Origin of the sequence: Mycoplasmopsis felis ATCC 23391, assembly GCF_000701865.1 — a bacterium.
In the GTDB taxonomy this organism is placed as follows: Bacteria; Bacillota_I; Bacilli_A; order Mycoplasmatales; family Metamycoplasmataceae; genus Mycoplasmopsis; species Mycoplasmopsis felis.
Genome location: NZ_JNKA01000006.1, coordinates 1 through 41,021, shown reverse-complemented (window position 1 = coordinate 41,021; position 41,021 = coordinate 1). Strand labels below are relative to the sequence as shown.

The 41,021-nt window shown below is 23.9% G+C and carries 50 protein-coding genes, 3 tRNA genes and 1 pseudogene; 31 read left to right on the top strand and 23 right to left on the bottom strand.

Going from position 1 to position 41,021, the window contains the following annotated elements:
• The 14 genes and pseudogenes from T405_RS03935 to T405_RS01135 form a co-directional block, all read left to right on the top strand.
• Positions 1-394: pseudogene (locus T405_RS03935) on the top strand (IS3 family transposase); the annotation flags it as partial.
• Positions 379-696 carry an IS3 family transposase gene (locus T405_RS01190; RefSeq protein WP_036430271.1) on the top strand — a complete coding sequence of 106 codons (318 nt, stop codon included), beginning with the start codon at positions 379-381 and terminating at the stop codon, positions 694-696. The pseudogene T405_RS03935 and the gene T405_RS01190, both read left to right, overlap by 16 nt.
• A 59-nt stretch (positions 697-755) precedes the next feature.
• Complete coding sequence (locus T405_RS01185) at positions 756-1,046, top strand: hypothetical protein (protein WP_036430269.1); 291 nt, start codon at positions 756-758, stop codon at positions 1,044-1,046.
• A gap of 388 nt (positions 1,047-1,434) precedes the next feature.
• Positions 1,435-1,698: a hypothetical protein gene (locus T405_RS01180; protein ID WP_036430267.1), complete on the top strand. Its 264-nt coding sequence runs from the start codon at positions 1,435-1,437 to the stop codon at positions 1,696-1,698.
• Complete coding sequence (locus T405_RS03990; protein WP_220094698.1) at positions 1,695-2,219, top strand: S8 family serine peptidase; 525 nt, start codon at positions 1,695-1,697, stop codon at positions 2,217-2,219. Before T405_RS01180 ends, T405_RS03990 begins: the two co-directional genes overlap by 4 nt.
• Before the next feature lie 101 nt (positions 2,220-2,320).
• Entirely contained in the window at positions 2,321-2,494 is a 174-nt protein-coding gene (locus T405_RS03825) for an RNA-binding protein (protein WP_156951217.1), read from the top strand.
• Positions 2,481-3,038, top strand: coding sequence for a hypothetical protein (locus T405_RS01170; protein WP_036430263.1), 558 nt, complete (start codon positions 2,481-2,483; stop codon positions 3,036-3,038). Before T405_RS03825 ends, T405_RS01170 begins: the two co-directional genes overlap by 14 nt.
• Before the next feature lie 122 nt (positions 3,039-3,160).
• A complete protein-coding gene (locus tag T405_RS01165) occupies positions 3,161-4,780 on the top strand; it encodes an ABC-F family ATP-binding cassette domain-containing protein (RefSeq protein ID WP_036430261.1) in 1,620 nt (539 codons plus the stop codon).
• A gap of 1 nt (position 4,781) precedes the next feature.
• On the top strand, positions 4,782-5,450 hold the full coding sequence (locus T405_RS01160) for a hypothetical protein (protein WP_036430259.1): 669 nt from the start codon (positions 4,782-4,784) through the stop codon (positions 5,448-5,450).
• The gene (locus T405_RS01155) at positions 5,431-6,753 is read left to right on the top strand and encodes an HNH endonuclease signature motif containing protein (protein WP_036430257.1); all 1,323 of its coding nucleotides are present in this window, start codon (positions 5,431-5,433) and stop codon (positions 6,751-6,753) included. The genes T405_RS01160 and T405_RS01155 overlap by 20 nt, the downstream gene beginning before the upstream one ends.
• A gap of 2 nt (positions 6,754-6,755) precedes the next feature.
• Positions 6,756-7,433 carry a 16S rRNA (uracil(1498)-N(3))-methyltransferase gene (locus T405_RS01150; RefSeq protein ID WP_036430255.1) on the top strand — a complete coding sequence of 226 codons (678 nt, stop codon included), beginning with the start codon at positions 6,756-6,758 and terminating at the stop codon, positions 7,431-7,433.
• A gap of 105 nt (positions 7,434-7,538) precedes the next feature.
• On the top strand, positions 7,539-7,973 hold the full coding sequence (gene rplM / locus T405_RS01145) for a 50S ribosomal protein L13 (protein ID WP_036430253.1): 435 nt from the start codon (positions 7,539-7,541) through the stop codon (positions 7,971-7,973).
• Complete coding sequence (rpsI, locus tag T405_RS01140) at positions 7,973-8,368, top strand: 30S ribosomal protein S9 (protein WP_036430251.1); 396 nt, start codon at positions 7,973-7,975, stop codon at positions 8,366-8,368. Before rplM ends, rpsI begins: the two co-directional genes overlap by 1 nt.
• Before the next feature lie 60 nt (positions 8,369-8,428).
• Positions 8,429-8,505: transfer RNA gene (locus T405_RS01135), tRNA-Ile, on the top strand.
• 119 nt (positions 8,506-8,624) lie between these two features.
• Here T405_RS01135 and T405_RS01130 read toward each other — a convergent pair.
• Both T405_RS01130 and T405_RS01125 read right to left on the bottom strand, forming a co-directional pair.
• Positions 8,625-8,700, bottom strand: a tRNA-Lys gene (locus tag T405_RS01130).
• Positions 8,701-8,707: 7 nt separating this feature from the next.
• Positions 8,708-8,793 (bottom strand) — tRNA-Leu (locus tag T405_RS01125).
• A gap of 90 nt (positions 8,794-8,883) precedes the next feature.
• On the opposite strand from T405_RS01125, the gene T405_RS03710 reads away from it, so the two are divergent.
• The 5 genes from T405_RS03710 to T405_RS01100 all read left to right on the top strand — a co-directional run bounded on the left by T405_RS03710 (position 8,884) and on the right by T405_RS01100 (position 13,481).
• Positions 8,884-9,960, top strand: coding sequence for a hypothetical protein (locus tag T405_RS03710; RefSeq protein WP_051619523.1), 1,077 nt, complete (start codon positions 8,884-8,886; stop codon positions 9,958-9,960).
• A gap of 187 nt (positions 9,961-10,147) precedes the next feature.
• On the top strand, positions 10,148-11,026 hold the full coding sequence (locus T405_RS01115) for an apolipoprotein L family protein (RefSeq protein WP_036430249.1): 879 nt from the start codon (positions 10,148-10,150) through the stop codon (positions 11,024-11,026).
• On the top strand, positions 11,016-11,708 hold the full coding sequence (locus T405_RS01110; protein ID WP_036430247.1) for a hypothetical protein: 693 nt from the start codon (positions 11,016-11,018) through the stop codon (positions 11,706-11,708). The genes T405_RS01115 and T405_RS01110 overlap by 11 nt, the downstream gene beginning before the upstream one ends.
• Before the next feature lie 215 nt (positions 11,709-11,923).
• Positions 11,924-12,961, top strand: a complete 1,038-nt coding sequence (locus tag T405_RS01105) for a hypothetical protein (RefSeq protein ID WP_036430244.1) — start codon at positions 11,924-11,926, stop codon at positions 12,959-12,961.
• 25 nt (positions 12,962-12,986) lie between these two features.
• On the top strand, positions 12,987-13,481 hold the full coding sequence (locus tag T405_RS01100) for a hypothetical protein (RefSeq protein WP_036430242.1): 495 nt from the start codon (positions 12,987-12,989) through the stop codon (positions 13,479-13,481).
• Between the two features lie 43 nt (positions 13,482-13,524).
• Here the strand turns inward: T405_RS01100 and plsY are convergent, their stop codons facing one another.
• Entirely contained in the window at positions 13,525-14,265 is a 741-nt protein-coding gene (plsY, locus tag T405_RS01095) for a glycerol-3-phosphate 1-O-acyltransferase PlsY (RefSeq protein WP_036430240.1), read from the bottom strand.
• Between the two features lie 63 nt (positions 14,266-14,328).
• Here plsY and def point away from each other — a divergent pair, with 63 nt between their 5' ends.
• The 7 genes from def to T405_RS01060 all read left to right on the top strand — a co-directional run bounded on the left by def (position 14,329) and on the right by T405_RS01060 (position 23,242).
• Positions 14,329-14,892 carry a peptide deformylase gene (gene def / locus T405_RS01090; RefSeq protein ID WP_036430238.1) on the top strand — a complete coding sequence of 188 codons (564 nt, stop codon included), beginning with the start codon at positions 14,329-14,331 and terminating at the stop codon, positions 14,890-14,892.
• A 9-nt stretch (positions 14,893-14,901) separates the two neighbouring features.
• Entirely contained in the window at positions 14,902-16,086 is a 1,185-nt protein-coding gene (locus T405_RS01085; RefSeq protein WP_036430235.1) for an ARMT1-like domain-containing protein, read from the top strand.
• An 11-nt stretch (positions 16,087-16,097) separates the two neighbouring features.
• A complete protein-coding gene (locus T405_RS01080; protein ID WP_036430233.1) occupies positions 16,098-16,976 on the top strand; it encodes an MSC_0882 family membrane protein in 879 nt (292 codons plus the stop codon).
• Complete coding sequence (locus T405_RS01075) at positions 16,976-17,560, top strand: DJ-1/PfpI family protein (protein ID WP_036430231.1); 585 nt, start codon at positions 16,976-16,978, stop codon at positions 17,558-17,560. The genes T405_RS01080 and T405_RS01075 overlap by 1 nt, the downstream gene beginning before the upstream one ends.
• 56 nt (positions 17,561-17,616) lie before the next feature.
• The gene (locus T405_RS01070; protein WP_036430229.1) at positions 17,617-18,303 is read left to right on the top strand and encodes a PQ-loop domain-containing transporter; all 687 of its coding nucleotides are present in this window, start codon (positions 17,617-17,619) and stop codon (positions 18,301-18,303) included.
• 102 nt (positions 18,304-18,405) lie between these two features.
• A complete protein-coding gene (locus tag T405_RS03705; protein ID WP_051619522.1) occupies positions 18,406-20,904 on the top strand; it encodes a CCDC158 family protein in 2,499 nt (832 codons plus the stop codon).
• Positions 20,888-23,242, top strand: coding sequence for an alpha-amylase family glycosyl hydrolase (locus T405_RS01060; RefSeq protein ID WP_036430227.1), 2,355 nt, complete (start codon positions 20,888-20,890; stop codon positions 23,240-23,242). Before T405_RS03705 ends, T405_RS01060 begins: the two co-directional genes overlap by 17 nt.
• Before the next feature lie 161 nt (positions 23,243-23,403).
• On the opposite strand, the gene T405_RS01055 is transcribed toward T405_RS01060, so the two are convergent.
• The 7 genes from T405_RS01055 to T405_RS01025 all read right to left on the bottom strand — a co-directional run bounded on the left by T405_RS01055 (position 23,404) and on the right by T405_RS01025 (position 27,457).
• On the bottom strand, positions 23,404-23,610 hold the full coding sequence (locus tag T405_RS01055; protein WP_036430225.1) for a hypothetical protein: 207 nt from the start codon (positions 23,608-23,610) through the stop codon (positions 23,404-23,406).
• Positions 23,611-24,236: 626 nt separating this feature from the next.
• Positions 24,237-24,587 (bottom strand): hypothetical protein, encoded by a 351-nt coding sequence (locus T405_RS01050; RefSeq protein ID WP_036430223.1) that lies wholly within the window; start codon positions 24,585-24,587, stop codon positions 24,237-24,239.
• Between the two features lie 56 nt (positions 24,588-24,643).
• Positions 24,644-24,874 carry a hypothetical protein gene (locus T405_RS01045; protein ID WP_036430221.1) on the bottom strand — a complete coding sequence of 77 codons (231 nt, stop codon included), beginning with the start codon at positions 24,872-24,874 and terminating at the stop codon, positions 24,644-24,646.
• 496 nt (positions 24,875-25,370) lie between these two features.
• Positions 25,371-25,598, bottom strand: a complete 228-nt coding sequence (locus T405_RS01040) for a phosphopantetheine-binding protein (RefSeq protein ID WP_036430219.1) — start codon at positions 25,596-25,598, stop codon at positions 25,371-25,373.
• An 18-nt stretch (positions 25,599-25,616) separates the two neighbouring features.
• On the bottom strand, positions 25,617-26,012 hold the full coding sequence (locus T405_RS03700) for an MHO_1590 family protein (RefSeq protein WP_051619521.1): 396 nt from the start codon (positions 26,010-26,012) through the stop codon (positions 25,617-25,619).
• On the bottom strand, positions 25,996-27,045 hold the full coding sequence (locus tag T405_RS01030; RefSeq protein WP_036430217.1) for a hypothetical protein: 1,050 nt from the start codon (positions 27,043-27,045) through the stop codon (positions 25,996-25,998). Before T405_RS01030 ends, T405_RS03700 begins: the two co-directional genes overlap by 17 nt.
• On the bottom strand, positions 27,008-27,457 hold the full coding sequence (locus T405_RS01025) for an MG284/MPN403 family protein (protein ID WP_036430215.1): 450 nt from the start codon (positions 27,455-27,457) through the stop codon (positions 27,008-27,010). The genes T405_RS01030 and T405_RS01025 overlap by 38 nt, the downstream gene beginning before the upstream one ends.
• Before the next feature lie 194 nt (positions 27,458-27,651).
• On the opposite strand from T405_RS01025, the gene mnmE reads away from it, so the two are divergent.
• From mnmE to rsmA, 3 genes are read left to right on the top strand one after another with little or no spacing between them, the layout of a single operon-like run.
• Positions 27,652-29,007 (top strand): tRNA uridine-5-carboxymethylaminomethyl(34) synthesis GTPase MnmE, encoded by a 1,356-nt coding sequence (gene mnmE, locus T405_RS01020; protein ID WP_036430213.1) that lies wholly within the window; start codon positions 27,652-27,654, stop codon positions 29,005-29,007.
• Between the two features lies 1 nt (position 29,008).
• Positions 29,009-29,815, top strand: coding sequence for a TatD family hydrolase (locus T405_RS01015; RefSeq protein WP_036430211.1), 807 nt, complete (start codon positions 29,009-29,011; stop codon positions 29,813-29,815).
• Positions 29,812-30,600, top strand: coding sequence for a 16S rRNA (adenine(1518)-N(6)/adenine(1519)-N(6))-dimethyltransferase RsmA (gene rsmA / locus T405_RS01010; protein ID WP_414811838.1), 789 nt, complete (start codon positions 29,812-29,814; stop codon positions 30,598-30,600). Before T405_RS01015 ends, rsmA begins: the two co-directional genes overlap by 4 nt.
• Positions 30,601-30,614: 14 nt before the next feature.
• Here the strand turns inward: rsmA and T405_RS01005 are convergent, their stop codons facing one another.
• From T405_RS01005 to T405_RS00970, 8 genes are all read right to left on the bottom strand, one after another.
• Entirely contained in the window at positions 30,615-31,130 is a 516-nt protein-coding gene (locus T405_RS01005) for a PTS glucose transporter subunit IIA (protein ID WP_036430207.1), read from the bottom strand.
• A gap of 11 nt (positions 31,131-31,141) precedes the next feature.
• Entirely contained in the window at positions 31,142-31,489 is a 348-nt protein-coding gene (locus T405_RS01000) for a Smr/MutS family protein (RefSeq protein WP_051619520.1), read from the bottom strand.
• Entirely contained in the window at positions 31,489-32,025 is a 537-nt protein-coding gene (locus tag T405_RS00995; protein ID WP_036430205.1) for a cysteine hydrolase family protein, read from the bottom strand. The genes T405_RS01000 and T405_RS00995 overlap by 1 nt, the downstream gene beginning before the upstream one ends.
• The gene (gene mutM / locus T405_RS00990) at positions 32,018-32,875 is read right to left on the bottom strand and encodes a bifunctional DNA-formamidopyrimidine glycosylase/DNA-(apurinic or apyrimidinic site) lyase (RefSeq protein WP_036430203.1); all 858 of its coding nucleotides are present in this window, start codon (positions 32,873-32,875) and stop codon (positions 32,018-32,020) included. The genes T405_RS00995 and mutM overlap by 8 nt, the downstream gene beginning before the upstream one ends.
• A gap of 610 nt (positions 32,876-33,485) precedes the next feature.
• Positions 33,486-33,875 (bottom strand): DNA methyltransferase family protein, encoded by a 390-nt coding sequence (locus T405_RS03695; protein ID WP_051619519.1) that lies wholly within the window; start codon positions 33,873-33,875, stop codon positions 33,486-33,488.
• On the bottom strand, positions 33,865-34,065 hold the full coding sequence (locus T405_RS00980) for a hypothetical protein (RefSeq protein ID WP_036430201.1): 201 nt from the start codon (positions 34,063-34,065) through the stop codon (positions 33,865-33,867). Before T405_RS00980 ends, T405_RS03695 begins: the two co-directional genes overlap by 11 nt.
• A 67-nt stretch (positions 34,066-34,132) precedes the next feature.
• Positions 34,133-34,351: a hypothetical protein gene (locus tag T405_RS00975; protein WP_051619518.1), complete on the bottom strand. Its 219-nt coding sequence runs from the start codon at positions 34,349-34,351 to the stop codon at positions 34,133-34,135.
• Positions 34,352-34,402: 51 nt separating this feature from the next.
• Complete coding sequence (locus T405_RS00970) at positions 34,403-34,645, bottom strand: hypothetical protein (protein ID WP_036430199.1); 243 nt, start codon at positions 34,643-34,645, stop codon at positions 34,403-34,405.
• Positions 34,646-34,781: 136 nt separating this feature from the next.
• Here T405_RS00970 and T405_RS00965 point away from each other — a divergent pair, with 136 nt between their 5' ends.
• Complete coding sequence (locus tag T405_RS00965) at positions 34,782-35,246, top strand: L-threonylcarbamoyladenylate synthase (protein WP_036430273.1); 465 nt, start codon at positions 34,782-34,784, stop codon at positions 35,244-35,246.
• Here the strand turns inward: T405_RS00965 and T405_RS03690 are convergent, their stop codons facing one another.
• The 5 genes from T405_RS03690 to tuf form a co-directional block, all read right to left on the bottom strand.
• Positions 35,247-35,531 carry a UpaP162 family type II restriction enzyme gene (locus T405_RS03690; RefSeq protein ID WP_414811839.1) on the bottom strand — a complete coding sequence of 95 codons (285 nt, stop codon included), beginning with the start codon at positions 35,529-35,531 and terminating at the stop codon, positions 35,247-35,249.
• A 381-nt stretch (positions 35,532-35,912) separates the two neighbouring features.
• Positions 35,913-36,539, bottom strand: a complete 627-nt coding sequence (locus T405_RS04030; RefSeq protein WP_258408955.1) for a DNA cytosine methyltransferase — start codon at positions 36,537-36,539, stop codon at positions 35,913-35,915.
• Positions 36,473-36,631, bottom strand: coding sequence for a hypothetical protein (locus T405_RS04125; RefSeq protein WP_258408954.1), 159 nt, complete (start codon positions 36,629-36,631; stop codon positions 36,473-36,475). The genes T405_RS04030 and T405_RS04125 overlap by 67 nt, the downstream gene beginning before the upstream one ends.
• Positions 36,600-36,881, bottom strand: a complete 282-nt coding sequence (locus tag T405_RS04020; RefSeq protein WP_258408953.1) for a DNA cytosine methyltransferase — start codon at positions 36,879-36,881, stop codon at positions 36,600-36,602. The genes T405_RS04125 and T405_RS04020 overlap by 32 nt, the downstream gene beginning before the upstream one ends.
• A 96-nt stretch (positions 36,882-36,977) precedes the next feature.
• Positions 36,978-38,165 carry an elongation factor Tu gene (tuf, locus tag T405_RS00950; protein ID WP_036430197.1) on the bottom strand — a complete coding sequence of 396 codons (1,188 nt, stop codon included), beginning with the start codon at positions 38,163-38,165 and terminating at the stop codon, positions 36,978-36,980.
• Between the two features lie 373 nt (positions 38,166-38,538).
• Here tuf and T405_RS00945 point away from each other — a divergent pair, with 373 nt between their 5' ends.
• Positions 38,539-40,929 carry a phosphoketolase family protein gene (locus tag T405_RS00945; protein ID WP_036430195.1) on the top strand — a complete coding sequence of 797 codons (2,391 nt, stop codon included), beginning with the start codon at positions 38,539-38,541 and terminating at the stop codon, positions 40,927-40,929.
• Positions 40,930-41,021 lie beyond the last annotated feature (92 nt).

Genomic DNA, 41,021 nt, shown 5'->3' with positions numbered 1-41,021 from the left:
TAAAGACACAAATACACAAATTGAAAATCTTGTTAAGAGAGACTACGATGATAAAGAGAACAGAAATATTTTTGCTACTGATGTTTCATATATAAAATCACCAAAAGATGTTCTAGAATCTTTTGTATATTTATCTGCTATTTTATTTCATAAAATAAAAGAAATTATCGGCTTTAAGTTGTCAAAAAGTAACAACTTAGATTTAGTCATTCAAAATTTAGAATATTTAACTAAAAAGAAATATTCAAATTTTATAATACATTCTGATCATGGTTTTCAAAATACAAATGAAGTGTATATTGATAAAGTCAAAAAATCTAATGGCACAGTTTCACTTTCAAGAATTGGGAACTCATTAGATAATCGTGAAATTGAATATTGATTTGGAACATAAAAACTGAATTATTAAATGATTTAGATTATTCAGAAATTACTTTTGATGAATTAAATCTTAAAATAAAGGAATATGTTGATTTATATAATAAAGAAAGAATTCAGTCAAATTTAGAATGAAAAACACCACAGCAAACATCTATGATGCTAGAATTTACAAAAATTTTAATTTTTTTGTCCATATTTAGATTACCGGTTATTTTTTTATATACAGACATTAAATTCACAATTTTCCATAATTTAAACTTAAATTTATTGATATTAATACCTAAATTGAAAAACATATTAAATAAAATAATATAATAATTTATATATAAAATAGGAGAATTATGAGAAAAAGTATATTATATTAATTAATATTTATGACCACGATTTCTGGTTCTATTTATCCGTTATTTTTTGATAACAAAATTAAAACTAAAGAAATAAATGAATACAAAATAAATGAAATTAATTTAAATTTATATTCAAATGAAAATTCCGAAGAAACTAACAGTTATTTTAATATGGGGGTTTCAAGAATAGAAATTATGATTTCTTCAAATTTTGAAAATAAAATAGAAAAATTAAAAATTATTTATTTAATTTATATAAGGAACAAATACCAATATTTTATGGAGAAAAAACAAAAATTCTATCAATTGCTAAATTAGAAAAAATTAATAATGATGACTTATTAAACAAAATTATTGCTTTTTTAAAAAAAGAGAAAATAGCAATAAATCAAATATATGATTTTAAATCAAAAAAAACTTACGATAATCTAGTTTTAGATATAAATAAAGAAATATTTAAAAATCAAATCCATTAAAATACATCAAACTGAACAAACTATTTTGATCAAAATTTTTCATTTATAAATAACAATTTTCAATTCGAATCAATAGGATTATCTAAAGATATTCTATTGAATCATTGAAGAAAATACAATAATGAAGAGGTATTTGTTGGGATTTTAGAATCAGGTGGAGTAATAAATACGTCTTATGAAGCATTTAAGTGGGGAATAAATAATAAAAAAGAAATATATTATAGAAATCATTGATTGTTTCAAGAAAGTTTTCCGACCATGCCGATAAAGTAGCAGAAATAATTATAGGAGATAAATTTGGAATAAATAAAACAGCAAATTTAATTTCTGTTCAATTATTATTATGAAATGGTTTGAGTGGGGAGAAGGAATATTTGTTAAATAAAACATCAATAATAAATCATAGTTTAGGTTTAAAAAAAGAACATATTTATAAAAATTACAACTGAATTTCAGAATATTTTGATTTTTTTATTAAAAATAATCCGAATTAATAAATATAGTTGCATCAGGAAATTATTATGATGATTTAGAAAATCCAATTAAAGAAATAGACAGTAATGCATTATCAAAAAATAGTATTGTTATAGGTTCATTTAACTCTATAACAAAACAGAAATATGATTATAGTCAAATAGGAAATAATAAAAACTATATTACAACAGTTGCACCCGGAAAATTTGTGTTTGAAAAAACCAAAAACAAAGAGTGAAAAGAAAAAAATAAAACTGGAACTAGTTACTCAGCTCCTGTAATAACAGGAATGGCCAGTATGTTAAAACAGTCACATAAAGAGAAATTTGCAGAAGGTCCAGATTCAATAATTTTTAAAACAGCGCTTTTAGTTGGTTCAGAACCTATAAAGAATCAAACAGAATTAATTTCTAATGAAGTAGGAGCAGGTATTCCAAACTATAATAAAGTTTCCAGGGCAATTGAGAATACAGTTATTTATAAAATAAACAGTAATAAAGAAAGTTATTTTACAATAAAACTTAAAAAAGGACAAAAATAAGAGCAGGGATTTCTTATTTACTTGATTCTTTAGAAAATGTTGATACAAACATTGATTTAGAATTTTGATACTACAACGAGAATTTAAGAGAGAATGAAGATATGTTAGAAAACGAATCTAATTATACTAATTTTAATATAGAGTTAATAGAATCTGATATTCATGAAGATGGAGAATATTATTTTAAAATAATACCTTTAAAAAGAAAAAATAATAAAGAAGTACAAGTTGCATTTAGTTATTTAATAGAGGAGAATTCAAATGAAGAAAATTAAAAAAATTTTTACATTTTATTTATTTTTAATATCTTCATCTCTATTAATTACATCAATATCTTGTAGTATACCTGAAGCTCCTAAATATGGTACTTACTGGAATAAAGAAAAAACAGTTTTTACAATTTCACAAGGAAACATTTCTAAAGGCGGAAAGTATAATAAAGAGCAGAATTTATTTATTAATATGAATTACTTTTTAGTTTCAAATATAGATGAATTAAGAATGAAAGATAAACATAAAGATAATGAATTTGAAGAGTTAAAATTAATAGATTTCAATAAATATAATGTTTTAATTATAGACGGGTTAATATATGATTATTCTGATCATAATTACATTTATAGTGAAACGGGTTGAAATGTAAGTTCGATTTCCTTTGATAATGATTCTTTGATAGTAAAACTAAGTTTTAAACCTATAGAAAAATTTTCATATGCAAAAACACAAACTCAAGAAATTTGAACACAATCAAAAAAATTCTATATTCTACTTAATAAATCAATTAATGACATTTCTAATATAAAATTTATTAAAGTATAATTTAATGGTAAAATATAATTAATGAGCCGACATCGAGTAAAACTTGTTGTCAAACTACCTTCATTTATGAAGGTTTTTTATTTATTTTGTTATAAAATAAATAAATTAAAAGAGAGGTAAATGTGTTAGAAGTTCAAAATTTAAGCAAAATTTTTAGTGACAAAAAGTTATTTGAAAATGTGAATTTAAAATTCACAGAAGGTAATACATATGGAGTAATAGGTGCAAATGGTGCAGGAAAATCCACCTTTTTAAAAATTATAGCAGGGGAAATAGAAAGTTCTTCAGGTCAAGTTATAAAAGAAAAAAATAAGCGTATTTCTGTTTTGAGTCAAGATCATAATACTTATAATGATATGATAGTCACAGACGTAGTGATTATGGGAAATACTGACTTATACTCAGTAAAAACAGAAAAAGATGCAATTTATGCAAACCCAGGCGCTACCATGGAAGATTATACTAGAGCAGGAGAATTGGAAGATAAATTTGGAGAACTAGGTGGTTGAACCGCAGAAAATGATGCTCAAGAATTATTAAGTAATTTATCAATACCAAAAGATAAATGAAATGTATTAATGTCTGAGTTAACTGCGAATCAAAAAATTAAAGTTTTATTAGCCAAAGCACTATTTGGAAATCCAGATATTTTAATTATGGACGAACCAACTAACCACTTAGATTTAAGATCTATAAGATGATTAGAAAATTTTCTTATTGATTATGAAAATGTAGTTATAGTAGTAAGTCATGATAGTGATTTCTTGGATGCAATATGCACTCACATAGTAGACATAGATTATAATGAAGCAAAAATATATACTGGTAATTATTCATTTTGAAAACAGTCTTCAGAGCTAGCAAGAGAAATGATGAAACAAAGTAATGTCAAAAAAGAAGCACAAATCGAGAAATTAAAAGAATTTATTGCTCGTTTTAGTGCTAATGCTTCTAAATCAAAGCAAGCAACAAGTAGAAAAAAAGCTTTAGAGAAGATAACATTAGATGAAATAAAACCATCAAACAGGAAATATCCATTTGTTCGTTGAGAAATGAACAGAGACCACGGTAAGCAAATATTATCCGTTGAGAATTTAACTTATATTAATGAAAATAATGAGATTTTATTTGAAAATGTTTCTTTTACATTGAGACCTGGTGAAAAAATGGTAATTGTCGGAGAAGATGATATAGCAAAAACAAGATTATTAGAATGTATTATGGGTATTAAAAAACCAGCATCAGGAACCATAGAATGAGGTCAAACTATTACTCCGAGTTATTTTCCAAATGACAATACAAAATATTTTCAAACAAGTGAAAATATTTTAGAATGAATTTCTAAATGACCACTAGAAAATAAAGAAAAAGAAAATCAAGAAAATGATGATGCAAGGATGAGGGGTTTTCTTGGAAGAATGTTATTCAGCAATGATTCTGTCTTTAAAAAAGTTAATGTAACAAGTGGTGGAGAAAAAGCAAGATTAATGTTTTCTCGTATGATGCTTTTAGAATCTAATTTTATTATATTAGACCAACCATTAGATCACTTAGATACAGAAAGTATAGATTCTGTTATAGAAGGTGTAAAACAATACAAAGGTGGTGCAATTTTTACTACTTATAATAGGGCATTTGTTAATCAATGTGCTGATGTTATTTTAGAATTACAAAGTCCACAAAGAAGTTTCTTATTTAGAGGAACTTTAGAAGAATATGAAGAATTAATACAAGAAAATTAATATGGATTTACTTAAAAAAGCAATTGAAAATATTTCAAATAATACAGACGTGAATAATTCTGTTGAATATTTAAATGAATTTATAAAAAGTTCTAAGGATCGTAGTAAAAATGACATAACAAAGGCTTTTAGATATGCAAATGACGATGAATGATATACTACAAAAGAAGATATTCAATTTTTTATAGATAATGCAAATATTCCAATGGATAAAATTATTTGATGTCCATTCGATTTACCAACTTCTAATTTTGTTACTGTTTTTAAAAATAATGGTTATAAAGTAATTTCATCACATATTTTTCAAGGTAAAGATTTTTATCATTATCAACCTAAAAAATGAGATATTATAATTAGCAATCCCCCTTTTAGGAATAAACATAATTTGTTAAAAAGATTATTAGAATTTGATAAACCATGAGCATTAATATTTGGCATACAAGCTTTAAATAGTGAGAAGTTCTGTGATTTTTTACAAAAATTTAAGAGGGTACAATATATTCATTTAAAACGTAGAATGTGTTTTACTAAAGATCACCTAAATTATGATGTCTTAAATCTTCAAAGACCATCATTTGCAAGTATGTGAATTGCAAATGATATGTTTGATAAAGATATTCAAGTATGAAAAGGTGTAGATTATAAAAAAGATGGAAAAGAATACACTTAATACTGAAATTCACATTCATCAAAGATACTATGATTATTTAAAAGAACAATTTAAAGAATTTAATATCAAGAAATCAATTGAAGAAATTTTGGTTGATATATTATTAGAAGATAAGATTTTATCCTTAAAAAATTTTGATAATATTAAACTAATTAAAGAATTAAATAATAGAAGTTATATAGGTATTTCAATACCTAAACATTCAGTGTTTGTTTATTTTACACAACTGCTAACTAGTGATTTTAAAACAAAGTCAAGAAATACTTTTGTAAAACAAAATGCATTACCAGTATTGAAAAAACTTAAAGAAAATAAATTAAGCAGTGTATTTTTGTGTTTAAATCCAGTTGATTATTATAGATTTAAACAAGATAATAAAATAAAAAGAATTAATTTACCTAAATCAATAATTAATGATTTACAACTTCTAAAATTACTTAGTTTTGAACTTTCTAAAACTTTTTTGGAAATTTTAAAAGACGATTCAATTAAAGAAATAAATAATTTTAACCCTAAAATAACAGTAGATGATTTTGTATATCAAAAACAATCATTGAAATTACAAAACAAGCATAATAATCCTATTTTTATTGAATTAAATAAAGAAGATAAAGAAATAAAAGTTATTGGGAAACTAGATGGTGCAAATATATCTGATACAGTATTAACTTGTATGTTAATATCTCGATTAAATAATTCTTATAATTTATCTTTTTGATTAATAAATTCAAAAGCAAGCACAAAAGTAGTTTCTTGAATAAAATCATTAGGCCTTAAGTATTATGGATTTTATGAAAAGGAAGAATATTTAAAAAACCTTTTAAACCAGAATATAGAAGTTTTCGATAAAGATTTAATAAGAAAACAAAATTTATTAAAACTGAATATATGAAATAAGTATTTTGATTTTATTGATATTTTAGAATGCTTTGCTTGTAATTATAATATTTCAAATAATTTAATAACTTCACATATTCATAGGCATTCAGATATAAAAAAAGAATTACTAAATAACGAAATAACCTATAACGATGGAATAAGAAACACAACAAGCGGAGATAACGGATTTTTACTTTGTCCAAACCACGATAAAGAATTCGAGAAAGGTTACATATATTTTGATTTAAATGAATTTAAGTTTAAAGTAAATAAAAATTATCAAAATTCTTTTACTCATAAACAATGGATGAAATTAGAAAATAATCTTATTAATAAGTTTAATAAAAAGGACTTTCCGATTTTAGTTAATAACAATTTTAGAAGAAATATTGATAAACATCTCAAAAGGATTAATAAAATATAAATATGAATAGATTTTTTGTATTTCAAAAACAGGATAATTATTTTATTTTAAATAATAACACTTTAAAACATTTAAAAGTAATCAGAGCAACTAATCAAACTTTTATTTGTGTTTATAATCAAAAATTTTATGAATGTATTTTAGAAGACAATAAAGCAAAAATAATTAAAGAAATACATATAAATAATGAAAGAAATTATGAAGTTATTTTATGTGCTGCTCTAATCAAGTTTGAAAGATTTGAATGACTAATTCAAAAAGCAACGGAACTAGGAGTTACTAAAATTATTCCTATGATTACTGAATATACCAACGGAGAGTTTTATAAGCACCAAAAATTTGAAAAAAAAATAGAACGATTAAAAACCATTTTACAAAATGCTGCTGAACAATCTTTTAGAAATAAAATACCTGAACTTGAAGCAATATCAAAATACGAAGATTTAGTTAAAGCAAATATCTCCCAAAAATACATAGCACATGAAAAAATTTCTGATAATAATGCTTTTAATTTCAATCAAAAAGATATAATGTTTTTCATAGGGCCTGAAGGTGGTTTTTCAGAAAAAGAAATTCAAAAAGCAATCGAAAATAATTGTCAAATTATAAGTTTAGGTAGGCGAATATTAAGAAGTGAAACAGCAGGAATTTTTCTACTTAGTAATCTTAAAATAGATTAAGTTTATATTTAAAAAATTAGATTTATTTATTATATTATCTTATGGTATAATATGAAAGCAATTTTAAAATTTACTAAAATTTCAAATTAACGTATAGGAGGATGTATGAGACAAACAACAATTGTAAATACACAACAAGCAAGCAAAAAATGATATGTTATAGATGCTCAAGGACAAGTGCTAGGTCGTCTAGCAGCATTTGTTGCTTCAGTTTTAAGAGGAAAAAATAAACCAACATTTACACCAAATGCTGATATGGGTGATAATGTAGTTATTATTAATGCTGAAAAAGTGGTTTTAACAGCTAAAAAAGAAGAGCAAAAAATTTATTACTCACACTCAGGATATCCTGGTGGATTAAAAAGTATTTCTGCTGCTAAGTTAAGAGTTAAAAGACCAACAGCATTAATAGAAAAAGCAGTAAGCGGAATGATTCCTCATACAAAACTAGGAAACAAACAACGTCGTAATTTATATGTTTATGCAGGACCAGAACACAAACAAGCAGCACAAAATCCAGAAAGATTAGAGGTTAAATAATGTCTAAAAAAATTGAATACCGTGGTTTAGGAAGAAGAAAATCATCAGTTGCTCGTGTTAAGTTAACACCAGGAAATGGTAATTTTGTTATTAATAAACGTCAAGCACGTGAATATTTAACTTCAGATATATATTTAAAAGATGCTAACCAACCATTTGTATTAACTTCTACAGAAGGAACATTTGATGTTTCAGTTGTTGTATCAGGTGGTGGTTTAAGTGGTCAAGCAGGAGCTATTAGACTTGGTATTGCAAGAGCTTTATTAGAAGCTAGTGCAGATTACCGTTCTGCTTTAAAAGAAGCAGGTATGCTTACAAGAGATGCTCGTGCTAAAGAACGTAAAAAACCAGGATTACGTGCAGCTCGTCGTGCAAGACAATTCTCAAAACGTTAATTTATTTAAAAATAATAAGCATGGTTTATATTTTATATGGTATAATACTCATGCTTTTATGCGAGCGTAGCTCAGTTGGTTAGAGCACACGACTGATAATCGTGAGGTCGATGGTTCAAGTCCATTCGTTCGCACCATTTCAATTAAAATTGTCCAAATATAACAAAATTATTTGTTATATTTTTTTTACATTTTATTGTTATATATTAATAAAAAATCACACTAGTTTAACTAGTGTGATTGGTCATTTCTGAAATGGTACGTCCTAGAGGATTCGAACCTCTGACCCAATGGTTAAAAGCCATTTGCTCTACCTGCTGAGCTAAGGACGCACAATTATGGTGCCCAAGACTGGACTTGAACCAGCACGGTCTTGCGACCGAGGGATTTTAAGTCCCTTGCGTCTACCATTCCGCCACCTGGGCATTTCTTTTTTGCTTTAATATTATAGCACAATAATTTAAATACAAACATAATTTTATTTATTTTTCTTGTATAAAATTTATAATTTATTTATGAAAAACACTCATCATCCTTTTTTAATAAATACAAATTCATTATATAAAAAGATTATCCAAGGTAGCTATGTTATAAAGTATAATAAATTAATATCGAGAGAAACTAATGATATAGACATTTTAATAATACCAACAAATAATTATGATTTAGATTTTATTCACACTGAAATAATTAAAGAAATTAATTTGATAAAAAGTATTAAATATGATTTTGATAGTAATTTGTTTATAAAATTTACAGATATTTCTTTAGATAAGAAAATAGAAATCATTTTAGCTAAATTTTTACCTAAAAATACCTATAAAAAAATAAACAATAAGATAAATATGGTACGACCAGAATATACTCTTTTAGCTAAGATTTTTCAGATATCATCATTACTATCTGATGATTATTTAACAAACGATAAATTTAATCTTAATAAATTAAATAATTCAATTACTGATCTACAGGTTTTATTAAAAAATAAATTGTTGGTTAACAAAACGAAGAAATTTATATTTAAATATCTTACCAAAATACTTATAAATAATTTTATTTTTGATTTTTTTTATAAAAATAAAGTTGATTTCCTTCTTTATAGTCAAAATATACACAAATTAAAAATATTAAATATACTTTCAAAAAGTAAAAATTTATCTTATGAAATAATTCACTTATTCAATTTATCTCGTATAAAAAAAGAAAAGTTACAGAATCTAATAATTTTAAATGATTATATATTAAGAAATAAATTAGTAATATTTGAACAAATAAATAAACTAAACGATACTAACCAAGTATTAAAAAATAACGCAGTTTGATTAAAAAACATAAAAAATTTCTTTGACCATTTTAAGAAACTTAATATTAAAAAAATAGAATTTAAATCAAAATACAATTTTTTTTGAAATAGAGAGTACATTGAAATAAGCCCTGCCTTTTCAAACAAAAAATATCTAAATGAAATTGGATTAAAATACAAATTTAATAATAATTTAAAAGATAATGAAATAGTTGTATACAAAAATAAGCAAAGTCAATATCTTTTAAATACTTTATATAAGTTGTTAGTTTTTTTAGTTTTTATATAGTTTTATATTTTTAAAGTAATTTATTTAAAGAAGATTTTTATATAAATTTAATATTTATTATATTCTAAATTAACAACCAACAAAAAATAAAAAAACTCCTTTATTTAAAATGTCCGAAAAACTTTCCCTCTATAATTTTTAAAAGAGTATAATTTTAATATAGATAAAAATAAAAGTTGGAGTAATTATGAAAAATATTGAATTAATTAATCTATTATCACTTGGTAATGTTATATTAACACCAAATTATAATCAAAATGAAACTAAAATAAAATTGTTTGATTCTGAAATTAAAGAACAAATTATTAATAATATTTTAATTAAAGAAGATATATTATTAGATTCTTTAAAAAAAATAAGTTTAAGTAAAAGAAAAACAGTATTAATTAATTATATAAATATTATGAAGTCATTTAATAGATTTACGTTCAAGCAAATTAATTATTTACTAAAATTGAAATTATTTAATAATGAACATGAAAAGAATAATTTCTCTTATATATATGAAACAAAAAGCAAAGTTCTCAATGAATATAAGTCTATGATTCCGAAAAGAAAAAGAAGAGCTATTTTATCAGAATACCAACAAGGTACCATAAAATCATGGTTAGATAAAATTAAAAAATTTACAGAAGATATAGATAAAACTATTTCACACAATAAAAGTTCTTCGAATACATTTAAAGGGGTCAGTTTAGGAGGTACTATTTCATTATTTGGTGCTTTAGCTGCTGCCCCATTTACAGGTGGAATTTCGCTAATATTAAGTTCTGGTGCATTTGTATCTTTAGGTGTTTTACTTTATGGAATTACTTATGATATAGAAAATAAACAATTAGAAGAAAAAAAGAATAAACTTTATAAACTTTATGATGAATTAGAACAGATATTAAGACGCTCTAAATATACAGATAATAAAACTCTAGAACAAGAATTTAAAGAAAAAATAAAAGAAATTATTTTCGAAATAAATTCTATCGAAGGAATAAAATTAAATATGGATGAGTTAAATTTTGAATCAAAAACAGAGAAAGCATTTCATTATATAATTTCAAATGGATACTAGACTTAAATTTTTATTAGAATCTCAATATTGTTTCAAGAAAATTAAATCTATATACAATTTTTCTATTGAGTTTTTTGCAGGTTTTTTATTATTAGGTTCTTTATTTTTATTTTTTAATATTCCTACATCTGATACTTCACTTATTATTTATACAGAATTAAAACATCATATATTATTTCAGCTAGCATTTAACTTTTTACCAATAGTTTGGTCTGTTTCATCAATTATTATTATTATTCTATTCAGAAAGAATTTTAAGAATAATACACATAAATTAAAAGAAGAGTATATTAATTTAGAAACACACTTAGAGGTTTTTTCAGAACATCCTTTGCTTAAATTTATTAATATAAAAACTGATGACAAGAATTCATTATTTGATTTCTTGTATAGAGGTTCCAAGGTTCTTTTAATACATTTTTGATTTTACTTATTTATGTATTTATTAAGTCCTATAATAATTCATTTCCTAACAACATCTTCAAATAGAACTCTTTTTCATATATTTTTCATTGAAATGCTTATTTCACTACCAAGTTTTATTATATTTTGAGTTAACATAAAAGTTTTTAAAAATTTAATATATGATTATGCTATAAATAATCATATGAATAGAAAATATGGACTTTGATATAAATATATAATTTATGGTTCAATAAGTCCAAAAGAACTACTTAAATAATGAAATAATTTATAATTCACAACAGTCAATATGTAAAATATATATTTATTGTTGTTTTTTTTATGCATATATATCTTAATATCTTTATATTTAAAATAAGTTGTTTATAATTAATTTAATAAAGGAAATCAATTAACAATGAAATTCAAAAAATTATATCGTTAACAATTTTATCAACGTCTTTGATAACCTCTTTGTCATGTACAAAACAAGAAATGATAAAAAAATCTGAAAATAAAGAATCAAATGTAAATACAGAAACTAATAAACCAAAAGAACCGACTAAAGAAATAGAAGATTTAAATCAAAGAGATACAAAAAAATTAACAGAAGAACAAGAAAAAGATAATAAAAAAGATTCAGAAAAACATAATAACAATCAAAAAACCGAATCTCTCTTAAATAAAACAAATGAAAATATAAACAAAGAAACAACGGAAGATAAAATACAAACAGATGAAAATGATTTATCTAACAATATAAATGATAATGGAAATAGACAATCCTTAAAAGAAAATACATCTGAACCAACAGATGAAGAACCAGATAATTCCTTAAATACAGATGATTTAAAAAAAGACACAAATTCTAATCAAAATGCTCTAATGAATAATCAAAGAATAATTTATGTAGGTAAAAGTCAAGATTTATCATCCATAAATCAAAATAGTGAAGAAGTATTCGAAGATATCAAGCAAGCAATAAATTTTGCTAAATCAGGAGATATAATTAAAGTTTTATCTTCTTCAGTGATTCAAACAGAAGGAATTTATAATTCGTTTACAATTAATAAATCTTTAACATTTGAAGGAGAAGATAACACTGATTTAAAAGAAATTAATATAAGGGGAAATAATTTAGTTTTAGGTGCAGATATAACATTTAAGAACATAAAACTAAATTTTACTGCAGAAAATGCAAATTCTAATATTTATCTATCTGGGTATAAATTAGTTTTAGATAATGTAGATACAGCTTTAAATTTTCAACAACGTAACGAAAGACCAAATATACATACAAATAATTTTAATAATAGTATTACAGGAAATAAATCAGAATTAATAGTTAAATCTGTGAATAATGAAACAAAATTTAAATCAATTTATACACTAACAAACCCAGCAATAAAAGAAGTCAAATTTATTTTTGAGAATCCATCCTTAGAAATTTTGAATGATTTTAATTTAGGACAAAGCGATGTTCCTATAAAATTAGAAACTCAAGCAAAAAAAACTCGGAAACTTAATTGGTAACCAAAACAAAGATATTCAGATAAAATTGTATTCAGATGGTAATTCTTCATATCATATTGACAATTTCAAAGTTCCACAGGGGACAAAACTTCTAACATTAAAAAATGTTGTTTTAAGATTATCTTCTCAAAATATTTTTACTGGATTAGGAAATGAAGGAGTTTTAGATTTAGGAATTAATTCTAGATTAGTAGTAAACAATTTTATAAATAATTTTGATGATGATTCTGATAATACTCAAGGATATCAATTATTTTTTAAAGAAATAAAAGGGGACGGAATCATTCAAATTCCTCCTAAGAATACAATTAATTTAGAATCTATGAAAAATAACATAAATATTGAAATATTTATAACAACTGAAGATCCAAATAATAATGAAATACTTTTAAATTCTGTAAATAATATTCCAGATAATGTTCAAGTTAATTTATCATTTACTTCATCAGAACCACTAAAACAAACAAGACTTATTAAAGAGAATAAACAATTTAAATTTAAAGTAGAAAATGATGATTAACAATTTAACAAAAAAATAAACTAAATGAATGCATTCATTTAGTTTATTTTCAAAACTTAATTTCTTTTTTGCGTTCAGTTTTATTTATTATTCTAACAAAATTTTCTCTATGAGCAAAACATACTAAAAATAGAATAGGTAAATAAACTATAAAAATAATTCAAAATCCTTGCATACTTACATTGTTAAAATAACCTAATATACCAGATGGTATTCAAGGTATCAAAATAAAAAGTCCAGTTATGATTACACTACTACAACTTGCTAGAGATACATATTTTTTTAGTCATAAAACAAAGTAGTATATAAATAAAAATATAGGAACTAAAATTATATTAATTGTAGCTAAAACTCCTATAGTTGATGCAACACCCTTTCCACCTTTAAAATTATAAAATAAAGGGAATATGTGACCAACAACATTACCTAAACCACCAATAGTTGGGTATAAATATAATTGAGAATTAACCAAACTAACTGCTTCAAAATCAACATTTGGGTCAGTATTAGGATTTACCAAAAAATCATTAATAGATTTTTGAATAAAAAATGCTATAACAACACTTAATATACTTTTGAATATATCTATTGTTAAAATTATAGATGATATTTTTGAACCAAAAACTCTTTGAGCATTAGTAGAACCAGCATTACCTGAATGAAATGTTCTAATATCTACCTTATAAAACAATTTACCAATTATTATTGATGTATTTAATGAACCAATTAAATATCCAAAACAAAAGAAAACAAAATTTGTTAAAATACTTAAAAAAACAACCATTTTATCTCCTATTATTATGTTATTATTTATATTTTATTATTATTATTATTATATAATTAAAAAATGAAAATTAATAAAGAATTTGATATTAAAATAGTAGAGTTACCAGAAAAAGTTTTAAGAAAAATGTCAAGTGATATTGATTTACCACTATCACAAGAAGATATAGAATTAGCAGAGAAAATGATTTATCACATAGATGACTCACAAAAAGAAAATTCAAAATTTAGGGCAGGAGTAGGTGTAGCTGCTGTTCAATACGGGATTTTAAAAAAAGTTTTTTATGTATTTTTGCAAGATGATAAAAATAATGTTATATTCAAAGATGTTTTATTTAACCCAAATGTAGTTATTAAGAGTGATAAATTAGTTGCATTAAGTGAAGGCGAAGGTTGTTTAAGTGTACCAGAAGACATACCAAATCAAGAAGGTTATGTTCATAGAAGTCAAAGAATAATAGTTGATGCATATAGTTATTTCAATAAAAAAATGATGAGATATGAAGTTTCAGACTATTTGGCAATAGTCTTCCAACATGAGTTAGATCACTTAAATGGTATGTTATTCATAGACAGATTACATAAAAAAAACCCATGAAAAAAACGCAAAAATGCAATTTATTTATAAAGGAGTCAAATGACAACAGATATATTAAGAGTTTTTTCAGAAACCAATGAATCAAGTCAATCTAACTTCTTAGAAAAAATAAAAACTCTTTTAAATTATTTAGGTGGTTCTAGTCCAGAAATATGATTACCTATAGTAATTTTTTTACTATTAATAATTTCATTTATGGTTGGTTATTTTATGGGATTCAAATATATTCCCTTTAAAATAGCTGCTTTAGGTTTTACAATTTTTATTTGTTACTTTGCATATGATTATTTGGTTGCTGAATTAGAGAAAAAAGATATTTATAGAGAATATAAAGATTTAATTCCACTGGTAATTACTTTATTTGCATTACTTACATATTGGTTTTGAAAATTTATATTTTTTATATTTATAGGAATTATTCATTTAGTTAGAAGAAAAAAAAGAAAACTTAAAAGTCAAAAAATATCACGTAGATTTAAAATATTCAAAGGAACTATATTCGGTTTAACAAATACAGTTTTAAGCATACCTGGCACATTTTTATTTGCTAATGTTTTATCTATTAAAGGTCAAAAAGATTCATATTTACAAAAAGGGACAAATTGATCAGTTGAATTAATGACATCAAAAAAAGGTTCATCTTTAACAGGATTGGTTACAATTTCCATAAATGGAATCGAATCAGTTCAAAGAATAGGAGAAATAACTGAATACTTTAAAAAACCTACCTCACAAAGAACACCAGAAGACAGACAACAAGTACTTAATGATTTAAAGAATTTTGGTATTCTAATCAATGATTCAAGAATTAGACCAACTATACTTAATTTAATTAATAAAAATGGTATGTTAGATTCTATTAAACAAGAAATAAATGAATCATTAAAAGATAAAATTTTAACCAAAATCAGAAGTGAAAAATTATTAGAATACGATGCTCAAAGAACACCAGAAGCAAAAAAAGAATATGTGAATAACTATATTTCAGAAAACATTCATAGATTATTTAAAGAATATGTAGTTAATGATGACACTAAACCACAACTTGAATTAGCTCAAAATATTTTTAAAGAACTAAAAGAAGACTCAAATAAAGATTTATTAAAAACAATATATGAAACAATCAAAGAACAAACACAAGGTTTAGAAGAAGTTTTATCTGTAGAAAAATTAATTAATGTTTTAACTGGTCAAATAAAAATTTATCAGTTTAACGATAATTAAGAGGTAGTTATATGTTTTGAAGTAAAACAAACAAACCAAATAATATTCAAACAAATGAACAAAAACAGGATATTCAAGTTGAAGTAAAAATAAATGATGACTTTCTAAAAATCATCAAAAAAGAGAAAATTATAAATAGAGTCAATGCATGATTTTGAACTATTATATTATTAACTACCTTGCTTTGTGTTTTTTTGAACTATTGATTTAATACAAGAATTAATGTTAATAACGGAATTTTTATTTATATTCTATTAGGTATTCCGTTTTTAATATCGATAGGATTGTCAATTAAATATGCAATAATAATTTCAGGTTGAAAAAAATCTGAAAAAAGATATTTAAAAGATCCAAGTCAAAAAAATATTGCAAACTCAATCTTTATGGATACTTATAAAAATTTAAATTTAAAAATAGTTAGGCTTAAATGATTGTTTGCAATATTTTCTACTTATTTATTATTATTCATATTAATTATTTCACTACTTTATTGACAAATAAAAAGTATTGAATTAGGCAAATTACCAGTTAAAGAAGGTGAACAAAATCCAACAGTCTTTTATCTTTCTATTGATTTTATACAGAAATTAGATGAAGCATTTGGGAACACAAAGAATTTTGTAATTATTAATTCTGTTGTTTTATTAGTTTCATTTGCATCAGTTATTGCTTTTGTGTTGTTTGATAAAAAAAGATTACAAGATTTATACCATCATTTAGGCGAAAACGAGAACACTATTAAATTTATCGAAACTGTTCAATTATTAAAGAAAAACGAAAATAGAATGTGATTAAAGATATATATAGTTATCTTTATTCTTGTTGTTTTATTACCAACAGTATTAATTATTTATTTAGTTTATAAAGGTTTAATAAGGAGAAGAAAATAATGAATTTATTAGTTGTACTTGAAGATAATTATAATGATATTGAATTAGTCACCCCATTATCTATATGAAAAAAATCTAATTGTTTTAATAAAATTACTTTTTATCATCCTAATTTAAAACAAATTCAAGGACAATTTGGGTATTCACTAATTAATACAATTGAAAATAATATTGATATAAATGAATATGATTTAATGTTTATTCCTGGTGGTAAAGCAGCAAATACATTAAGAAATAATCAAATTTCAAAAGATTTAATTAGTAAATTTTTCAGCTTAAATAAAGATATTTTAGCAATTTGTGATGCTCCAAATACTTTAAGAGAATTTAATGTAATAAATGATGAAAAATTTACAAGTTATCCAAGTGTATGAAGTTCTCAATATAGAATAGGAGAAAATTATACATCTAACTCTGTTGAATTATCAAATAAATTAATTACAGCAAAATCAGCTAATGTAGCAAAAGAATTTGCTTACAAAGTTTTAAATCATTATTTTGGTTTTGACAAAACTAAAGATACATATCAAGCTATTTCAGGGAATCAAGATATAACAGAATTAAAATCATTATTAAAAAACTAGTTAATCTAGCTTTTTAATAATGATTATTTTATTTAATTTTTGGTATAATTTCCATTATGGAACACTTTATTGTTATAGTAAGTTGAATAGTAGCATGTTTGGTAGCTTCTTTAGGTATACCACAACTAATATCACTTTTAAAAAGTAAGATAACAGGAAAAATAAATTTCATTTCATTTTGAATTTTTCATTTAGGTATTTTATTGTGAGTTATATGATCTTCTTTAGGTTCAGATTATTTATTAAGCACTTTTGTTGCCAACTCAGTGTGTTTAACAATTAATTCCATTACTTTATATTTTTTATATCACTACAAAAGGGAATTTAATAAAAATCAGAAACTAGCTGGATTGATAGGAATTCTTTTTGTGTATTTTATTGGAATAATTTTCTTTGTCTTAAAATTTACAATATCATACAGATGACAATCCGATGTTCAAACTACAATGTCACTAATATTCCCATCATTTACAACATTAGCTTTTTTACCTCAATTAATATATTCACTAAGAAAAAAAATATGAAAAGGTATTTCAATTTGAATGTATGTTTTATATGAAGTAAATAATTTGTTTTGAATTTTATATTGAATTTTAAACTTAGCTCATTTAGGTGTTCAAGGAGCATTAATTGGTGCTTTAATTTGACAAACTATTTCTTTCACATTATTCGGAATTCAGTTTTATTTTACTTTAATAGATTTATTAAAAACCAAAAAAGAAATGAAAAAAATATCTTATTAAAATTTCCCGATGTGGAAATTTTTCTATAACTTGATATATCAAAATAAATCCTATATATAGTTAAGAAAAATAACTAAAAATCAAAACATATATAATTTAAATATGAAGAAAATAAAATTATTATTAACTATAGCAACGGGTATTTCAACACCTCTTATCATTGTATCTTGCAAAGAAAAAAGCAATACTGATAGTACTAAAAATAATCAAACAATAAGTAATGAACAAAAGGAAATATTTGTTAAACAAATAGATGATTTAGAGCACAAATTAAGAGAAAATGAAGCAATTTTAAAAACAGAAAACAATTTAATCTCTTCTTCAAACCAAATATTTAACATTATTAAAGAAAGCAAAAACACTATTATTATTTTGAAAGAAATGTTAAATGATTCAAAAACAGAACATCTAGTATTTAATGATAAATTAACTAATTTTAAATCTACTTTATTGAATCTTTTTGGTTCTATTAATTTATATACTTCTTATTTAGAAAAATATAAATTAAATAAAGAAAATTTTGATGTTATTGTAAGTTTTATAAACACAAAACCACATTTAATTGACAATCAAATAATTAAAGATTTTATCAAGAAATATAATGAATTTAAATCCCTTATGAATTCTTGAAATTTATCTTCAAAACTAAACTCAACATATTTTGAAGGTTTACTAGAACTATATTCAAAAGCAAAAGCAGAATATGATAAACCAATTAATGATTCTGATTTAGAGAAAAACAAATCATCTATTTTAAAATTGATAGAAGATAAGGTTAATGAAATGAATTCTTTTGTAAATGAATTGCTAGATTCTAAATATTTGTCTATTAAAAATGCTTTATCAGAAAAAACAAATGAATGAAATAATATTAAAGATAATATAGACAATATTTCAATCGAAGAGTTAAGCAATTTATTTAATGAATTATCATCAATGTTAAATAATTCAAAAATAAATAAAAATAAAATTGATGAAATCAATAATAAATTAAGTGATTTAATATCTTTAATTAATGAGCATAAAGAAGTAGTAAAATCAAATAATCAAGAAAAATATCAAACAATAAACAATCAATTTATGACATTTTTAAATAACTTAGAAGAAAATTTAGATAGTCTTGATAATTTAGAAAAAATATCAAATAAACAAAATGAACTAATAAATAAATTTAATGAATATAAAGAAACAAAGAGCGACATAGATTCAAATGTAAGAAATTCAAAAATAAATCTAAGAAACAAAATTAATGAAATTACAGAATTTATCAATACACATCTAAGTTCTCAAATACATACAGACTTAAAAACTAAATTAAATGAAGGTAAAGATAAAGCTAAAAGTATTCTTGATAATTCTAATTCTAGCGAAGAACAAGAAGTAGATTCATTAAATGAGTTAAACACCTTATTTAATAAAGTTAAAGATGAAAAAGAACTACTAGATTCTAAAAAGACATTAGAAACTAAAATTTCAGAAGCAGAATCTTTAGTTAATCTTTCAAGAGATGATAAATCAAGTAATAAAGGTAATTATGAAACTGAATTTCTAGTTTTAGAATCAAAGATCAATGAAGCAAAAACATCTATAGAAAATAATACAAAAGAAGAAAATGAAGTTCATATAGAAAAAATTACTGTTGCTTTCAATATATTAAAAACTAAACATGATGAATGAATATCTTCAAAACAAACAATCAATTACAATTATGAAAATATTTGAACAGAATTAGGATTTACAAAAGAAGAAATAGATATTAGTCAATTAAAAGAATATGTTGAAAATTCAAAGACTAAATTTAATAATATTAAAGAGAGCATTAATTTAAATTCAACTGAAAACGACCCAAAAAATAAAAATAATTTTATTCCTTGAGAAGTAAAAAACAATGATTCAATTCTTGATTCATCAAATGTAAAAACATCAAATGATTTATATATGAATTTATTATCAGAATTAAATACATATGATCAAACTGCTTATAATGATATTATAACTAAGTTATCCAATATTACAGGTTTAAGGAATGTTTTAGGAAAGATATTTCGTTATGACACTTTTTCAACATTTAAAACAAGTGATAACAAGGAATATGTTATAGGAATAGACCACTTAAACGAATCTTCATTCAATAATGGTTATCATCCGTATAAAGAAAATGGTTCAGGCTTACATTTAAGAAAACTAGAAGATTATTTTGTCTTTGGTTTACCAGAAAACCAATTAACCAATAAAGGTGATGACATAAATTTTGTTAATTCTTTCATTGATACACTTTCGAATTCCTTAACACACAATGATACAATAGAAAATAAAAAACAAGAAGTTTTAAATAGAGTTAAAGGATTTATTGATAGTTTAATAAAAGACAAAGAAAACAAAAATATAGAAGAATTAGCAAATTTCTTTATTGAATATTATAATTCTTATTTAAATTTGGCAATTATTAAAAAAGAGTTAAATACTTTAAGTGCTCAAACTGGTAAAATACCTAAAAAAGATAATACAAGGTCAGAAATTTCATACCAAGACCTTATGTCAAGAATAGATTCATACAACAGAATAAATACTGAACAGGAACCAAATGAACAAGAAAATTAATTATTTTATCAAAAGATTAGGTCTTTTTTCAACTTTAACTATACCTTTTTTTGCTTGATCTTGTATAAAGAATGAACCTAAAAAAACAGAAATACCTAAATCTGATTCATTAGAAATTTTAGAAAGTATTGAATCGAATTCATCGACAAAGAAAGATCAAAGTGTTTTTTATTTAAAAACAAAAAACTCATTAGACTTAAACCAAGAATACATAATTGTGCTTGATGATTTTGAATTACCAATTAAAATAAAAGAAAGCATTTTTGAAAATCAATATTTTGCTTATAGCAAAAATATTGAATCTAAAGAATATGAATTTAAATATATTAAATTTAACGACAAAAAAATTACATTACCTAATCAAAAAACAACGAAAATGATCGTTCATGATTTTACTGAGGTTATTGACCCTAAACTTGATTTTGTAGAAAAGGAAAACCCAATATGAGATGAACTGAGTATTGATACTAACTTAAATAGAGTTCAAAACTATTCATTTGATGAAGAAAGAAAATTACCTTGAAACAATCAACTAGTCAAATTAAAAAAATTGAAAAACTGAGGCGATCCTTACTTTGGAAAAATAATTAAGGAAAAAAATTTAATTAATTTATCTTATGAAGATGAAGTCCAAAATCTTGAATATATTGCTCCATTTAAAAATATAAATAATTCTAATGTTATGTATCAATTAACTGTTTATTCTTTTGCTGATGGTAATAATGATGGAATTGGTGATTTTATAGGCCTTAAAGATAAACTGGATTACTTTGTTAATTTGGGTATTGACACATTATATTTATCACCTATTCATCCTGCTTCCAGTTATCATGGTTATGATGTTATAGATTATACAGATGTAGCTCCTGAATTAGGTGGTTTACAGGCATTCGAGGAATTTATAAAAGAAGCACATTCAAAAGGAATAAAAGTTGTTATTGATATGGTATTAAATCATACTTCATATGAACATCCTTGATTTCAACAAGCGCTTGCAGGAAATAAAGAATTTCAAGATTATTATTATTTTTATGAAAATGATGGTCAAAAAAGAAATAAAGAAGGACAAGATAATATCAGACAATATTTTAGAAATGTATATGACTTTATTAACACAAAAAATAATCCAATACCAACTACATTAAAATGAGTAGCAGAATTTTGAAGAGGTATGCCTGATTTGAACTTAAACAATCCAAAAGTTTTACAAGAGTTAGATTATATACATCAATTTTGAGCAGCAAAAGGTGTAGATGGTTTTAGATATGATGCTTTTGAACATTATTTTAAATCTGAAAATTCTAAGAAATTTAACACAAATGACCCAGAAAAAACAAGAAATTTATTTAACAGATGAAGAAACGTAGTAGAAAATACATATAAAAAAGCAAATGAAAATAATATTAACCGTACAGACTTAAGAACATTGTTGTTTGGAGAATGATGAAGAGACCCAGCTGAACCTATAATAAAAGATTATTGAGGAGAAAATAACGGAATTAGTTCAGTTATTGATGGTACAAAATGAAAAGGTATTACGAATGTTTCTTTAAACTGAAATGATGAAATTAATGTTATTAATAGTTTAACAAGAGATGGTTTTAAACATGAATGGATGCCTTTTTTAGATAATCATGATGTAGAAAGATGAATAAATAATTTTAAAAAAGAGTTTAATATACCAATCACTGTATCACCACATAAATTATCAGATTTAGAAGTTTCAGCATATGAATATGCAATGTTTTCATTATTATCAAGAGGTGGTGTACCTATTTTATATAATGGTAATGAGTTATTAATGCAAGGAGCAATGAAATCTCCTGACACAAATGTTCGTGAAGCATATAATTGAAAAGATTTGCGTCGTAGAGTGTTTTTTGCTGATACAAGAGATAATAGCAATGTAATATCTACAAAAGCCTCTTCTGGTCAAGGAACAATTGAAGACATTATAAATGATGAAAATTCATCATATCATAAAATATCTAAATTAATTAATCTTAGAAAAAAATATAAATCAATGAGAGAAATGGATGTTAAATATGTCACCAATCCAAATGATATTTTATGAATTTGAAATGATGAAACTAAAAAACTCTATGAATCAGAACTTACTGTGCGTAAAAATGATGATGGAACATATCTTTTAATTATTTACTCATGAGGGAATAGACCAATAGCTAATTTATCCATAAAGAATGAGTTTGAAATTACTGAAACACTATTTGAACAAAATTTAAAAATAGTTGAACCTAAACCAGGGGATGTACAAATCCACGGAACTGGAATAAGCAGATTAGGAATTTATTTAATATCTCCAAAAACAAGTTCATAGTTATAATTTTTATTATGAAATATAAACAGTTTAATGAATAAAAATATGATTGCAAAAAATCATATTTTTATTCAGTGTAATTATCTTGTACAAATTCTAAAACATCATTCTTTAGTGATTTTAAACTTGTTACTATACAATTTGTATTTATGACACCGATTTTAAGAGCAATTAATTTTTTTTTGATTATTTTTGTGATAGTAATCACCATCACATATTCCTACAAAAATACTATATTTTTTAGTATATTGCTTAGCATGTTCTAAAAAATTTTGTAAATCCTTAAATTGATTATCTTGCGCTCCACCTGATTCTTTTGTGTACTTATGACAAGCATAAAATTTAATATTTTTACCTTTTATATTCATTTCTCAATAAAAATCAATAGATTTTGTATGGTTATTAGTTGTAAGATATTTTTTCTTAATTATGTTACCTGATGATTAATATAAAGATTCATTAGAGTCTGTTTGTAATTTTATAAAGTTAATAAATTCTGGAATATGTTCTAATACATAATCTTTTACAACTAATTCATGGAAATTTTGTTTAAAAGGTTCTTTAATTATAGAGTTTAATAAGAACTCATTTTCATTAATTACTTGAACTAAATAATGAAAATCATAATTAAATCTTTTAGCATATTTTTTAATTTTTTCTTCATATTAACTTAAGTTTAGCAAAATATCTTTTTTATTTTTAAGTCTTATTTCGTTTTCTTTTTCTTGATATATATCCATTATTTTCCTTCTTTAAAAATTTTATAAGCTAGATTTAAAATGTTTTTAGCTATCTTATAGTTTAATCTTCTCCTATATTTTAAATCACTTCTTAAACCTTTAAATGCAGTGAGAAAAACATCATAAGTTTTTTTCTATAATCATTTAATAAATCATTGCTTAATTTTATGAATTCCAATAATTCATTATCACTTAATTTAAAGCCTGTAAATGATATTCTTGTAATAGACCTAGAAGAATGACTTATAGAGTTTTTATCTATTTGATTTCCAGGAAGAAATTTTATACTTGCTTCTTTTTGTGTTATCAACAGCATATAATCCTATTAAACCATCTGGATCATTAAATTGTCAATCAATATTTGTTTTATACTCAGAGAAATATTTTTTTAATTCAGAATAATAACCAATGTCAATTCCGTTTCTGACAATAAAAAAGTCATTTGTTTTTTCTTTGTTAAATAAAGCTAAGCAAACCGGTGTTTCTGTATCAGAAAACATCTTCATTTCTAAAGAAATAACACAATATAATCTTTCATGGTATTGACCAGAAGTAATAAATGATTCAGGTATAATGCAAGCAACAAAATCACAATTATTTAACATTTTGTCTAATGCATTTAAATATAAATCAGAATAATTGTTATCAAAATTTTCAATATTTATTTTTTTGCTTTATTTTTAGCTAAATATGGAGGGTTTGTTATAGCTACTTTATAAACTTTTGGAAATTCTTTGATAGTGTCTTGTATTTTAATATCAAATTCAGGCACTTTATTTTCTTTTGGTTGGTTTATATCAAAGCAATCCCAATTTAACGGCTGACTTAAATTTAATTCTTGAATTAAGTCAATTATGTTGTTTTCTCCGGCAAAAGGTTCTAAAAAAGTCATTTCAGAAACAGGTTTATCATAATATTTTTCAATACTTTTATATCATTTGAAGAAATAATTATTCTTAAAAGGATTAGTTATAGTAAAAAATCTACCATAGATAGTTTTTAATTGTTTTTAAGTTTTCCATAACTACCTCTTTTTAATAAATAACATAACTTTGTTTGATTTGAAGTTTATAAAATAAAAAATATTTTCTTTTATTTATACTTTAATTTTGTTTTACTTTCTTAATATTAATTTTATATTTACATATATATTCAAATTTATAATTTGATATAACATTTTTAATTTTATACAAATAATAATTATTATATATGTTTAACTGGTAAAAATTTTAAAAACTTAATCATATGTCATTCTGTATTATATTTATATGTATCTTATTTAATATTATAAAAGTTCAAAAAAGTACAAAAAATATTTAGAATTTTTGTACTTTTTTAACATAATAATTCAGTTCACATTAAATAATTTATTACGTTGAAAATTCATTTTATTGAATTTTGTTTTGAATTAACTCGATTACGTCTTTTACAAATTCAAGTTTTAAGATTTCAGCATCTGAAATACTAATATTAAATTTTTCTTCAGCTTCTATAACTAATTCTGCTAAATCAAGTGAATCAACACCTAACGAACGAATATTATCATTGATGTTAACTTTTTTTTTAGAAACTTTTTTAAAATTATCAAGTATTATTTCACTAATTTTTTCATTCATAAATTAAGTATACCAAAACTAAGTTTTTATTCTATATTTTTTAGATAATTCATAATCATTATTTTTGTACTTTATGAAAAGCAATATTTCTTTATTTGATATCTGATCGTAATCAAACTCTAAAAAACCAGCATTTGTAGGAAACCTTTTTATTATATCTTTAATAATTTCTTGTATTATTTCAGCATCTATATAATTTTCGTTTTCTAAATTTGTCTTTACAAATTTTTTAAAGTATTCACCATCTAATTTAGGAAAATTAACCGTAATTTCATTATTTGTATTTCTTTTTATATCATTATTTAAATAATCTCTATTTTTATTGGTTTTAAATAATGTAAAAAAAGTATAACCTATACCTATACAAACAAAACATATTATTAGTGATAAGCTTAATTTATATATCCTCTTCATTTCTTTTCTTATATCAATGATTTATTTTATATTGCTCTATATTCTTTAATATATCTAATTTTGCTAGATATTTCAGCTCATTTGAATCCAAGTGTAAATTATCTTCAGTAATATCTTCTATGATTACTGATTTAGTTTCTTTTTTAATGAAGTCTTTTTTTATATTAAAGTATTTATTTATTTTAAAATTACCATAATTCGTTTCTATTTTAAATTCTTGTTTAATATTACCTACAACATCATTTTTCAATTTTAGCCTACCATCTGCTGAAGAAACTAATAAATTCAGTTCTTTGTTGTTATTAAATAAAACTTCATACTTTAATTCATTATCTTTTAATTGATTATTATTATAAATTAAAGATATTTTATCTGTCTTATTATTGTCTAAGTTAGAAAAACTCGTATCAATATTTTTTATTTTGAAATCTAGTAATGAAGGAATTTTATATTTAGTAGATTTCTTTTCATCTTCTATAAATATAGTAATTTCAGATATTTTATTGTTTTGAATTTCTTTATTTATTGGCAATAAATTTGTATAAACATTCCAAAATTTAAATTTTTTAAGAATTTCATTACCAATAAATTTTATTGTATTTTTATATGGTATTTGGATTAAGTTTAATTCACTGACAGAATTAAAATTATTAATTTCTTGATTAACAATAAATTCTTTGATCCTTATCCTTCTTAAAACTTTATTACTTAAGTCCCTAAAAACAAGAATGATTACCTTTTCTTTTTTATTCAAAGGAACTAAAACATTTGTTTTTTCAGAATCAAAGTTAAATGTGTTTACATAATCTGAATCAAGATATAAATCGCAAAAAAATTTTTTTATATTTTCTTTTTTTTGGAAGTCAATTGATATCAGTGATTGCTCTTCGTTAAAAATAGGTATTAAATCTAATCCGAAATTTAATTTAAAATCTGTATCTAGAAATTCTTGTTCATATAAGTAATCAAAGTTAATTACTGATTTAATGAAATTATTATGTTGATATGATTGTGTTGTAGAAGTAATTAACAAATTGTGATACTGCTTCCTTTTTGTATTTGTAAAAAGTAGTTTTAGAAAAATGATCAGAATATCAAGTTGTGTTATGTTTTGTTACTTTATCTAAATAACATTTTTCTATTATTCAAGCATTTCTTGGTGTTAGATAGTTTAAAATTGTGTGAATAACATTATTTTTATCTTCTAAGCATTTTTCAACTTGCTGTATTTCTTTAGTTGTATCTTTCAATAAATATTCATTCTTAAACTTTAAACTTAGAAGTTTCTTAATCATTTCGTCTTTATAATTATCATAAGAATCAAAAAGTTTTTTCATCAGTGATAATTGAAAATTATAATTATCTTTATTTTTTATTAAATTTTCATTTGTTTCTTGTGTAACAAAAATGAATGGTGCTATATGTGTTTCTTTTTCTCTATTCATATTATTCCTTTTAATTTTTTATATATCCCTCCTTAACATATTTATAACACTAATATAAAAGTATTTGTTAAGCGGACAATAAAAGAACTAATAAAGGACTAATAATAAACTATATATATGAAATTTTCATATATTGAATTATTAATGACTACATAATTTAATCTTTTATATAATTTTAATATAATATAAAAATAATGTTTGACACAATAGCAGCAATAAGTAGTGGTTCTAGAATGAACCAACCAATTTCAATAGTTAGGCTTTCTGGGCCAGAAGCTCTGAATATAATAAAAAAAATATACAAGGGTAAAATAGGTAGTGATCATGAGATCACTTATGGTCATATATATGATCAAGATTCATTGGTTGATGAAGTTTTAATAATGTGATTTTTAGGTAAAAAAAGCAATGAGACAATTATTTATAATAATTATGTCGGAGAACCACTTATTGAAATTAACTGTCATGGTGGAATAATAACAACAAATTATATTTTAGAATTATTGTTAAGTAATGGAGCAAGACTAGCAGAAAAAGGTGAATTTACTAGAAGAGCATATTTAAATGGAAAAATGGATTTAGTAAAAGCTCAGGCCATTCATGATTTAATTTTTTCTAAAACTATTTTACAAGCAAAAGGTAATGTTAATAAGTTTAAAGGAAAAACATCAAACTTAATAGATACATTTTTAAATAAGATTGCTATGTTAATAGGTATTTGTGAAGTTAATATAGATTATCCTGAATATGATGATGTACAAAAAATGAATAATACTTCTATGATAAATAGTATTGATAATTTAATAAATGAATTAGAAAATATAGTTAAAGTTTCTCAAGATTCAAGATACTTATTTGAAGGGGTAAATGTTGCTATTTTAGGTAAACCAAATGTTGGTAAAAGTAGCATATTAAATGCTTTATTAAGTGAAGATAAAGCCATAGTAACAGATATAGCAGGAACAACAAGGGATTTAGTTGAAGCATCATATCAAATTAATGGAATTTTATTTAAATTAGTAGACACAGCAGGTTTAAGAAAAACTGATGAAAAAATAGAACAGATAGGAATTGAAAAATCAATTGAACAAATTGAGAAATCAGATTTAGTTTTACATATTATTGACCCAACTCAAAGGGAAGACGAATTTGATGAATTAATTTATAAACAATCACAGTTAAATGAAAAAATTTATATAAAAGTACAGAATAAATCAGATTTAATTGATAATATCAATTGCAATAATTGTATAACTATATCAGCTTTAAAAAATGATATTAAAAATTTAGAAGAAGCACTTATTGAGAAGTTTCAAAATATAGATATCTTAGATGAAAGAATTTTTTCTAACACTCAACAATTATCTCACATCAAATCTGCATTAGTTTCATTACAAGAAGCAAAAAAATCTTTATCAGAAAGCCAAACTTTTGATGTTGTAATTATTGATTTGTATAATTCCTGAGATTCTTTACAAAATATAAAAGGAAATGTAAATAGAGAAGATTTATTAGACATTATGTTTAGTAATTTTTGTTTAGGTAAATAGTATGTCAAAAAAGAAAAATAAATTTGTAGATGCACATTGTCATATCAATCTAACTTATTATAAGAATCCTGAAGTTATCAAGGAAATAGTTAGTGCAAGTTCAACTAATAGAGTAGAGTTTTTTATAAACAACGGAGGACATCCTAAAGAAAATATTGAAGTTATTGAATTAGCAAAGAAATACTCAGTTTTTAAAGCATGTATTGGTACCCATCCAGAAGCAGGAAAGAACGCAAATGATTATCAAGAGGTAGAAAAATTACTTTTAGAAAATAGAGAATATATTTCTGGTATTGGAGAAATTGGATTAGATTATTATTATGAAGATGGACTTGACAAAAATAGACAAATTGATAGTTTTAAAAATCAAATAAAATTAGCTGATAAATATAATTTACCTGCTGTGATACATATTCGTGACAAAGTTGATTCGTTTCAAGCTTACCAAGATGTATATTCTATATTAAAAGAATATCCAAACTTAAAATGTATGTTACATACATTTGCAGGAAACACAGAATGAGCACAAAAGTTTTTAGAATTTAAAAATCTTTATTTTTCATTTAGTGGTGTAATTACATTTGGTTCAAGTCAAAATACAAGAGACGTAATCAAATTAATACCTCTAGAAAGAATTTTAACAGAAACTGATTCTCCTTATTTAAGACCACATCCTTATATAGATGAAATAAATGAGCCCAACACAGTTGTCTATGTTTCTTATTATCTAGCAGGATTAAAAAATGTTGGAATGGATAAATTTGTTGACAGAGTCAATAAAAATTTAAGGATTTTATTTAATTTATAATGAAAAAAGATATTTATGCTAAAAAAAAATATGGACAAAATTTTTTAGTAGATAGCAATATCATTAAAAAAATTTTAAATTTAATTCCAGATAGATATGAATCTATTTTAGAGATAGGACCAGGTAGGGGTGCTCTAACTAAAGAATTATTAAAAAAAACAGATAAACTAATTGCTTATGAGATTGATTCTGATATGGTAGAAATATTAAACAAAGAAATTAAAGAACAAAATTTTAATTTGATAAATAAAGATTTTTTAGATTCAGATTTAAGTAATTTACCAAAAAGTATTGTTGTAGCTAACATACCGTATTACATTACCACTGATATTCTTTTTAAAATATTTGAAAATAAAGATAAGTTTAGTAAAGCAATATTAATGGTACAAAAAGAAGTGGGTCAAAGAATATGTGCTAAACCTAATACCTATGACTATTCAAAGTTATCAGTAACATCTCAATATATAAGTAGTCCCAAAATAGAATTCATAGTTCCATCTAACTGTTTTTTACCTGCCCCAAAAGTAGATTCAGCTATTATTTCTTTAGATTTTAAGGATGAAATTTCTCTAAATGAATTTAATGAAATTAAAGAGTTTTTTAAATTATGTTTTTCTAATAGAAGAAAAAAATTAACTTTTTCTTTATTAAGCAAATATAATAAGGAAAAAATATTAAATTCATATAAATTACTTAATAAAAACGAAAATGTAAGAATTCAAGAATTATCAGTGTCTGAAATAGTTCAACTATTTAATTTATTGAATACGCAAATTAAAACCTAAACTATTAAAAAAGTTTAGGTTTTAATTTCTACTATATTACTTATTTGAGTATTTTCTGCAATTAAATCATTTGTCATTCAATTTTGTGTGAGATCCATTTTCATATTATTATTTTCCAGAAGAACCAAAAATAATATATCAGAGGTGAGTTTATCATCTTTAACTTTATCTAGTTCCAAAGACAATAGTTTGGTTCCTTTTTTTATATCTTGGTTTTCATTTACAAAAAGTTTATTTATATGTTTTTCTGTAATATTTCCAAATTGTATATATAAAGACAAGTTATTTTTAGTTTCAAGGACAAAAGCGTTTTTGTTGGGGAAAATTAAATTTATTTTTCCATCAAAAGGAGAAATAAAGTCAAAAATACCACTTGTTTGATTTAATCTGATACCAAAACCACTACCTAGTTCATTATCGTGAAATTTATTATCAAAATAATCATTAATATCAATAAAAAAACCCTTAAAAGGTATAGTGATTGAATTAGTTTTATCTTTTTTAGAAAATAAGTTTTTTAAAAAAATCATATAAATCCTTCTTAAAAGTCAATATCATCTAAAAATAATTCAAATTCATCATTAATATCATTTTGATCTACACTTGAATTATTAATCTGCATTGGATAGTATGATCCATATGAATTGTTTATAGTATATAAAAAATACTTGCCACCATTGTTTTCAATTGTATATTGTATCTTTTGATTATTAACTGAATTATAATGATTAATAAAACGTTCTACTGTGTTTTTTATAACCCCAGATCCTAAACCAGTTATAACAGAAACTTCATTTATTTTTTTGTCTTCTAAATCAATAACTATTTTTTGTAGCAAAATAGTTGCTTCTTCAGATGTTAGTCCATGTAAGTCTATTGTTTTAGACATTATTTAATTATAATCCCTGCTTGACTCATTATTTCTAAACTGTACTTATGCATTAAATCACCATTATGATTAGGACTATCAAAAGTTTGAACTGCATTTTCTATAACTGAAACTATTTTATTAGAATTTATTTTATTTAATCAAGTTTTTAAAGATAAAGAAAGTTGTAACACACAAATATCAGTGCAACAACCAACCAGTTCAAATTCATCATAATAATCTCAAATTTTTGGATTTATTTCATAGAAAGCATTGGTTGTGTTTTTATAGATAATTTTTGAATTTTCTGATTTAGAATAAGGTTTAAGTTCACTAATAATTTCAGCTTCCTTTGTATTTTTTAAGCAATGAATAGGATATTGTTCCATTTCTATATCATCTTCAGAGTGTGCATCACACACAAATAAAATTTGTTGTGATTTATCTAATACCTTAATTATATTAGGTATGATAGATTTTATTCTATTACTGCTGAGCGGACCTTCTTTAGCAAAACCATTTAGCATATCTACAACAATTGTTAATTTTTTAGACATTATATTCCTTTCGTGGTTGACAAGTCGGACAATAACTTGTCCCCCTTCCGTTTTCTTTAAAATCTAGTTTAACTTTAACTATTTTATCTTTTAAACAAGTTTTACATTCTTTTTTATCTCTTGAATATACTAATAAATCATTTTGGAACTTTCCGCTTATACCGTTGACTGAACTGTAAGTATGAACACTAGACCCACCTCGTAAAATACTTTTTTCCATAATTTCTGATGCGTTTTTAAGTATGTTAGTTAGTTCTTCTAAAGATATTTGATTTGCAGGTGTCATAGGATAAATACCTGTTTTATGCAAAGTTTCATCTGCATAAATGTTTCCAACCCCTAAAATTAATGATTGATCTAAAAGTATTTTTTTAATACTTATATTCCTTGATTTTAATTTTTTATACAGTTCTATTGGATCTACTTTATCTGGTAATTGAGCAAGATTTTTAATTTCATATAGAGTTCTCTTATCATAATTGTTAACAATTTCAAAAGAACCAAACATTCTTGAGTCATTATAAACCAAAACGCAATTATTTAATCAAAAATAAATGCAGTCATGCTTATAAGAATGTAAATTTGGATCATTCATTTCTCTAATGAAATATTTTCCGGACATTCTTAAATGAGAAATTAATCTAGTTCCATCATCTAAATTAAATACAAGGAATTTACCAAAGTTTTCTACATTCAAAATTATTTTATTTTCAAGATATTTAATAAAATCATATTGTTCTATATTCTTAATTAATTTACTTATTTTTATTTCAACTTTTTGTATTTTTTGATTTTGTATATATTTATTTAATGATTTCTGTACAACTGTGACTTCTGGATATTCTGGCATATCTTAATTATAGTAAAAATAAAAATAAACAAATATAAAGAGATAAAAATTTAGGAAATTTTCACAATTTATGACTCCTTATAATTTGTTTATGTTTTTGATAATTAAAATTCAATTATTTTTTCTATGTGTAATTTATAAAGTTCACTAATTAAATTTGTATTAGAAAAAACTTTAATGGTAGTATTTTTTTCTGCTAATTTTGTAAAATTAATTTTATTAATTAAATTTAATAAATATTCATTATCTGCTTTTATGAAAAGATATTGTCTGTTCTTAATTAATTTTTTGGGATCTGTTATTTTTACTGAATAATCATAAAAACCCTGTCTAACTATAGCAAAATTTCAATTATAAATATCTTTATTAAAATATTTTTATGTTGCTTTTGTGTTGTTGTGAATAAAAAGTTCTAGACCATTTATTTTGTTAGTTTTATTATTTTTTAATCTTTTATCTGAATACCATGTTTTAAACTTTTATTGGTCCATATTTAAAAACACAATTTACTGAATATTCTCTATCATTTACAATAAAAGAATTTTTTGGTCAATTCTCTGTCTAAATTAATTTAGAATTAGGGTTAATTTTACTTTGTACTGAATATCTATTAAAAGTATTTGGTAAAATCATACATACAATATCTGAAAAAAATTAGTGACTTATTTAAAAAATCAATAGCTAAGTTAGTTTTTTTCCCAAAAGAAGGATTAGTGATTACTAAGTTATTCTTTTTGTTAATTATGAAGTCATCTATGTTTAAGTCTAAGAAATTTGCTTTTTTAATCATTGAATTATTTTTTGGTTCAATATCATATGAAAAAATATTACTATTAATATCTATGCCTAATTTATATAATGAATCTATAAAGTTTCCTGTTCCTGCAGCAGGTTCAAAAATTTTATATCGCTTTAGGTCAAACATATTATTTAATTTTTTAATCAAATAATCTGATACCTTGGGATTAGTATAAAACTGGTCTAATTTGTTATTCTTCATATTCTAATAATCCTTCTAGTAAAGAAAAAACATTTTCCTTTCAATTCATAATTTGTGAAAATTCAAAAATATTTAATTTTTCTTGGTTATTAAAAATGAAATCATCTTTATACAAAAAGTCTGTTCTAATTTTAGGAAATAAAACGAAAGGATTATAAGAATTTTCATCCTTTTTTATTCTTTCTAACAAATTTTTTGTTTTTTTATTTTGATTAAACTCATAAAATAATTATTTAATAAAATTCTTGTTTCATGTCCTAAAAAGTCATCCCTAAAAAAATTATAGGTTTTTGTTTTTTGTAATTAGCATATAAGTAAATAGCATTTGATTTAGGAATATTACTATTTCATTTAGGTAGTTCAGAATTCTTGTTTCTTTTAGAAAATTTAACTTCTAAGGGAATTACATAATTATTTGTTAAAATCAAAAAGTATGGAAAATTTTGTGATCCAAATGGTTGATATATATATATCATTTTTAAAGTACCCTTTAAAAGTGTTCAAAATAACTTCTAAATTATTTTTATTTATAATACTCGAGATCTTAATTCAGTAAATTTTTTTGTGTTTGTATCATTATCTATAGTTAAGAAATTTTTAATAAAAGAAACTTCATCTTTATTATTAAATGAATAAGAAATACAATCATTATTTCTTAATTTTCTTTTAATTAATTCTTCAAATTCTTCTCCTGTATTTCCATTTTGATCAGAATTTGTTAAATCTTGTAAAAAATAAATAAACTTTTCTATCCCTTTATCTTTTTTCATATTTTCCTTTTGTACCTCTGTGCATATTATAATATGCAAATTATAAATATAGAAAAAAAAGAATAAAAATAAACAATTAATAAAGGAATGACAAATTCCTTTATTAATATAATATATACTTTTGTATAATATTTCTATGAATTCAAAATATAGTGAATTATTTATTTGTTCTACTGATACAGTAACAGGTATTGGAGGACCAGTGGGCCCAAGGACCTTAGAACTTATTTATGAATTAAAAAATAGACCATTAGACAAAAAGATTATTATTTTAGTTGGGTCAATGGAGCAAGTTCAAAAATTTTCTGAATGAAATGAAGAAGCAAATTCATTAGCATTAAAACTATGACCTGGACCTCATACCATAATAGTTAACAATCAAGGTTTTAGAATGCCTAATTCAAGATTATTATTAGAATTTCTTATTAAAAACGGACCAATGTATGTTTCGAGTGCAAATAAGTCTGGTTACCCACCAATTAATTTAGATCAAGCACACCATATTTTTCCAGAAATTTTAAATGTATATGATTTTGGCAAAGGTTCTAATAAACCAAGCATTATACATAATTTAGATACAGGAGAAATAATTAATAGATAATTAATTTAATTGCTTTAATTCTTTAAAAGTTTTAATATATGAAATTTCCGAATCTTTATTTTTATTTTTGTTATAAAAACTTGGAGAAATAATCAATCTACCTGAATTAGCATTATAATTAGAACTTGAATTTCTGTGGTCTTGCAAATGTCCATTTGCAAAGTTTATTTCCTCTAAGTAAAAAGATTTTAATTCATTAATTACAATTTTTCTATTTTCTAAATCCTTATTAAATGAATAGTTGATTTTTAAAACCATAAAATGGACTTGTTTGTCTTTGTTTATTCAATATTAATAGTCTGAAATAAGTTGAGAAATAGCAGCGATTGCATTGTTGTTTTTCTTTTCTAATTTTATATTTATTAAAAATACATCACTATCATTTTCATACAAACAATCATAACTGTATTTGTTACTTTCAATTAACCTTTGAATTTTAATTTCTTTGTTTATTGTGTAGTCATTTAGTTTTTTTAGTTAAGTATTCTTCTATACAATAACCAATAACAGTTGACGATTCTATAATACTTTGTTTAACTAAAAGATTAAAATCATTAAGTTTTAATTCTAGTTCTCAATTTGATTTATCAAAAATACCTTGAACATAAGTTAATAGTTTCTCTTGAAATAATAAGGAATTTACTCATAATTATTACTCTTATTCATCTAGAAAAAGATTTCCTTTATCATTTTAGCAATTACTTCTGATAATTTAGGTGGAACAGCATTACCGATTTGTTTTAAAATATTACTCTTAGTACCTAAAAATATAAATTCATCAGGGAAACTTTGTAATCTAGCTAATTCCCTTGGTGTTAAAACCCTATGTAGTTCTGGGTGTATATGAACACCGCCATGATTTTCTTTTACAGTAGGTGATGGTTTATGATAATCAATTCTTCTAAAAGCATCAGAATAATTTTTCATTGGACTTTTACCTACTAGAGTGTTTTTAATTTTTTCGATAAAATCATTTTTATGTTTCTTAAAAATATGATTAAAATCAATATTTTCAGGTGCATCTTTTAAATCAAAAATTGCTTCATATACATTCATTACCTTTTCATTATAATTATCTAACATTTTGATTGTCTTATCTACTTTATCTTTATTTTTCTTTTTAGTACCAATAAAAATTACTCTTTCTCTTTTTTGAGGTATACCAAATTTTGAACAATCTAATAATATAAATTTACAATAATATCCACTTTTATTTAGTAGTTCTATTATTTTATCAGTAACTTTAATTCCATCATATTCTTTATAAGATAAAATTCCTTTAACGTTTTCCAGTCAAAAACTTCAGGTTTGATATTTTTAATAATATCTACTGTGTGCAAGTACAATTTATTTCTATCATCTTCTTGTGATCTTTTTCCTGTCATCGAAAAACCTTGACAAGGAAAACCGCCAATTAATTAAATCAATTTTATTAGTCCAGTCATTATATAAATTATCTTTTGTTTCTTGATTAGTTATATCTAACGGAATAATATTAGTTTTAAAATTATAATTATAAGTTTCAGTTGCAGTTTTACAAAATTCAATAGTTTCAACTATGTCGAAACCCTCTTTTCAAAAACCATAAGTTAAACCACCTGCACCAGCAAATAAATCTATGATTTTTCTTTTCATAAATTCCTTCATAACATTAATAATGTTATTTAATTATAAACTAGAAATATCAAAAAAACTGACATAAGTCAGCTTTTTCCATATGTTTGAATACTATTATTTAACAATTTTTGTTACTGAACCAGCACCAACTGTACGTCCACCTTCACGGATAGAGAATTTGGTTCCAACTTCAACAGCAATAGGAGCAATTAATTTAACTTTTAAGTTAACATTTTCTCCAGGCATAACCATTTCACGTCCGGCTTCAAATTCAACTCCACCTGTAACGTCTGTTGTTCTAAAGTAGAATTGTGGTTTATAGTTTTTAAAGAATGGTGTGTGACGCCCACCTTCTTCTTTTTTAAGAACATAAATTGCAGCTTCGAATTCTGTGTGAGGGATAATTGAACCTGGTTTAGCTAAAACTTGTCCACGTTCAATATCTTCACGGTTTACTCCACGAAGTAATAATCCAGCGTTATCTCCCGCAAGAGCTTCTTTAAGGTTTTTACGGAACATTTCAATTCCTGTAACAACTGTTTTTTTAGTAGCATGTAATCCAACTATTTCAACTTCATCATTTAATCTTAATGTTCCACGTTCAACACGTCCTGTAGCAACAGTTCCACGTCCTGTAATTGTGAAAACGTCTTCAACAGCCATTAAGAATGGTTTTTCAAAGTCTTTTTCTGGAGTTTCAATGTATGTATCAACTGCATCCATTAATTCCATAACTTTTTCTTCTCATTGAGGAACACCATCAAGAGCTAATTTAGCAGATCCACGAATAATTGGAGCATTATCTCCATCAAATCCGTATTCTGAAAGAAGTGAACGAACTTCTAATTCAACAAGTTCAATCATCTCTTCTTCACCTTCTAACATATCACATTTGTTTAAGAAAACAACGATACGAGGAACACCAACTTGTCTAGATAAAAGAATGTGTTCACGTGTTTGAGGCATTGGTCCATCTGTTGCAGCAACAACTAAGATAGCACCATCCATTTGAGCTGCCCCTGTAATCATGTTTTTAACGTAGTCAGCGTGACCAGGACAGTCAACGTGAGCATAGTGACGTTTTTCAGTTTGATATTCAATGTGTGATGTATTAATTGTAATACCACGTGCTCTTTCTTCTGGAGCATTATCAATAGAAGCATAATCACGAGCTTCAGATAAACCTTTTTTAGCTAAAACTGTAGCTATAGCAGCTGTTAATGTAGTTTTACCATGGTCAACGTGTCCGATTGTACCAACATTAACGTGTTCTTTTGAACGGTCAAAATCTAATTTTGCCATATTATGTAAATCCTTTCAATTTTAAGATTATATATATTATATTTTATAAAAAATGTTTTAGCGCTAAAACCAACCTATGCCTAGTCTTTCACCTAGGTCCTGTCCATTAGTATAGCTTCTATATTTTAACAAAAAACAATGATTATTAAAATATAAATTATTCTATTACAATAAACCAAAACAATATAATAATACAAAATTTAAAATATGGAAATTTTCACTATTTTGAAACCAAAAAAAAATAATTTTTACAAGATTTATAACTAATAAAATTATTTTTTATTATAATATAAAAACATATTCAGTTATTACAGATAATGAAAAATAATTAGTTATGTAACTTATTAAAAGTTTAAAATTAAGGAGTATGTCAATGAAAAAAACACAATTTTACGACAAAAAATACCTAGACAAAGTACATGCGTGATGAAGAGCAGCTAATTATTTATCAGTTGCACAAATGTACTTACACAAAAATCCACTTTTACATGAGGAATTAAAAGCAGAACATGTTAAAAAGTACCCAATTGGTCACTGAGGGACAATACCAGGACAAAACTTAATTTATGCACATTTAAATCGTGTTATTAATAAATACGATGTAGAAATGTTCTATATTTCTGGTCCAGGTCATGGTGGACAATTAATGATATCTAATTCATACTTAGATGGAAGTTATACAGAGTTATTCCCTGAAATAACAAAAGATGTTGAAGGAATAACAAAAATGTGTAAAAGATTCTCGTTCCCAGGTGGAACTGCATCTCACGCTGCACCTGAAACACCAGGTTCAATACATGAGGGAGGAGAATTAGGATATGCACTTTCACATGCAACAGGAGCTATTTTAGATAACCCACAAATTATAGCAGCTACAGTAATAGGTGATGGAGAAGCAGAAACAGGTCCTTTAGCAGGTGGTTGATTTGCTTCGTCATTCATTAACCCTGTAAACGATGGTGCAGTTTTACCTATTGTTCACGTTAATGGTGGTAAAATTTCTAATCCTACAATTTTTGCTCGTAAATCAAATGATGAATTAACAAAAATGTTAGCAGGGTTTGGTTGAGAAGCAATAATTGTTGAAGCTGATGTTAATGACCAAATTGGTATTCACAAACAAATGGCAGAAAAATTCGATTTAGCTGTAGAAAAAATTAAAGCAATTCAAACTGAAGCTCGTAAAAAATCAGCAGAAGAAGCTAAAAAACCAATTTGACCTGCTTTAATAGTAAGAACACCAAAAGGATGAACATGTCCAAACAAAATTAATGGACTTACATATGAAGGAAGTTTTAGATCACACCAAGTACCGCTTCCAGTAACTCAAGAAAATCCTAATACACTAGCAGAATTAAAAGAATGATTATTATCATATAGACCTGATGAACTATTTAATAAAGATGGTTCATTTAAAGAAGAATTTGCAGAAATTGCTCCAAAAGGAAATAAAAGAATGGGTATGCATCCGATTACAAATGGTGGTGTAAATCCAAAAACTTTAAATTTTGGTAAATGAGAAGATTTTGCAATTAAGTTTGATAAACCAGGTGAAATCAAAGGTCAGGATATGGCAACAGCAGGTTCATGATTTGCTGATATGATTAAAAGAAATCCTACAAACTTCCGTGCATTTGGACCAGATGAAACTAAATCTAACAGAATGTTTGATATTTTTAAAGTAACAAACAGACAATGAATGGAAAGAATTGAACCAGACTTAGATGAATTTTTAAGTCCTGCTGGTAGATTAATTGATTCACAATTATCTGAACACCAAGCTCAAGGATTTTTAGAAGGTTATGTTTTAACTGGACGTCATGGATTCTTTGCTTCATATGAATCGTTTTTAAGAGTAGTAGATTCTATGTTGACTCAACATATGAAATGAGTAGTTAAAGCTCGTAAAGTTCACTGAAGAAATGATTACCCATCATTAAATGTTATTGCAACATCAACAGCTTTCCAACAAGATCACAATGGTTATACACATCAAGACCCAGGTATATTAGGACATCTAGCAGACAAAAGATCAGAATTAATTCGTGAATACTTACCTGCAGATTCAAATACATTACTAGCAGTTTTAGATAAATCATTTAGAGAAAGAGATGTTATTAATTTAATAGTTGCTTCTAAACAACCAAGAGAACAATGATTTAATGTTCAAGAAGCAAAAGAATTAGTTGAAAAAGGATATAAAGTAATTGATTGAGCTTCTACAGTATCAAATAATCAAGAACCTGATTTAGTAGTAGTATCTTCAGGAACTGAACCTACACTAGAAGCATTAGCAACTGTACAAATTTTAAACAAACAATTCCCTGATTTAAAAATCAGATTTGTTAATGTAGTAGATTTATTAAAATTAAGACATCCAAGTGTTGATCCTCGTGGATTATCTGATGAAGAATTTGATTCAGTGTTTACAAAAAACAAACCAATCTTATTTGCTTTCCATGGATTTGAAGGTTTATTAAGAGATATATTCTTTTTACGTCATAACCGTAATTTGTTTACCCATGGATATAGGGAAAATGGTGATATAACAACTTCTTTTGATATTCGTTTAATGTCAGAAATGGATAGATTCCATATGTCTCAAACAGCAGCAAAAGCAGTATATGGAAATGAAAAGTCAAAAGAATTTGTAAAATTAATGCAAGATAAAGTCGATTATCACAATAAATATATTAAAGAAGTAGGGATAGACATAGATGAAGTTAGATTCTGAAAATGAGAAGGAATTAATAAAGTTAAGTAATTTAACATTTATCTGCAATTAATTTAATTTAAAAAAAATGTGGAAATATTATAAAATATAACACAACAAAGGCAATTTTTTATATAAAATGC